Origin of the sequence: Actinoplanes sp. NPDC020271 (genome assembly GCF_044388125.1) — a bacterium.
Classification (GTDB): domain Bacteria; phylum Actinomycetota; class Actinomycetes; order Mycobacteriales; family Micromonosporaceae; genus Actinoplanes.
In genome coordinates, this window is the sequence record NZ_JBIRWQ010000004.1 from 145,545 (window position 1) to 203,215 (window position 57,671).

Annotated in this window: 48 protein-coding genes and 1 riboswitch (1 of these 49 only partly in view); of the genes, 24 read left to right on the forward strand and 24 right to left on the reverse strand. The window is 70.3% G+C overall.

All coding sequences use genetic code 11. The features are described from left to right. Window positions 1–189: 189 nt before the first annotated feature. On the forward strand, window positions 190–492 hold the full coding sequence (locus ACH442_RS10885; protein WP_396337758.1) for an antibiotic biosynthesis monooxygenase family protein: 303 nt from the start codon (window positions 190–192) through the stop codon (window positions 490–492). A 46-nt stretch (window positions 493–538) separates the two neighbouring features. Here ACH442_RS10885 and ACH442_RS10890 read toward each other — a convergent pair whose 3' ends face one another. Then, complete coding sequence (locus tag ACH442_RS10890; protein WP_396337759.1) at window positions 539–1,378, reverse strand: GAF and ANTAR domain-containing protein; 840 nt, start codon at window positions 1,376–1,378, stop codon at window positions 539–541. A gap of 383 nt (window positions 1,379–1,761) precedes the next feature. On the opposite strand from ACH442_RS10890, the gene ACH442_RS10895 reads away from it, so the two are divergent. After that, entirely contained in the window at window positions 1,762–1,953 is a 192-nt protein-coding gene (locus tag ACH442_RS10895; RefSeq protein ID WP_396337760.1) for a hypothetical protein, read from the forward strand. 4 nt (window positions 1,954–1,957) lie between these two features. On the opposite strand, the gene ACH442_RS10900 is transcribed toward ACH442_RS10895, so the two are convergent. Both ACH442_RS10900 and ACH442_RS10905 read right to left on the reverse strand, forming a co-directional pair. After that, window positions 1,958–2,473 carry a DUF1360 domain-containing protein gene (locus ACH442_RS10900; RefSeq protein WP_396337761.1) on the reverse strand — a complete coding sequence of 172 codons (516 nt, stop codon included), beginning with the start codon at window positions 2,471–2,473 and terminating at the stop codon, window positions 1,958–1,960. Window positions 2,474–2,493: 20 nt separating this feature from the next. Next, on the reverse strand, window positions 2,494–2,733 hold the full coding sequence (locus ACH442_RS10905) for a DUF6158 family protein (RefSeq protein ID WP_396337762.1): 240 nt from the start codon (window positions 2,731–2,733) through the stop codon (window positions 2,494–2,496). A gap of 86 nt (window positions 2,734–2,819) precedes the next feature. Here ACH442_RS10905 and ACH442_RS10910 point away from each other — a divergent pair, with 86 nt between their 5' ends. The 3 genes from ACH442_RS10910 to ACH442_RS10920 all read left to right on the forward strand — a co-directional run bounded on the left by ACH442_RS10910 (window position 2,820) and on the right by ACH442_RS10920 (window position 4,905). After that, complete coding sequence (locus tag ACH442_RS10910) at window positions 2,820–3,245, forward strand: hypothetical protein (protein ID WP_396337763.1); 426 nt, start codon at window positions 2,820–2,822, stop codon at window positions 3,243–3,245. Window positions 3,246–3,259: 14 nt separating this feature from the next. Next, window positions 3,260–3,577 carry a DUF3817 domain-containing protein gene (locus ACH442_RS10915; protein WP_396337764.1) on the forward strand — a complete coding sequence of 106 codons (318 nt, stop codon included), beginning with the start codon at window positions 3,260–3,262 and terminating at the stop codon, window positions 3,575–3,577. Between the two features lie 172 nt (window positions 3,578–3,749). Continuing rightward, a riboswitch (cyclic di-AMP (ydaO/yuaA leader) is annotated at window positions 3,750–3,919 on the forward strand. Between the two features lie 14 nt (window positions 3,920–3,933). Then, window positions 3,934–4,905, forward strand: coding sequence for an NlpC/P60 family protein (locus ACH442_RS10920; protein ID WP_396337765.1), 972 nt, complete (start codon window positions 3,934–3,936; stop codon window positions 4,903–4,905). 76 nt (window positions 4,906–4,981) lie between these two features. On the opposite strand, the gene ACH442_RS10925 is transcribed toward ACH442_RS10920, so the two are convergent. Beyond that, complete coding sequence (locus ACH442_RS10925; protein ID WP_396337766.1) at window positions 4,982–5,983, reverse strand: RNA polymerase sigma factor RpoD/SigA; 1,002 nt, start codon at window positions 5,981–5,983, stop codon at window positions 4,982–4,984. Window positions 5,984–6,545: 562 nt separating this feature from the next. Here ACH442_RS10925 and ACH442_RS10930 point away from each other — a divergent pair. Next, window positions 6,546–7,229, forward strand: coding sequence for an SDR family NAD(P)-dependent oxidoreductase (locus tag ACH442_RS10930; RefSeq protein WP_396337767.1), 684 nt, complete (start codon window positions 6,546–6,548; stop codon window positions 7,227–7,229). A gap of 4 nt (window positions 7,230–7,233) precedes the next feature. Here ACH442_RS10930 and ACH442_RS10935 read toward each other — a convergent pair whose 3' ends face one another. Beyond that, window positions 7,234–8,070 carry a dTMP kinase gene (locus ACH442_RS10935; protein WP_396337768.1) on the reverse strand — a complete coding sequence of 279 codons (837 nt, stop codon included), beginning with the start codon at window positions 8,068–8,070 and terminating at the stop codon, window positions 7,234–7,236. A 140-nt stretch (window positions 8,071–8,210) separates the two neighbouring features. On the opposite strand from ACH442_RS10935, the gene ACH442_RS10940 reads away from it, so the two are divergent. The 7 genes from ACH442_RS10940 to ACH442_RS10970 all read left to right on the forward strand — a co-directional run bounded on the left by ACH442_RS10940 (window position 8,211) and on the right by ACH442_RS10970 (window position 13,829). Further along, the gene (locus ACH442_RS10940; RefSeq protein WP_396337769.1) at window positions 8,211–8,792 is read left to right on the forward strand and encodes a nucleotidyltransferase; all 582 of its coding nucleotides are present in this window, start codon (window positions 8,211–8,213) and stop codon (window positions 8,790–8,792) included. Between the two features lies 1 nt (window position 8,793). Continuing rightward, window positions 8,794–9,042: a hypothetical protein gene (locus ACH442_RS10945; protein ID WP_396337770.1), complete on the forward strand. Its 249-nt coding sequence runs from the start codon at window positions 8,794–8,796 to the stop codon at window positions 9,040–9,042. Next, on the forward strand, window positions 9,039–9,791 hold the full coding sequence (locus ACH442_RS10950) for a metallophosphoesterase (RefSeq protein ID WP_396337771.1): 753 nt from the start codon (window positions 9,039–9,041) through the stop codon (window positions 9,789–9,791). The genes ACH442_RS10945 and ACH442_RS10950 overlap by 4 nt, the downstream gene beginning before the upstream one ends. A 47-nt stretch (window positions 9,792–9,838) precedes the next feature. Continuing rightward, window positions 9,839–9,982 carry a GPGG-motif small membrane protein gene (locus ACH442_RS10955; protein WP_014688232.1) on the forward strand — a complete coding sequence of 48 codons (144 nt, stop codon included), beginning with the start codon at window positions 9,839–9,841 and terminating at the stop codon, window positions 9,980–9,982. 184 nt (window positions 9,983–10,166) lie between these two features. After that, window positions 10,167–11,435 (forward strand): MHYT domain-containing protein, encoded by a 1,269-nt coding sequence (locus ACH442_RS10960; RefSeq protein WP_396337772.1) that lies wholly within the window; start codon window positions 10,167–10,169, stop codon window positions 11,433–11,435. A 66-nt stretch (window positions 11,436–11,501) separates the two neighbouring features. Further along, the gene (locus ACH442_RS10965) at window positions 11,502–12,197 is read left to right on the forward strand and encodes an HD domain-containing protein (protein ID WP_396337773.1); all 696 of its coding nucleotides are present in this window, start codon (window positions 11,502–11,504) and stop codon (window positions 12,195–12,197) included. 27 nt (window positions 12,198–12,224) lie between these two features. Beyond that, window positions 12,225–13,829 (forward strand): glycoside hydrolase family 13 protein, encoded by a 1,605-nt coding sequence (locus ACH442_RS10970; protein ID WP_396337774.1) that lies wholly within the window; start codon window positions 12,225–12,227, stop codon window positions 13,827–13,829. On the opposite strand, the gene ACH442_RS10975 is transcribed toward ACH442_RS10970, so the two are convergent. Then, window positions 13,743–15,203 carry an MFS transporter gene (locus ACH442_RS10975; protein ID WP_396338124.1) on the reverse strand — a complete coding sequence of 487 codons (1,461 nt, stop codon included), beginning with the start codon at window positions 15,201–15,203 and terminating at the stop codon, window positions 13,743–13,745. The genes ACH442_RS10970 and ACH442_RS10975 overlap by 87 nt on opposite strands. Before the next feature lie 83 nt (window positions 15,204–15,286). Between ACH442_RS10975 and ACH442_RS10980 the strand changes: the two genes are divergently transcribed. Next, entirely contained in the window at window positions 15,287–16,423 is a 1,137-nt protein-coding gene (locus tag ACH442_RS10980; protein ID WP_396337775.1) for a glycosyltransferase, read from the forward strand. 51 nt (window positions 16,424–16,474) lie between these two features. On the opposite strand, the gene ACH442_RS10985 is transcribed toward ACH442_RS10980, so the two are convergent. The 4 genes from ACH442_RS10985 to xylA all read right to left on the reverse strand — a co-directional run bounded on the left by ACH442_RS10985 (window position 16,475) and on the right by xylA (window position 22,087). Next, window positions 16,475–17,923: an RICIN domain-containing protein gene (locus ACH442_RS10985; protein WP_396337776.1), complete on the reverse strand. Its 1,449-nt coding sequence runs from the start codon at window positions 17,921–17,923 to the stop codon at window positions 16,475–16,477. Between the two features lie 2 nt (window positions 17,924–17,925). Continuing rightward, window positions 17,926–19,356: a pectinesterase family protein gene (locus ACH442_RS10990; RefSeq protein WP_396337777.1), complete on the reverse strand. Its 1,431-nt coding sequence runs from the start codon at window positions 19,354–19,356 to the stop codon at window positions 17,926–17,928. Between the two features lie 143 nt (window positions 19,357–19,499). Further along, window positions 19,500–20,900, reverse strand: a complete 1,401-nt coding sequence (gene xylB / locus ACH442_RS10995; protein ID WP_396337778.1) for a xylulokinase — start codon at window positions 20,898–20,900, stop codon at window positions 19,500–19,502. Window positions 20,901–20,902: 2 nt separating this feature from the next. Next, on the reverse strand, window positions 20,903–22,087 hold the full coding sequence (gene xylA, locus ACH442_RS11000; RefSeq protein WP_396337779.1) for a xylose isomerase: 1,185 nt from the start codon (window positions 22,085–22,087) through the stop codon (window positions 20,903–20,905). 74 nt (window positions 22,088–22,161) lie between these two features. Between xylA and ACH442_RS11005 the strand changes: the two genes are divergently transcribed. Further along, window positions 22,162–23,292: an ROK family protein gene (locus ACH442_RS11005; protein WP_396337780.1), complete on the forward strand. Its 1,131-nt coding sequence runs from the start codon at window positions 22,162–22,164 to the stop codon at window positions 23,290–23,292. Between the two features lie 95 nt (window positions 23,293–23,387). Here the strand turns inward: ACH442_RS11005 and ACH442_RS11010 are convergent, their stop codons facing one another. Together ACH442_RS11010 and ACH442_RS11015 are read right to left on the reverse strand one after the other, a co-directional pair. Further along, window positions 23,388–25,055, reverse strand: a complete 1,668-nt coding sequence (locus ACH442_RS11010; protein WP_396337781.1) for a VWA domain-containing protein — start codon at window positions 25,053–25,055, stop codon at window positions 23,388–23,390. A 296-nt stretch (window positions 25,056–25,351) separates the two neighbouring features. Beyond that, window positions 25,352–26,410 (reverse strand): lactonase family protein, encoded by a 1,059-nt coding sequence (locus tag ACH442_RS11015; protein WP_396337782.1) that lies wholly within the window; start codon window positions 26,408–26,410, stop codon window positions 25,352–25,354. A 117-nt stretch (window positions 26,411–26,527) separates the two neighbouring features. Here ACH442_RS11015 and ACH442_RS11020 point away from each other — a divergent pair, with 117 nt between their 5' ends. Both ACH442_RS11020 and ACH442_RS11025 read left to right on the forward strand, forming a co-directional pair. Beyond that, window positions 26,528–26,725: a hypothetical protein gene (locus ACH442_RS11020; RefSeq protein ID WP_396337783.1), complete on the forward strand. Its 198-nt coding sequence runs from the start codon at window positions 26,528–26,530 to the stop codon at window positions 26,723–26,725. 259 nt (window positions 26,726–26,984) lie between these two features. Further along, window positions 26,985–28,043, forward strand: coding sequence for a LacI family DNA-binding transcriptional regulator (locus tag ACH442_RS11025; protein WP_396337784.1), 1,059 nt, complete (start codon window positions 26,985–26,987; stop codon window positions 28,041–28,043). Window positions 28,044–28,127: 84 nt separating this feature from the next. Here the strand turns inward: ACH442_RS11025 and ACH442_RS11030 are convergent, their stop codons facing one another. The 7 genes from ACH442_RS11030 to ACH442_RS11060 form a co-directional block, all read right to left on the reverse strand. After that, window positions 28,128–28,595: a hypothetical protein gene (locus ACH442_RS11030; RefSeq protein WP_396337785.1), complete on the reverse strand. Its 468-nt coding sequence runs from the start codon at window positions 28,593–28,595 to the stop codon at window positions 28,128–28,130. A 23-nt stretch (window positions 28,596–28,618) separates the two neighbouring features. Next, window positions 28,619–39,484 (reverse strand): LamG-like jellyroll fold domain-containing protein, encoded by a 10,866-nt coding sequence (locus ACH442_RS11035; RefSeq protein WP_396337786.1) that lies wholly within the window; start codon window positions 39,482–39,484, stop codon window positions 28,619–28,621. A 159-nt stretch (window positions 39,485–39,643) separates the two neighbouring features. Then, window positions 39,644–40,216: a hypothetical protein gene (locus tag ACH442_RS11040; protein ID WP_396337787.1), complete on the reverse strand. Its 573-nt coding sequence runs from the start codon at window positions 40,214–40,216 to the stop codon at window positions 39,644–39,646. Between the two features lie 22 nt (window positions 40,217–40,238). Then, complete coding sequence (locus ACH442_RS11045; protein ID WP_396337788.1) at window positions 40,239–40,832, reverse strand: GTP-binding protein; 594 nt, start codon at window positions 40,830–40,832, stop codon at window positions 40,239–40,241. Then, the gene (locus tag ACH442_RS11050) at window positions 40,813–41,178 is read right to left on the reverse strand and encodes a DUF742 domain-containing protein (RefSeq protein WP_396337789.1); all 366 of its coding nucleotides are present in this window, start codon (window positions 41,176–41,178) and stop codon (window positions 40,813–40,815) included. Before ACH442_RS11050 ends, ACH442_RS11045 begins: the two co-directional genes overlap by 20 nt. 7 nt (window positions 41,179–41,185) lie before the next feature. Then, complete coding sequence (locus tag ACH442_RS11055) at window positions 41,186–41,611, reverse strand: roadblock/LC7 domain-containing protein (RefSeq protein ID WP_396338125.1); 426 nt, start codon at window positions 41,609–41,611, stop codon at window positions 41,186–41,188. Then, window positions 41,608–44,364 (reverse strand): nitrate- and nitrite sensing domain-containing protein, encoded by a 2,757-nt coding sequence (locus ACH442_RS11060; protein ID WP_396337790.1) that lies wholly within the window; start codon window positions 44,362–44,364, stop codon window positions 41,608–41,610. Before ACH442_RS11060 ends, ACH442_RS11055 begins: the two co-directional genes overlap by 4 nt. A gap of 346 nt (window positions 44,365–44,710) precedes the next feature. Here ACH442_RS11060 and ACH442_RS11065 point away from each other — a divergent pair, with 346 nt between their 5' ends. Both ACH442_RS11065 and ACH442_RS11070 read left to right on the forward strand, forming a co-directional pair. After that, entirely contained in the window at window positions 44,711–45,385 is a 675-nt protein-coding gene (locus ACH442_RS11065; protein WP_396337791.1) for a hypothetical protein, read from the forward strand. A gap of 12 nt (window positions 45,386–45,397) precedes the next feature. Next, entirely contained in the window at window positions 45,398–46,570 is a 1,173-nt protein-coding gene (locus ACH442_RS11070; protein ID WP_396337792.1) for a hypothetical protein, read from the forward strand. Window positions 46,571–46,682: 112 nt separating this feature from the next. Here the strand turns inward: ACH442_RS11070 and ACH442_RS11075 are convergent, their stop codons facing one another. The 3 genes from ACH442_RS11075 to ACH442_RS11085 form a co-directional block, all read right to left on the reverse strand. After that, a complete protein-coding gene (locus tag ACH442_RS11075; protein WP_396337793.1) occupies window positions 46,683–47,156 on the reverse strand; it encodes a hypothetical protein in 474 nt (157 codons plus the stop codon). A 284-nt stretch (window positions 47,157–47,440) separates the two neighbouring features. Continuing rightward, window positions 47,441–49,792: a M48 family metalloprotease gene (locus tag ACH442_RS11080; protein WP_396337794.1), complete on the reverse strand. Its 2,352-nt coding sequence runs from the start codon at window positions 49,790–49,792 to the stop codon at window positions 47,441–47,443. A gap of 90 nt (window positions 49,793–49,882) precedes the next feature. Beyond that, on the reverse strand, window positions 49,883–51,205 hold the full coding sequence (locus ACH442_RS11085) for a family 20 glycosylhydrolase (protein WP_396337795.1): 1,323 nt from the start codon (window positions 51,203–51,205) through the stop codon (window positions 49,883–49,885). A gap of 94 nt (window positions 51,206–51,299) precedes the next feature. Here ACH442_RS11085 and ACH442_RS11090 point away from each other — a divergent pair, with 94 nt between their 5' ends. Continuing rightward, complete coding sequence (locus ACH442_RS11090) at window positions 51,300–51,833, forward strand: GNAT family N-acetyltransferase (RefSeq protein ID WP_396337796.1); 534 nt, start codon at window positions 51,300–51,302, stop codon at window positions 51,831–51,833. A 68-nt stretch (window positions 51,834–51,901) separates the two neighbouring features. Here the strand turns inward: ACH442_RS11090 and ACH442_RS11095 are convergent, their stop codons facing one another. Next, window positions 51,902–52,753, reverse strand: coding sequence for an LLM class flavin-dependent oxidoreductase (locus tag ACH442_RS11095; RefSeq protein ID WP_396337797.1), 852 nt, complete (start codon window positions 52,751–52,753; stop codon window positions 51,902–51,904). 75 nt (window positions 52,754–52,828) lie between these two features. On the opposite strand from ACH442_RS11095, the gene ACH442_RS11100 reads away from it, so the two are divergent. Then, a complete protein-coding gene (locus ACH442_RS11100) occupies window positions 52,829–53,398 on the forward strand; it encodes an RNA polymerase sigma factor (protein ID WP_396337798.1) in 570 nt (189 codons plus the stop codon). Then, window positions 53,395–54,363, forward strand: a complete 969-nt coding sequence (locus tag ACH442_RS11105) for a hypothetical protein (protein WP_396337799.1) — start codon at window positions 53,395–53,397, stop codon at window positions 54,361–54,363. The genes ACH442_RS11100 and ACH442_RS11105 overlap by 4 nt, the downstream gene beginning before the upstream one ends. 107 nt (window positions 54,364–54,470) lie before the next feature. Here ACH442_RS11105 and ACH442_RS11110 read toward each other — a convergent pair whose 3' ends face one another. Next, window positions 54,471–55,427, reverse strand: a complete 957-nt coding sequence (locus ACH442_RS11110; RefSeq protein WP_396337800.1) for a helix-turn-helix transcriptional regulator — start codon at window positions 55,425–55,427, stop codon at window positions 54,471–54,473. Window positions 55,428–55,578: 151 nt separating this feature from the next. Between ACH442_RS11110 and ACH442_RS11115 the strand changes: the two genes are divergently transcribed. Both ACH442_RS11115 and ACH442_RS11120 read left to right on the forward strand, forming a co-directional pair. Continuing rightward, window positions 55,579–56,781, forward strand: coding sequence for a magnesium and cobalt transport protein CorA (locus ACH442_RS11115; RefSeq protein ID WP_396337801.1), 1,203 nt, complete (start codon window positions 55,579–55,581; stop codon window positions 56,779–56,781). Between the two features lie 192 nt (window positions 56,782–56,973). After that, window positions 56,974–57,671 carry the 5' portion of a hypothetical protein gene (locus ACH442_RS11120; protein WP_396337802.1) on the forward strand. 547 nt of this gene lie beyond the right edge of the window, so the window shows 698 of its 1,245 coding nt (coding positions 1–698); it begins with the start codon at window positions 56,974–56,976; its stop codon lies beyond the right edge, outside the window.

The following is a 57,671-nucleotide window of genomic DNA, read 5'->3' on the forward strand; positions in this document are numbered from 1 at the left end:
ACACAAACCTGGGGGGGGGGGCCCCCCCGCCGGCGGCCCCCCCCCCCGCGCTGCGCGCCTTCTTTCCCCCCCCCCCGCCACCCCCCCAGCGGAGCGTGGTCGTTTCCGGGGCTCTCGTCATCGACCCCTGGGGCGGAACGCGAGCGGAGCGTAGCGAGGCCATCAGACCCAGCAATTAGGCTCAGCTCCATGGCTGTTGTGAAGATCAACGCGATTGAGGTGCCCGAGGGCGCCGGCCCCGAGCTGGAGAAGCGCTTCGCCGCCCGTCACGGCGCGGTCGAGAACGAGCCCGGCTTCCTCGCCTTCGAGCTGTTGCGCCCGGTCGCCGGCGACAACCGCTACTTCGTCTACACGAAGTGGGAGTCGGAGGAGGCGTTCCAGAACTGGTCCCAGGGCAGCGCCAAGGCCGCCCACTCCGGCGAACGCGCCAAGCCCGTCGCCACCGGCGCCAGCCTCCTCGAGTTCGAGGTCGTCCAGGAGGTCACCAAGTAACCACCGGGTCGCACGCCGCCCCGGCCCGCCCGCCCGGCACCGCGGTTCACGGGCTGGGCTGGCGGTTGCGGGCGGCGGCGGCGACCAGGCGTTCGGCCACGGTGACGCGATCGAGGCCGAGGCGCTGGGCGCTGTCGTGCAGGATCCGGTAGGCCTCCTGCACCCCGCAGCCGCGCTGGGCGATGATCACGCCGACGGCGCGGTCGACCGCGGCACCTTCGGTCAGGGCCTCGCGGCGGTGGAGTTCGCCGAGTAGCACCTCGGCCTGGCCGGCCATCGCCATCGCGGTCAGCAGCAGGTCCGGCCCGAGCCGGCCGGGCGTGGACAGGCTCACGCTGAGTGCGCCGACCGCGTGCCGGCGCACGTCGAGGGGGATGGCAGCGACGGCGGCGATCCCGTCGGCGCGGGCCGCGGCGGCCAGTTCCGGCCAGCGCCGGTCGGCGGCGAGGTCGGGTGAGGTGATCAGGGTGCGGGTGCGCGCGGCTTCGAGGGCGGGGCCGTTGCCCTCCGCGTACTGCACGGTGTCGCAGGTCTCCCCCGCGGGGCCGGCGGCGGCGACGGTGACCGGGCCGCCCTCGGTGATCAGTGCGACCGAGCAGCGGACCGCGCCGGGGAGCGCACCGGCGGCCAGCGCGGCGAGCCGGTCGAGTGCTTGGGGGACCGTGTCGGCGGTCAGCAGGCGCACGGTGACCTCGTTGAGCAGGCCGGCCAGCTCGACCGGGTGCGGCCCGTGGACGCCGGGCGCGGCGGCGCCGGCGTGCCGGGGACGGCCCGCGGCGACGAGCCTGCGGGCCCGGCCGGGGGCGGTCACGCCAGCGGAGGTGGTGCGCCGGCGGATCCGGGTGCCGCGCTGCGCGGCCGGTACGCGACGTTGCGGTACTGACACCCGACGGATACTGCCATGTCGATCCGGCGACGGCTCGGCTCGGTGCCCCGATCGGGGGGTGTTGTCCGTTTAAACCCGATAGGCGCCTGAAATCAGAACCGGGTACGACAGCCGCCGAGCAGGAGCGGCTGACGGGAAAGGCCCCCGGGCGAACCCGGGGGCCTGACGAAGTAGATGCCGGTGTGCAGGTCGCCTCGCGGCGAGTGGCTCAACATGGCTCCAGCCGAACGGTATTCCATGCAGGCGATGGGTGAGGCCCGGGGACACTGGGCACACCGGCATCCGTTCACAACCTTCGGCACGCGCCCATGATTCCGGGAGTGACTGTGACCTGGATAACACTGCTGCGTTTGCCGGAAAGCACCCCGGGTACGTGTCCGGCCGTGACTGACGAAACCACCCGCCTGAGCACGTTCCTGGACGAGGCCTACCGCGCCGAGGAGCGCCTGAGCAGCGGTGACCTGCAGCGCCGGGCCATCGCCGAGGACCTCCCGGCCACCCTGATGACCAAGATCGACGCGTTGCCGGAGGGCGAGTACCTCCAGGACGAGGCCGACGAGGCGCTCCGGGCCTGACCGGTTACTCGGCCTTCTCCTTCGCGATCGAGTAGGCCATCTGCAGGAAGTCCGACGCGGCGGTGGCGGTCAGCGCGGTCGCCACCAGCCGGGTCAGCCGGGGCACCAGCACGAGCCCACCGGTCAGACCGGTGGCGATCCACAGCGCCAGGCAGAACGGGCAGGTGATCAGCTCCCCGATGCCGTGCTTGACGCTGCTGCCGGAGTCCCGGACCTCCTCGTTGAGCTCGGCGGCACCGGCCGGCTCGGAGTACCGGGTGAACGGGGCACGCAGCGGGCTGGTCACCGAGTCCTTGGCGATCAACCGGCTGAGCTTGTGGGTGGCGATCGAGAGCAGGGCCACGTCGCCGAGGGCCGGCCGTTCCGGGACGGGCCGCCCGGTGACCTTCGCGGCGGCGGTCAGGCTCGCCGCGAGCGCGCCGAACGCGCCCATGGCGGCCAGGTAACCGCCCAGCGGCCGGTGCTCGTGCGGGGCGTAGGCGTGTGCCACCTCGGCGGCCTTGTCCTGCAGGCTGGTCATGGTGGGGGTCCCTTCGAGGATCAGAACGCCTGGGTGACGCGGCCGGGGTCGACCTCGCGACCGGGGAACCGGGCCATGTACTCGGTCTCCAGTTCCGCGGTCCGCCGGAAGTGGTTCTCCAGCGCCGCGTCCGGGCCGTGCCGTAGCGTCTCCAGGCGGGTCCGGTACAGGCTCGCCAGTTCACGGAAGAGGTCGTCGTCGGCCAGTCCCGCCGGGTCGATCCCGGTGTCGAAACCGGTTGTCGGGTGCCCGTCCGTCATCGTGTCCCTCCGCTTCCGGGTCGAGGTTCGTGAGTTGACGCTTGCCCGTGCAGGCGATCACCAAACCCGCCGGTAGTCTCGTGGGCATGAAAGGGCTGTGGACTCCGGCGTGGGTCGCCCGGCACCTCCTGGCGCTGGTGCTGACCGCGGGCTGCCTCGGGCTGGGCTGGTGGCAGTTCAGCCGCGCCACCGGGGGCAACTCGCTCAGCTGGGGCTACATGTTCGAGTGGCCGGTCTTCGCCGGCTTCGTGGTCTTCATCTGGATCCGCGAGATCCAGTTGTTCCGGCGCCGGTCCGAGCCCGGGGCCGAGTCCGCCGAGGAGCCGGTGGCCGAGCCGGTCCGCGATCCGCAGGGCCCGGTCGCGCTGGGCCGTCCGGTGCGGGTCGCGGTCGCGGCGGCCGCCGAGACCACCGGCGCCGACCCTGAGCTCGACGCCTACAACGACTATCTGACGTGGCTCGCCGAGCACCCCGGTGCCCGTCCGGCCGACTACCGCGCCGCCAAGAAGTAGAAGGAGACCCCACCGTGCAGGGCGCCCTCACCCGTTACCGGATCATCGCCTGGATCGTCGGCGTGTTCCTGGTCGTTCTCGTGCTGGTCGGTATGCCGCTGAAGTATCTCGGCGACAACGACACGGTGGTCGCGGTGATCGGCCCGCTGCACGGCTTCCTCTACATGATCTATCTGCTTCTCACCTTCGATCTGTCCCGCCGGGCGCGCTGGCCCTTCAGCCGGATGATCATCGTGATGCTGGCGGGCACCATTCCGTTCTTCTCGTTCTGGGCCGAGCGGAGCGTGACACGCCGTTGGGTGCCGAATACGGAACTCGCCGGGGCACGCTGAAAAAGGCGCTGGAATAACGCTCAGCGCGGGCCGAATGACAGCCGGTTATCGGGATTAAGTTCGCAAGACCGACCATTGCCAAATTTCACCCGCGAAGGACTTGATTTTGTTTTCCACCCCGATAAGTTGATGCGGTTGGTTCGGTCCGCAGCCACAAACCTTCCGGTGGCGCCGACCAACGCCGCCGAATCATGGGTGGCGATCGGCCCAGTCCCCCGGGCCGGCGCCGCCACGAACCGGGGAACCACGATCTCGGGGTGAGTCCGCGCGCATGCGCGCGGTAGGGCCATCTTCCAGCCCGAACCCGTCAGCTAACCCGGTAGGTGGCTAAGAAGCGGAAGAAAGGCCCCTGACCAGTGCCACACCCCCGTACCAGGCTCCGGGCGCTGGTGGTCGCGCTGACCGCATTGGCGATCACCACGTCGGGAGCTACGGCCGCGCACGCGGCCCCGTCCAAGGCCGAGCTGGAGAAGCAGATCACCGCTGCCTCCGACAAGCTCGAGGACGTCACCGAGGCGTACAACAAGAGCAAGATCGACCTGAAGAAGACCCAGGACGAGATCACCAAGCTCAACGCCTCCCTCAAGCCCGCCCAGGCGGCGCTCACCACTGCCACCGCCCGGATGCAGAAGATCGCCACCTCGTCGTACATGACGGGGCGGGTCGGTCCGGCGGAGGTGCTGCTCAGCAGCAACCAGAGCGATCTCCTGGCCCGGATGGGCTACCTCGAGCAGCTCAGCCAGTCGAACCAGCAGGACATCGACAACTTCACGGAGACCACGCAGACCTTCGCCGACAAGCAGGCCGCTCTCAAGACTCAGCAGACCAAACAGAGTGTGCAGTCCCAGGAGCTCGACGCACAGACGAAGAAGATCAAGAAGGATCTCCAGAAGCTGTACGACATGCGCGAGGACCTCTACGGCAGCGCGACCGAGAACACCGGTTCGTACACCGGCGTGATCCCCAAGATCTCCGGTGACGCCGGCGTGGCCGTGACGTTCGCGTTCAACCAGATCGGCAAGCCGTACGGCTTCGGCGACGCCGGTCCGAACTCCTACGACTGCTCGGGCCTGACCATGGCCGCGTGGGCCAAGGCCGGCCACACGCTGCCGCACAGCGCCGCCCAGCAGAAGAACAAGCCGTACGCCCAGTTCTTCACCGACAAGAGCAAGCTCCAGCCCGGTGACCTGGTGTACTACCGCAGCGGCGGACATGTGGCCATCTACGTCGGCGACGGCATGATCATCGACGCGCCGTCGGCCGGGCGGGACGTCCTGCACCGCAGCATCAACATCATGACCCCGGACGGATACGGCCGGGTTCTGTAACACCGCGAACAGGCAGAAGGCCGGCACCCCCCGGGGTGCCGGCCTTCTTCGTCTTTGTCGGTAGCCGACGGTCAGGTCAGGCGGCCTGCAGGCCCTCGGCCCGGGCCAGCTCGCGCAGCCGGCCGAGCGCCTGGATCTCCAGCTGGCGAATCCGCTCCCGGCTGAGCGAGAAGCGCGAGGCCACCTCGGTCAGCGAGTGCTCGCGGCCGTCCTCCAGCCCGTACCGCGCCCGCATGATGCCGGCCGAGCGGTCGTCCAGGTGATTGAGCAGGCCCTCGATGCGCTGGCGCTCCAGTGCGCTCAGCACGATCTCCTCGGGCGACGGGGCGTCGCTGTCGGCGACCAGGTCACCCAGGTTGGTGTCGCCGTCGTCGCCGACGGGGGTGTCCAGCGAGACGGTGTCCTGAGCCCAGCGGGTGAGCTCGTTGACCCGTTCCACGGTCACGCCCAGGGCCGCGGCGATCTGCTCCGGCTCCGGGTCGCCGCCGAGCTCACGGACGAGCTGACGGGTGACGTTGCGCATGCGGTTGACGTCCTCGACCAGGTGCACCGGCAGTCGCACGGTGCGCTCCTGCTGGGCGATGGCCCGGCTGATCGCCTGGCGCACCCACCACGTCGCGTACGTCGAGAACTTGTAACCGCGCTCGTAGTCGAACTTCTCGACCGCGCGGACCAGGCCGGTGTTGCCTTCCTGGATGAGGTCGAGCATCGGCATGCCGGAGCGCACGTAGCGGCGGGCGATGGAGACGACCAGTCGGAGGTTGGCCCGGATGAACAGGTCTTTTGCCTTGCTGCCCTCGGCGACGATCCGCTCGAGTTCTTCCCGGCTGATGCCGCGACGCGCCTCGCCCTGCTCGAGCAGGTGCTCGGCGTAGAGGCCCGCCTCGATCGCCTTCGAGAGTTCGACCTCCCGTGCGGCGTCCAACAGCGGCGTCCGGGAGATCTCGTGCAGGTAGACTCCGACGAGGTCGCGTTCCTCGGCGACCTGGTCGGTACGCATCACGGTGTTCTTCTCCACGTTGCCCACGGTCCCCTCATTGCCGTCACTAACCCTGTTACGGGCATTACCTGCGTCCATCAGCCCTCTCCCGTAACGTCCGCAGCTCGTGCATTGCGGTTGCTGACATCTACACAACAAATGGCTGCCTGCGCTGATTCCGGCCGGCTGATCGAAAGTGTCACGAATGCCTGGGTCTTACCTGAGAGCCCAGTGCGCGGAAGCTGAGCGCGAACTCTCTGCGACCGTCTTGCGGATAGACGGATACCCTTCCCGCGCCTCATAACACCATCGGCCTCTCATCGTCCACAGCGACGGGCATCACCTGGACGCCGCGACGCTCGTCACCGTGGTGCCTGGACACCCGGTATTACGGGTTGTTCGCCCGTGGGGTTCACGTGCAGCATCGACCGGTCACCGACCGGCCTGAAACAAACCCGAACATCAAATTGATCGCGTACGACCCAGCGACGCCCGCCGAACCGGACCATCGGCCACGATGCGGCACGCCACGCCACAGTTCAGTCGCCCACAGGGATGACGTTCCCCGATGGCGTGAGATTCCCGCGCACCCCCGGTGCGGCGCGGTGAAGTGAGGAAAAGCACACCCACGGGCGGGTGACAACCTGTTCGGATCTTTCCCATGACCAACACTGCTCTTGTGACGGGCGGCACCGGCGGGCTCGGCTCCGCGACCATCGTGGCGTTCCTGGCCGCGGGGTGGCGGGTGGTGGCCCCGGCCCGTCCTGCTTCCGCCGACCGGCTGCCCGCCGGCGTCGTCGCCGTCCCGGCCGACCTGACCGACCCGGCCGGTGCCTCCGCGGCGGCCGCGGCCGCCGCCGGTGATCCCGGCGCCCCGCTGAAGGCGGTGGTCAATCTGGTCGGTGGGTACGGCGGCAGCGGGCTGATCGCGGACACCCCGGTCGAGGATTTCGAGGCGATGTTCACGGCCAACCTGCGTCCGACCTACCTGACCACGGCGGCGGCGCTGCCGCACCTGGTCGCGGCCGGCGGTGGCTCGGTGGTCTGCGTCTCGTCCCGGGCCGCGATCGCGCCCTTCCCCGGCGCCGCCGGGTACGTCGCGTCGAAGGCGGCGGTGCTGGCCTTCGCCGACACCGTGGCGGTCGAGTACAAGAAGCAGCACGTGCGCTGCAACACGGTGCTGCCGAGCGTCATCGACACGCCGGCGAACCGGGTGTCCATGGCGGACGCCGACCAGAGCCGCTGGGTGAGCCCGGCCACGATCGCGCAGACGATCCTCTTCCTCGCCTCGGATGCCTCCGCCCCGGTCAGCGGCGCCCGGATCCCCGTTTACGGCCAGGCCTGACCGCTCAGAGTGACTCGGCGAGCTGCCGGCCCAGCACGGCAGCTCCCGCGACGACGGGCACGCCGGCCAGCACCAGCGTCCGCACCCGGATCGGGAATCGCCGCCGGCGGGAGGGGGCTCGATCTCCCGGCGCCCGCCGAACCCGCGCGGGCGTCGGAAGACCGCACCCCCGCTCACCGGTTACCCGGCGATTCCCTGCGGAGCGAAGCGGAGCCATCCCGCTCCGCTGCGCCGGCATCGCCGTACGCGCAAGCCTGGTTCTGATCTCTGTTCCGATCTCCTCCGGAGTGCGATCGGCGTCGATCACTATGCAGTCGGAGAACTCCGGCAGGGATCGGTAGGCACGGTCAGCGGCCGTCAGATAGGCCAGGGACTCGTGATCGGTGCCGCGGCGCACGATCCGGTCCTGCGCGACCAGCGGGTCGACGGCCAGGAAGAACGTCACGTCCGGGCGCGGGAAGGGGCGGTAGGCGAGCCGGGCCCGCCGCTCGGCGGCCGGATGCGCGCCATGAGCGCGCAGACTCGCGTACTGGCACATCGCGAAGCGATCCATCACCGCGACCTCGCGGCGGACCGCGCGCCGCAGCAGCGTCCGGACGATGGCGAGCCAGCGCAGCACCGACTCGGTCAGCAGCATCAGGCGGCGGCCGAGCAGGTCCTCGGCGTCTCGGCGGCCGAGGCGCGTGGCCAGGCGGCCGAGCCAGGCCCGGCCACCGGCGTTCTGCCGGTACCGCGCGGGCAGACCTTCCCCGGCGAGCGCGGCGGCGAGCATGCGGGCCTGCGTCGTCTTGCCGGAGCCGTCGATGCCGACCAGGGCGATGGTGCGAACGGGGGCGGACATACCAACCGACGGTAGCCGGGCCTCGCACGCTGGGTTTCTCCGTCAGACGAGGGCATACCCGGCCAGAATGATCGTCAGGGGTTCAAGGTGCGGCTACTCCGGGTAGTTGTCATCAACTGGACAGGAAACAGGAGGTCACCATGCCGCACCGCGTCGACGAGGGGCTGGCCGGCACGATGAAGCGTGTCGCCGCGGCTCTGAAGACGGCGGAGATCCCTTTCGCGCTGGGCGGCAGCTTCGCCGTGTACGCCCACGGCGGGCACTCCAGCGATCACGACGTGGACTTTCTGGTCCGCGAGCAGGACAAGGAACACGCTCTGCAGGAACTGGCCGCGGTCGGCTTCCGTACCGAGGAGCCACCCGAGGACTGGCTGGTCAAGGTCTTCGACGAAGAGGGCCGGATGGTGGATCTGATCTACCGCCCGGTGGAGACTCCGGTCACCGACGAGACGCTGGCCGACACCGAGCGGATCTCGGTCGAGGCGATCTACATGCCGGTGCTGTCGGCCACCCAGCTCATGGTGCACAAGCTGCTCAGCTTCAGCCAGCACCACTGCGACTTCGCTCACGGCCTGCCGGTGGCCCGGTCACTGCGCGAGCAGATCGACTGGGGGCGGGTCCAGCGCGAGACCGCGAAATCGCCGTACGCCGAAGCCTTTCTGGTTCTTCTGGACAGGCTCGACGTCGTGCCGTTTCCGTCTGACGAGAGGGCAAGGGCTTGAGATGACCAAACAGATCGATCTGGAGGCCGAGATCCAGCGGCTCCTGACCGAGCACGACCGGATCGCCGAGCAGGGCGTGACCGTGCAGCGCCGGGAAAACACGCTGGTGCTCGGCGGTGAGGTGGAGAGCGCGCAACGGCGGGACGAGATCTGCCGGCAGATCACCGCGCGCTACCCCGACCTGGAGATCGCCTGCGACATCGGCATCACCCGGACCCAGGCGCCCGCCGAGGTGGAGGAGATTTCATGATCCGGATCGCCGCCGTGGGCGACGTCCACGTGGACAAGGACGTGGTGGGCCGGTACCGACCGGCCCTGGAGGAACTCCCCGACCGGGCCGACGCGCTGCTGATCGCCGGCGACCTGACCCGGCACGGGACGGTCGACGAGGCGAAGTGCTTCGCCACCGAGTTCGGCGGGCTGGGTGTGCCGGTCGTGGTGGTGCTCGGCAACCACGACCACCAGAGCGACCAGCAGGACGACGTGACGCGGGTGCTCACCGACTCCGGCATCACCGTGCTGGAGGGCCAGGCGACCGTCCTGGAACTGCACGGGCACCGGCTCGGCATCGCCGGGACCAAGGGGTTCGGCGGCGGCTTCAAGGGCGCCTGCGCGAGCAACTTCGGCGAGCGCGAGATGAAGGACTTCGTCGGCACCGCCGAGCGCTACGCCGACGCCCTGCGCGACGCGCTGCGGTCGGTGGAGGTGGACGCGCTGGTGGCGCTGACCCACTACGCCCCGGTCCCGGAGACGCTGGCGGGCGAACCGCTGGAGATCTTCGCGTTCCTCGGGTGCTACCAGCTCGGTCAGGCCATCGACGACGCCCCGACCGCCCTGGCCCTGCACGGGCACGCGCACCACGGCTCGGAACGCGGGCGGACGCCCGGCGGGGTGCCGGTGCGCAACGTGGCGCACCCGGTCATCAAGCAGGCGTACAACGTGTATCAGCTGCTCACCGACGTAGTGGACACGAAGGACACACAACTCGCGAACGTGTGATCCGGGAGCAGGTTTCCGATTTTCAGGCACCGGGTACCAGCAGTGACATGGACCTACTGCTCTGGATTCTCGCCGTTATCCTCGTGGTCGCCGGTATCCTCGCGCTCTTCCGGCGGCAGATCCTCTGGGGAGTCGTGCTGATCATCGTCGGCCTGCTCGTCGGCCCCGGCGGCGTCAGCATCTTCACCTGATCGGCAACCCCCGCACCCCATCCCGTCGGTATCGGTACCGGGATCGTTCCCCGCTCGGAACGGTCCCGGTTTCTTTTTTGCACGTGCTCTTTGGGGCATCGCCGCACAGTCGGTGCGATGTACGAGTGCTTAATTCTGACTCACTACCCCGCGGACGATCGCCGACGTTTCGCGAGGTAAAGCCATGTCTGCTCACGTTCACCACTTCACTTATGGGGCCTTCAACCCGATCGCCGCGAGTCTGCTGGCCTACCTCGGATCCTTCCTCGGACTGCTCTGCACCGAGCGGGCGCGCGGCGTGCACAGCCGCAGCCGGCGCAACCGGTGGCTGGTGATCGCGGCGTTCGCGATCGGCGGGGGCGGCATCTGGCTGATGCACTTCTCCGCGATGCTCGGCTTCGACGTGCCGGACAGCCCGGTCCGCTACGACCTGCCGGTCACCCTGCTCAGCATGCTGTTCTCGGTCGCCACGGTCGGCATCGGGCTGATGGTGGTCGGCCACGGCAAGCCCAGCCCGGCCAAGATCGTCGCGGCCGGGTTGCTGACCGGCGGCGGGGTGCTGGCCATGCACTACACCGGCATGGAGGGCATGCGGCTCTACGGCGCGGTGGTGCACTACGACCCGCTGCTGGTCGCGGCGTCCGCCCTGATCGCGATCGCAGCCTGCACGACGGCGCTGTGGTTCGCGATCTCGGTACGCGGGCTGCGACGGATCACCGGCGCGGCCGTGGTCATGGCGATCGCGGTCTGCGGCATGCACTACACCGGGATGGCGGCGATCTCCGTGGAGCTGGTGCCGGGGGTCAACCCGGTCATCTCCGGAATCCGCCCGCTGGCCCTGATCGTGCCGATCACCATCCTCACCGCGGCCACGATCGTCGGGGTGGCGCTCAGCGCGCTGCAGGCGATGACCGAGGAGGAGTTCACCGACGGCGCCGGTGCCCCGAAGCGCGGGGCGCACGCCGAGACTCCGCAACCGTGGACGCTGCGGCAGGCCTCGCAGTTCGGGGCGGCGATCCGGCTCTCCCCCGCGGCCCGTGCGGTGGCGGCCGGGCGGACCGCCGGGGCCGGACGGCCGTCGCCGGCGCCGCGGCCCGCGCCCCGGCCGCCGACCTTCGACCCGTCCGTGGCGGGGGCACCGTCGCCGGCTCCGACGGCCCCGAGGCCCGCGCCGGGACATGTGCCGCCGCAGGTGCAGATGCCGCCGAGCGTGCCCGTCCCGCCCGTGGTGCCGTCCGCGGTGCCGGTCTCGCCCGCTCTGCAGGCCGAGCCGACCGTCCCGCTGGCCGCTCCACGGCCGCCCGAGCCGGCCCGGCCGGTGCGGGCCTCGGGTCACTCCGAGCCGACCGTTCCGGTGACCCCGATCGTGGCCGCCGACACGCCCGGGCCGGCAGCGGATCCGGGCGGCGCGACGACCGGTCCGGCGGTGGGTCCGGCCACATCCGGTGCGTGATCGATCCCCGTCACGGCCGATGATCCGGTATATCTGATCCGCATGGCACCAAGGATGCTGCTCTCGATGCCACTGCACGCGATCACCGAGGTGTACGGCGAGGCCGGCCTGCGGCAACGGTTCGGATTGGAGCTGGAGTCGTTCCCGGAGGGCGAGCGCGAGCGGCTGACCGAGGCGCTGGACCTGGCCGCGACGTTGCACGCGCAGGACCGGCGGGTGCGCGAGCCCTACCTGAACCACCTGCTCCGGGTGGCCATCCGGATCATCCGCTACTACGGGATCCGCGACGTGGACGTGCTGGTCGCGGCACTGCTGCACGACGCGGTCGAGGATCATCCGGCGGAACTGGCCGGGCTCGCGCCCGACACGGCGTACGAGAAGAGCACCGAGGCGGCCCTGGCCGCTCTCGCTCGTCGCTTCAACCCCAGGGTCGCCGATCTCGTCCGGTCGGTGACCAATCCGGCGTACGACCCGGGCCGCGACCGCCACGAGCAGTACCGCGAGCACGTCGCCGACAGTCTGGACCGCAGTCCCTGGGCGCGGATCATCAAGATCTCGGACTTCACCGACAACGGCGTCGGGGTGATCCACACCACGCTCGACAAGGCGCACCGGTCGGCCACGAAGTACCGCCCGCTGGTGCCGAAGCTGCGCGAGCTGATCGGGCGGCCCGACACGCCGCTCTCCACGCAGGCCAAGGAGCACATCCTCGACCAGCTGGACCTCGCCGAGGAGCGATTCGCGGCCATCCTCGACGACTGACGAAACAGGCCGCCTACGCTGGAGCTCATGCCCTCCACTGACGCCTGGTGGCGCGACGCCGTCATCTACCAGATCTACCCACGCTCGTTCGCGGATGGCAACGGCGACGGCATGGGTGACCTGCCCGGCATCACCGCCCGCCTGCCCCGTCTCCGTGAGCTCGGCATCGACGCCGTCTGGCTCTCCCCCTTCTACGTCAGCCCGCAGCACGACGCGGGCTACGACGTCGCCGACTACCGCGATGTCGACCCGCGGTTCGGCGCGCTCGGCGACGCCGACAAGCTGATCGCGACGGCCCACGACCTGGGGCTCAAGATCATCGTGGATCTGGTGCCGAACCACACGTCCAGCGAGCACGCCTGGTTCAAGGCCGCGCTCGCTGCCGGGCCCGGCAGCCCCGAACGGGAGCGGTACATCTTCCGCGACCAGCCGCCGAACAACTGGAAGAGCGTCTTCGGCGGCCCGGCCTGGCATCAGGTCGAGGACGGTCAGTGGTACCTGCACCTGTTCGACGTCACCCAGCCCGACCTGAACTGGGACCACCCGGAGGTCCGGGCCGAGTTCCTCGACATCCTGCGGTTCTGGCTGGACCGCGGGGTCGACGGTTTCCGCGTCGACGTGGCCCACGGCCTCGTCAAGGACGCCGCGCTGGCCGACTGGACGGCGCCGTCGGTGGTGCTCGGCGGCCTGGAGCCGGCCGGTCCCCCGCCGCCGATGTGGGACCAGGAGGGCGTGCACGAGATCTACCGGCAGTGGCGGGCCGTGCTCGACGAGTACTCCCCCGCGCGGATCATGGTGGCCGAGGCCTGGGTGCAGCCCGAGGAGCGGCTCGCGCGCTACGTGCGGCCGGACGAGATGCACCAGGCGTTCAACTTCCCGTACCTGGAGGCGCCGTGGCGGGCGGCCGAGCTGCGCGAGGTGATCGACTCCTCGCTCGCCGCCACCGGCTCGGTCGGCGCGACCACCACCTGGGTGCTCTCCAACCACGACGTGGTGCGGCACGCGTCCCGGCTCGGCTTCCCGGCCGGCACCGGGCGCAGGCCGGGCATCGGGGCCGGCGACCCGCAGCCCGACACCGGGCTGGGCCTGCGCCGCGCGCGGGCAGCCACCCTGCTGATGCTCGGGCTGCCCGGTTCGGCCTACCTCTACCAGGGCGAGGAGCTGGGGCTGCCGGAGCACACCACGCTCGCCGACGACGTCCGGCAGGACCCGGCGTGGGAACGGTCCGGGCACACCGAGCGCGGGCGCGACGGGTGCCGGGTGCCGATCCCGTGGGAGGCCGACGCGCCGTCGTACGGGTTCGGCCCGGGCGACGCCAGCTGGCTGCCGCAACCCACGACCTGGGCCGAGTACGCGCTGGACCGCCAGGTCGACGTGCCCGGCTCGACCTACGAGCTGTACCGCTCGGCGCTGCGCCTGCGTCGTTCCGAAGGGCTCGGCAACGGGTCGCTGGTCTGGTCCTGCACCGAGGGCGACGTGCTGGCGTTCCGCAACGGCGGGCTCCTGGTCCTGACCAATTTCGGGCCGGAGCCGGTCGCGCTGCCGTCAGACGCCCGGGTCCTGCTGAGCAGTGAGCCGCTCGGCACCGACGGGAGCGTCCCCACCGACGTCACCGTCTGGGCCGCCGTCTGACCGTCGGGAAAGTGCCAGCAGGGCGGCGTGCGTGCCGGCCATGTCCTTCGCCACCGTCCTGCTGGCCAGCCAGTACATGATCCCGGTCGGGATGAAGAAGAACTGGAACGAGGCGAGCCCGACCGCGTAGTTCAGCGGCGGCGGGAACGCCCCGGCCAGCCGCTGGAAGGCCACCCCGACCAGCGCGTTGCCACCGGCCCGGCCGAAACCGTTGACCAGGTTGCCGAGGCTGTAGACGGTGCCGCGGTGCTCGGGCGGGTTCACGTCGGAGATCATCGCGAACCAGTTCGGCGAGTTCGCCGACGTCAGCATCAGCGCGAAGACCGCGACGGCCAGGCAGACCGCGACGGTCGGCTCGGTAACCACGTTGTCCAGCACCCCGCGGATCACGCCGGCGGTGCTCGCCCCGTCCGGCACGGTGATCCGCATCGGGACGAAGAACAGGACGACATAGAACGGTACGGCCGCGAGCACGCCCACGGCCGCGACCAGTGCCCGGCCCCGCGGCGTGCGGCGCTGCAACCGGTCACCGGCCAGCCCGCCGAGGATCGACAGCGCCGCCCCGAGCTGGAAGATCGTCGCGAACACGCTGCCGACCAGCACCGCCGTCCCGGTCGAATAGCCCTGGGCCTCGGCCCGGGCCCGGAACAGCACCGGCAGCCAGACCAGCGAGCCGAACGCGACCTGCGCCGTGCCGCCCTGCAGGATCAGCCAGACGTTGGTCCGCCGGCCCAGGATGATCGGCAGGTGGTCGTGGTGGATCCGCTCGTCGTAGTCGACCCCGGCGAGCTCCGGCTGGCTGTCGCCGCGCGGCACGTTGTACGTGAACAGGTAGAGCAGCGTCGCGGCGCACCCGGCGACCGCGGTGACCAGGAACGGCTGCCGCCAGTCGGCATGCCCGAGGATGCCGCCGGCCAGCGTGCCGGCCAGCGTGCCGACGCCCTGCGACAGGCCCCAGAAGCTCATCACCAGCCCGCGGCGCCTCGGCGAGATCAGGTCGCTGACCACCGAGAAACTGACCGACGCGACCGCGCCCAGGCCGAACGCGGCCACCACCTGGGCGAGCAGGAACGAACCGTAACCGCCGGCCAGCCCGGACCACGCGGTGCCGGCGATCCAGATCACCGTGCCGATGATCAGCACCGGTTTGCGGTCGGTGCGATCACCCGCGTACGCCCAGCCGATCGCCGCCACCGCACTGATCAGGAACATGATCGTGGTGGCCAGCGCGATGTGGCCCTCGCCGACCCCGAAGTCGTCAGCGATGCTCCCGTACAGCGGAGGGACGATGCCGATCGCGACGTTGTCCAGGGACGCGAGGATCACGAAGACGACCACGCTGTACACGCGGTGCACGGTCCCGCCTCTGAACATCACGGGTAGAGGTTAGCGAGAGTTCGGCCCGCGGACAGGGAAGCGTTGCCCTCAGGACGACGACCTTCGATGATCCTGAACGCATGCTGATCGTGCGGATCGCCAACTTCGTCCACTCCACCTCCGGCGGGCTCCGCACCGCGCTGCGCGAGCTCGGCCAGGGATATCAGGCGGCGGGACATCAGGCTGTACTGATCACTCCCGGTCCGCGGGCGACCGACGAACAGACCCCGTACGGCCGGGTCGTCACCCTGCCCGGACCGGTCGTCCCCGGGCTCGGCGGATACCGCGTCCTGCTCAACCGTCCCGCCGTCACCCGGCTGCTCGACCGGCTGCGCCCGGACCGGCTCGAAGTGCACGACCGGTCGACGCTGCGCTGGCTCGGCTCGTGGGCCCGGCGCGCCGAGGTGCCGTCGACGATGGTGTCCCACGAGAGCCTCGACGGGCTGCTGCGGCTCTTCGGCCCCGGCCGGTCACTGGGGCTGCGGGCGGCGGACCGGCTCAACGCGCGGACGGCGGCGGCCTTCGACGCGGTGGTCTGCACGACGGCCTGGGCCGAGCGGGAATTCACCCGGCTCGGGGTGACTCCGGTGCGCGTACCGCTGGGGGTTGATCTCGCCCGGTTCACGCCCGTCAACCGAGACCCGGAGGTGCGCCGCCGGTTCGCCGCGCCGGACCAGGTCATGCTGCTGCACTGCGGGCGGCTGTCGGCCGAGAAGGAACCCCGGCTGTCCCTGGCCGCGCTGGCCGAACTACGGGCCGGCGGGATGGACGCGCTGCTGGTGGTCGCCGGGGACGGGCCGCTGCGGACAGCGCTGGAACAGGAGGCGCTCGACCGGGGACTGCCGGCCACGTTCCTCGGGCACGTCACCGACCGGACGCTGCTCGACGCGCTGCTCGCGAGCGCGGACGCCGGGGTGGCGCCGGGACCGATCGAGACGTTCGGGCTGGCCGCGCTGGAAACCCTGGCCAGCGGCACCCCCGTGGTGGCGCGGTCGTCGAGCGCGCTGCCCGAGGTGATCGGCGGGGCGGGGATCGCGGCGGACGGGACCGGGACGGCGTACGCGGCGGCGATCCGGACCCTGCTGGAGCGGCCGGCCGCGGTCCGGCGTGCCGCGGCCCGCGCACAGGCCGAACGGTTCCCGTGGGCGGGCGCGGTCGACGGCTTCCTGGCCGTGCACGGCCTGCCTCGCCGTCAGCCGTCGCTGGAGCTCAACTGAACGGCCCGGAACCGCTCCCATGGTCCCGGGCCGTTCCTTCCACCAGGAAGGTCAGTTGCCGATGTCGGCCTGGGGACCGGTGTACTTCTTCAGCAGCGCCGGCACGTCGGCCGCCGCGTCCAGCGTGTACGAGTAGTAGCTGGACGGCGTGAACGCCGACCCGTTGGTCTGCTGCTTGCCGGACGAGTTCACGACGATGCTGCCGCTCTGCTTGAGCTGTGCGGCCGACGTGTCGTTGTAGTAGGGATTCACCACGTTGTCGAAGTAGCTGTTCTCCAGGACCAGCTTCGTCGAGCCCCGGGAGAGGTTCCCGTACGACGTGATGTTCTGCATGTAGTTGTTGTAGAGGTGCGCCAGCGCGACGTTGTCCACGCTCGGGTTGCGCTGGTTGGTGTCGTGGATCCAGTTGTGGTGGATCGTCATGCGCGCGGTGACGTTGTCGGTCCAGCCGATGCCGAACGCCTTGTTCTCGTTGGACAGTTCGTTCCAGGACACGGTCAGGTACGAGGTGTCCTTACGGCTGTCGATCAGGCCGTCGTTCATGTTGGTGATGCGGTTGTGGTCGATCCAGATGTGGTCGGCGGTGTCCATCTGGATGCCGTCGTAGTCGTAGACCTTGTCGTCCGGGTCGTCCTCCGGCATCGCCGCGTCCTTGATCGTCAGGTTCCGGATGATCACGTTCTTCACCCCGGACCCGAGGAAGAACCCGCCCTGCAGGATCTGTCCGCTGGTGCCGACGCCGACGATGGTCTTGTTCGACTGGACCTTGAGTTCGGTGCCCTTCGGCGTGACGGTGATCGCAGCGGCCACCTTGATCACGTACGGTTCGGTCGCCGTGACGTACCTCTGCAGGTCGGTCAGGGTCTTGACGGTGACCGTCGGGCCGGCCGCGCCACCGGTGGTGCCGCCACCGGTGGAGGCGAACCCGTCAGCGGTGGTGGACCAGGTCCGGTCGCCGGAAGTGCCGACGGCGGTGAACGACCACTGCTTGTTCGAGTTCGCGGTGCACGTCTCCTGGATGATCGCCGCGCCGGACGACGTCGACGCGCCCTGGTCGGAGACGCACAGGCCACTGCTCACGCTGATGATCTGGAAGGTGTCGGTGCCGGACGCGACGAACTTCCACTGCTGGTTGGTGCCGGTTCCGCAGGTGTACTGCCAGAGCTGCGTGCCCGAGGTGGTCGACGCGGAGGGGACGTCGATGCACTTGCCGCTGCTGACGTTCTTCAGCTGGAAGTTCGAGCCCTGCGCGACCACCTGGAACTGCTGCCAGGCCGCGCCGGCGGTGCAGCCCCACTGCTGCAGCAGCGCCTTGTCGTCCTTCGACGCCGACGGGACGTCGATGCACAGGCCGCTCTTCTTCACGGCCAGGGTGTAGGTCGTGCCGGCCACCGGGGCGGCCGCCGCGCTCGACGGAAGAACCGACCAGCCCACGATCGCCGCGGGAACCGCGAGGACGGTAGCGGTCAGAAAGATCCGCTTTTTTCCGAAGAAAGACATCGTCATCCCACCGGGTTCCAGTTGTCGGTGCCCGCCAGATACTTCTGCGGGGTGTAGTTGGCCGCCTGCGAGTCACTCAGCTGCGGCCGGTTGCTGTTGGTGGTCGCGCCGGAGCCCGTGTTCCTGTACTCCAGGAACCGGGCGTTCTCCCAGGTGTTGGAGGACATGTCAGTCCAGGGCTCGGCGGACCTGATCGTGGCGCTCAGCGACGACTCCCGGTACAGCACCTGCGCGTCCGGCCCCCACGGGCGGCCGAGTTGCGTGGTGTTGCCGACCGCGCCGGTGATCGTGCACTTGTCGAAGAGGAAGCCGTACGTGCTGGTCGCGTCGGTCTTGGCCGCCGTGATCGGGCCGCCGGTGGTCCGCTTCTCGTAGACGCTGGTGGCGGTGAAGACGCCCACGCCGCCGCCGAAGATGAAGTCGACGGTTCCCTCGACGTAGGAGTTCTTGATGTAGGACCGCCCGCTGTTCAGCAGGAACGTGTCCTGGTCGCCGAGCAGCCGGACGTTGTCCAGCGTCGCCCGGTCACCACCGAGCTTCAGCGCGACCGCCTGGCCGCCGTCGGGGTAGGTGTTCTCGTCGTAGTCGTTCGAGATGGTCAGGTTCGTGGCGACGAAGTCCTTGGCGCCGACCGAGACGCTGGCGCTGCCCGAGGTTCCGCTGGTGTGCGCCGAGTTGTTGTAGACGATCACCGTCTGCGACGCCGACGAACCGGTGCCCCGCAGCGTGATGAACGGCTTGTTCGACGGCACGGTGACCACCTCGCGGTAGGTCCCCGGCGCGATCGTGATCGTCACCCGGCTGGCGTTGTTCGCCGGCACCGCGTCGATCGCGGCCTGCACGGTCGTGTACTTACCGCTGCCGTCCGCGGCCACGGTCGCGGTGCCGGAGGACGCCGGGACCGGGGTGAACGCCCACTGCTTGTTCGAGTTGGCGGTGCAGGTCTCCTGGATGATCGCCGCGCCGGACGACGTGGAGGCGCCCTGGTCGGAGACGCACAGGCCGTTGCTCACGCTGACGATCTGGTAGGTGCCGGTGCCGGAGGCGACGAACTTCCACTGCTGGTTCGTGCCGGTCCCGCAGGTGTACTGCCAGAGCTGCGTACCGGAGGTCGTCAACGCCGACGGGACGTCGACGCACTTGCCGCTGCTGACGTTCACCAGGTTGTAGCCGCCGGTGCCGACCGCGACCACCTTGAACTGCTGCCAGGGGGCGCCGGCGGTGCAGCCCCACTGCTGCAGCAGCGCCTTGTCGTCCTTCGACGCCGACGGGACGTCGATGCACAGGCCGCTCTTCTTCACGGCCAGGGTGTAGGTCGTGCCGGCCACCGGGGCGGTCGCGGCCTCGGAGGGCAGCACCGCCCACCCGATCAGGCCGGCCGGGACGGCGAGGACGGCCGCCGCGCCCAGCAGTTTCCGCTTGCGAGATGCCACTGCGGATCCTTCCTACGTACAGGGATGGGCCGCCGGGGATGCGGCCGATCCGTAGATGCGCAGGAAGCGGTGGGACAACAAAAAAAATCAAAAGACAATTGCGGGGGTACGGCGTGAGCCGCACCCCCGCGATCGGGAGTGGTTCAGCGGGTCCGGTCCAGCACGGCGTGCTGGGCGGCCGCGTACTGCTCGCGGATCAACGGGACGGGGTCGTCCTCGTAGACCTCGGGGGTCTCCGCCGACCACGCCGGTGGAGTGTCCCCGCCGGCCAGGACCCACGCGGCCTGCCGGGCAGCGCCGTCGGCGACGTACTCCCCGGGGGTCGGGACCAGCACCGGCTTGCCGAACAGCGCGGGCGCGACACGGCGGACCGCCTCGCTGCGGGCCCCGCCGCCGACCAACACGATCCGGTTGGCCTGCGCACCCTGGGCGACCAGCGCGTCCAGCCCGTCGGCGAGAGCGCAGAGCATCCCCTCGACGGCGGCCCGGGCCAGGTGCGCCGGGTCGGACGTCTTCAGGGTCAGCCCGTGGATCGCGCCGGTGGCGTCCGGCCGGTTCGGGGTCCGCTCGCCCTCCAGGTAGGGCACCAGGACCAGGCCGTCGGCGCCGGCCGGAGCGGAGAGCGCCAGCCGGGACAGCTCGTCGTGCGAGACGCCGAGCAGCTTCGCCGCCGCGTCCAGCACCCGGGCCGCGTTGAGCGTGACCACGATCGGCAGGAACCGCCCGGTGGTGTCGGCGAACCCGGCCACCGTGCCGGTCGGGTCGACCGGCGCCGCGTCCGAGGAGACGAAGACCGTGCCGGACGTGCCGATCGAGACGATCACGTCGCCGGGCAGCGCGCCGGTGCCGAGGGCGGCCGCCGCGTTGTCGCCGGCGCCCGGGCCCAGCGGGGCGCCGTTGGGCAGGTGCCCGGCGATCCCGGTCGGGCCGAGCACCCGGGGCACCTGGATGCGGCGCCCGAAGCCGAGTTCCAGCAGGTCGTGCCGGTACTCGTTGGTCTTGGCCGACCAGTAGAGCGTGCCGCTGGCGTCGCTGCGGTCGGTCCTGAGGTCCGCGAGGTCGGTCGAACCCGACAACTTCCACGTCAGCCAGTCGTGCGGCAGGCAGACCGCGGCCACCCGGGCCGCGTTCGCCGGCTCGTTGCGGGCCAGCCAGCGCAGCTTGGTCAGGGTGAAGCTGGCGACCGGCACGATGCCGACCGCCTCCGCCCACTTGTCCCCGCCGCCCAGTTCCTCGATCAGGTCGGCGGCCGCGCCGGCGCTGCGGGTGTCGTTCCACAGCAGCGCCGGGCGGACCACGTCGCCGTTCTCGTCCAGCACGACCATGCCGTGCTGCTGGCCGGCCACCGAGGCGGCGGCCACGTCGTCCAGCCCGCCCGCGGCCTCGATCGCCTGCTGGAGCGCGGCCCACCACGCGTCCGGGTGCACCTCGGTGCCCTCCGGATGCGCGGCGCGGCCCTCGCGGACCAGCTTCCCGGTCTCGGCGTCGCGGATCACGACCTTGACCGACTGCGTCGAGCTGTCGATCCCGGCAACCAGAGCCATGCTTATCGGGCCCCGAGCAGGTGGTCGATCGCCAGCTGGTTCAGCTTGACGAAGCCGTAGCCCTTGGCGCCGACGGCGTCGGCGTCGTAGTCCTCGAACGCGCTCCGGTCGGCGAGCAGGTCGGTGTAGGTCTCGCCCGGGTTCAGCGTCGGGGTCCGCAGCTCATCGACCTTGGACTCGGCCAGCGCCGCCTGCACCTCGGGGTCGGCCCGGAACGCCTTGGCCCGCTCCTTGAGCAGCAGGTACATCCGGATGTTGTCCTTGGCCGACTCCCACACGCCGTCGAAGTCCTCGGTGCGGGAGGGCTTGTAGTCGAAGTGGCGCGGGCCGTCGTAGGCGGGGCCGCCGTCGGGGCCGTTCTCCAGCAGGTCGACCAGGGAGAACGCGTTGAGCAGGTCGCCGTGGCCGAACACCAGGTCCTGGTCGAACTTCGGGCCGTGCTGGCCGTTCAGGTCGATGTGGAAGAGCTTCTTGTGCCACAGCGCCTGGGCGATGCCCTGGGTGAAGTTCAGGTTCGACATCTGCTCGTGGCCCGTCTCCGGGTTGATGCCGAACAGCTCGGGACGCTCCAGCTCCTGGACGAACGCGATGGCGTGGCCGGCCGTCGGGAGCAGGATGTCGCCGCGGGGCTCGTTCGGCTTCGGCTCGATGGCGAAGCGCAGGCCGTAACCCTGGTCCTCGGAGTACTGCGCGAGCAGGTTGAGGGCCTCGCGGTAGCGGTCGAGGGCGGCGCCGACGTCCTTGGCCGAGTCGTACTCCGCGCCCTCGCGGCCGCCCCAGAGCACCAGGGTCTTGGCGCCCAGCTCGGCGCCGAGGTCCATCTGGCGCAGCACCTTGCGGATCGCGTAGCGCCGGACCGAGCGGTCGTTGCTGGTGAAGCCGCCGTCCTTGAACACCGGGTGTTCGAACAGGTTGGTGGTGACCATCGGGACGATCAGGCCGGTCTCGTCGAGCGCCTTCTTGAACCCGGCGATGATGCCGTCGCGGGTCGCGGCGTCGGCGCCGAACGGCACCAGGTCGTCGTCATGGAACGTGACGCCATAGGCGCCGATCTCGGCGAGCTTGTGCACCGTCTCGATCGGGTCGAGAGCCGGGCGGGTGGCAGCACCGAACGCGTCACGCGCCTGCCAGCCTACGGTCCAGAGACCGAAGGAGAACTTGTCCGCGGGTGTGGCCTGGAGCGACACGGTTACCTCCGGGAAACACGGTCGATTTGTTTAGTGGTTGAATTATTTGGCCGGGCTATGGCATTGTCAAGGGCGTGACGGCCCGGATGACGACGAGATCCAGCGCCCCCGTCCGGCAGTCGAGCGTGCGAGCCCATAATCTCGCGCTGGTCCTCGACACCGTGGCGAACAGCGCGGATCCGCCCTCCCGGGCCGCCGTCTCGGCCGCCACCGGGCTCACCCGGGCCACCGTCTCGGCGCTCGTCGACGACCTGATCGCGGGCGGTCTGCTCACCGAGCTCGACCCGCCCCCGCGCACCGGCGCCGGGCGGCCCGCGGCCGGGCTCGCACTCACCGCGGCCGGTCCGGCCGGGCTGGGTCTGGAGATCAACGTCGACTACCTGGCCGCCTGCGTGGTCGACCTGACCGGCGCGGTCCGGCAGCGCCTCACCGAGCACGGCGACCAGCGCCCGGCCGGGGCCGCCGAGGCGCTCGCCGCCCTGGGCCGGCTCGGTGCGCGGGCCCGGCTCGCCGCCGAGGCCGACGGTCTGGTCGTCGCCGGGGCCGCGCTCGCCGTGCCCGGCCTGGTCTCCGGCGGCCTGGTCCGGGTCGCGCCGAACCTGGGCTGGCAGAACGTGGACGCCGCGGCCCTGCTGCGCAGCGTCCCGGAACTCGCCGGCCTGCCGGTCACGGTCGACAACGAGGCGAACCTGGCCGCCCTGGGCGAGCTGCGGGTCGCCGGCGCGAACCCCGACTTCCTGTACGTCAGCGGCGAGATCGGCATCGGCGCCGGCCTGGTCATCGGCGGCGAGCTCTACCGGGGTGTGCGGGGGTGGAGCGGCGAGATCGGCCACGTCACCGTCTACCCCGACGGCCGGCCCTGCCGCTGCGGGGCGAACGGCTGCCTGGAGCAGTACGCCGGGCAGGAGGCGCTGGCCGCGGACGAGCCCCTGGCCGCGGCGGCGCTCGGCATCGCGCTGTCCGCGGTGGTGAACCTGGTCGACGTGCCGGTGATCGTGCTGGGCGGCGCGTTCGTCCCGCACTTCGCCCGGCTGCGCGACGGGATCGAGACGGAGCTGCGACGGCGGGTGCTGACCTCGGGACTGGCGCCGGTCACGTTGCGGGCAGCCGGGCTGGAAGTGGAGGCGGCGGTGCGCGGGGCGGCCGACGCGGTCGTCCGCGAGGTCCGGGAGGATCCGGCCGGCTGGCTACGCCGTACGTCGTAATCGGTCTTTGATCTTGGTTCTTCGCCCTGGCCGACGAGAAAGGAGGCGGCCGCCATCCGGAGGGGATGACGGCCGCGCTGAGGGGTCGGCGGGCGTTACTCGACGCCGGTGCGGGAGCCGATCGCCTGCAGGAAGATGTCGGTGATCTTGGTCGGGTCCTCGGCGATGAAGAGGCCGCTGCCCTTGACCGTGTTCGAGATCGTCTGCAGCTCGGTCTTGTTGACCTCGTTACCGATACCGATCAGCACCAGGCGGACGAACTTGCTCGAGTCCTGAGCGGCCTTGAGCTTGGCGATCAACTCGTCCTGCTTGAGGCCGTCGGGGTTGTCGTTCTCCCCGTCGGTGAACAGGATGACCGAGTTCACCTTGCCGGGCTTCCAGTTGGCCTTGGCCGTGTTGTAGGCGTCCAGCACCGTGTCGTAGAGACCGGTGTTGCCGTCCGACTTCGGCGAGAGCTGCGGGATCGTGTTCGCCACGTCCTGCCGGCCGGTGGACAGCGGAGTGATCTTGATGAGCTGCTTCCACGGCTTCGTGCCGTTCATGTCCGTGGAGAACGCCCACACGCCGACCGCCCACTCGTCGCTGAACAGCGAGAGCCCGGTCGTGGCCGCTTTCTGCGTGACCAGGGCCCGACTCTGGTTGTTCGCCGTCGGCACCGGGTCGCCCATCGAGCCGGAGACGTCGAAGACCGCCAGCACCCGACCGGCCTGCGTGGTCGCGTTCCAGGTACCGACCACCTTGCTGACCGAGGCCGCGTCCACCCCGGCGGCAGCGGTGCCACCGGTGTTGTCGCCGCCACCGGCCGCGGCGGTGATCGCCGGCGACGCCTGCGGTGCACCGGCCGGAGCCACGAAACCGGAACCATACGTCCCGTCCGGGGCGCGCAGACCGGCGGCCGCCAGCGAGTCCTTGAACCCGCTCGCGGTCAGCCGGGTCAGCAGCCCGTTCGCGGCGCCGATCTTGTCACCGTCGACGACCTGCGGCAGCACCGTGTACGGGTAGTCCAGCGGGACGTTCGCACCGCTCAGGTACACCGCGCTCAGCTCCACCGGCGGACGCTTCGCGTTGTACGAGATCACGTCCTCCTCGGAGAGCGGGGCGGCGCCCAGGGACTCCGAGATGGTGGCCGCGTCGGCCGCCTTCGGGAACTGCTCGAGCAGCTCGTCGCGCAGCGCCGACTTGTTCTTCGAAAGGTACGTGAGGGCCTGGACCTGGCTCTTGACCGCGTCCGCACCGGTGCCGACCGCCTGACCGATCGCCATCAGCGCGATCAGGCCGGAGGCGTCCGTGCCCGGGTTGACGATGCCGAACTTCGGCGCGTCGGCCGAGCCGAGCGCCTGAGCGGTCACCAGCGAGGCCAGCGGGACCTTCTTGCCCTCCAGCTTCTGGCTCTCCGCGATCGGCTTCGGCATGGCGACGACCAGCGGGCTCTGCGCCACCGAGGTGACCTTGTTCGGCTGGAAGCCGGACGCCTCGTTGCGCAGCCGCAACTGCCAGGTCGACGAGTCCGGGATCCAGACGTCGGGCACCTGAACGGTCCCCGATGGCTGCCCGACGCCGGCCAGGGTGACGCCGTGGTCGCGGGCGATCACGCTGGCGACCTCGCTGGGCGCGATCGGGGACACCGCGACCGACACACAGGTGCCGTTGACGCTGCCCCCGTCTTTCGACCAGGCGTCAGCAGCACTCGTCACAGCGGGTGCTATTTCCGGGGCGGCAGCGACGTTGAGCCGGACGGAACCGGAGCACTTGGAATCAGCCATCTGGCTGTATCCAAACCACGTTCCCGCGACAACGACAACGATCGCCATCGCTCCTCCGACGACCGTCGCCCCTTTTAAGTTGAAGTTTCTACGATGGCGGCCAGACACGCGCTCCATACTGCGCATCTCAGGACCTGAATGCCATATACGTTCGGTCGAAAGTTACTCAGATTGGCGTTCGCCGATCTAGAAAACACCTAGAGTGACGACGCAGTGTCGATCCGTATCACGTTCGGGCACCCGGGCGCCGGTTTTGCGGACATAGGTCGTTGATCCTCCCGGGTGCCGTATCTGACCTATGGCCTGATCATCGGAGAGCTCCAGCGAAGCAGACAGGTGGGGCTCGGCTCGGCGGTCGGCTCCCCTTGCGCGACCGGAATTCCGGTGTCCGGATCGATCCGGAAAATCGTCACGTTGTGTGAACGCTCATTGGCTACGTAGAGGTGATCGCCAATCAAGATCATGTGTCGCGGCCAAACGCCGCCGGTCGATGTCTCACCGGCCACCGCGGCGTTCTCCCCGTCCCACGCGAACGTCGTCACGGTGTCCGGCCCGCGGTTCGCCAGGTAGACGAAACGCCCGTCGCGGCCGGCGGCCACCTCGGACGGGAGGACCGCCTCGGAAGCCGAACTCGCACCCACCTCGCCGCGCAGCTCCCACGTCGGGCCGCCGGCCGGCCGGTACCAGCTCAGCGTCCCGCTCAGCTCGCCGGCCAGGATCAGCGCGCCGTCGGCCGATCGCGTCAGGTGCCGCGGACCGGTCCCGGGCTTCGCCTCCACCGCCGGCTCCGGCGCACCGAGCCGGCCGGAGACCGGGTCCAGCCGCGACCGCCACACCCGGTCCGACCCGAGGTCACTGATCAGCACGTCCGGGCCGTTACGGTCGGGGACGACCATGTGCGCGTGCGGACTCGCCTGGCGCTCGGCGTCCGGACCGGAGCCGCTCAGCGTGAGCAGATCGGTGCGCTCCCCCGGCGCCCCCTCGGCGTCCAGCGGGAACACCGCGACCGAGCCGGTCCCGTAGTTCGCCACGACCAGGTGCCGCCCGTCGGCGGTGACCGCGAGGTGGCACGGATCGACCCCGCCCGTCGGGCGCACCGCGAGCGGGATCAGCGCGCAGTCCGGAGCGACCGAGAACGCGGAGACCGTGCCCTCGTCCAGCTCGTTGACGGCATAGAGGACCGGGAGGGTCGGGTGCTGGACCAGGAACGACGGGGACGGGGTGCGCGCGGCCAGCCCCAACCGGGTCAGTTCCCCGGTCGCAGGGTCACGCCGTAGCAGCGTGATGCCATCACCCTCGCCCCCCTTGTCACCGGTGTAGCAGCCGACGAAGACGTACTCAGCGTTCGCGCCCATGCCCCCGATCCCATCACAGTCGGGCGGGGAAACTCAGCAGGCACCTCTTCTTGACCGGTATAGAAGCGTCGGGTTACTGTACCGGTACAGAAAGCGCCGCCCTTGCTAGGAGGAGTCATGGAACTGCCCACCGCCTACCTCCGTGGACTGCACGAGCAGAACCGGCACGTGCACAGCGCCCGGCCCGACGCACCCGTGGTGCCCGACCCGCCCCGGCGCGAGCCGCACCTGCGCAAGTCGCTGTCCCGCGCCGTCTACAAGGTGTCCGTGGCGATCGCGCCCCGCGGATACCGGCCCGAGGCTCTCATCCGGTAGTCGCGGCGCGTCCCCGGCCACCGTCCGGCCGGGGACGCGCCGCCCACCTCACCCGGCTTCCGCCCCTCCCGCCGTCCGGCCGGAGCGCGCCGCCCACCTCTCCCGGCTCGCCTGTTCCCGGCTCCCGCCGCCGTCCGGCCGGAGCGCGCCGCCCACCTCTCCCGGCTCGCCTGCTCACGGCTCCCGCCGCCGTCCGGCCGATGGGCCGCCCGTCAAGGGCGGCGCTACCGTGTGGGCAGCGGAAAGGAACGGTGACCGGGTGCCACGGGTGACCTTGCAGACGATCGCGGATCGCGTCGGCGTGAGCCGGATGACGGTCTCCAACGCCTTCTCCCGGCCCGACCAGCTCTCCCCCACCCTGCGCAAACGCATCCTCGACGCGGCGCAGGACCTCGGATACGCCGGGCCTGACCCGACCGCCCGGGCCCTGGCCAAAGGCACCACCGGCGCGATCGGCATCCTGCTCACCGACTCGCTGCGCTACGCCTTCACCGACCTGGTCGCCGGCAGCTTCCTCGGCGCGATCGCCGAGGAACTCGCGCCGACCGGTCTGTCCATCACGCTGCTCACCTCGGCCGGCACCGAAGATCTCATCCCGGCGCGGGACGTGGCGATGGACGGTGCACTCGTCTACTCGTGCGACCCGACGTCGCCGGCCGTGTCCTGGCTGCGACGGCGCAAACTGCCGATGGTCTTCGTCGACCAGGCGCCCGTGGACGGGTATGCCTGCGTCAACGTCGCCGACCGGGACGGCGCCCAGGACACCGCTCGGCACCTTCTCGATCTGGGGCACACCCGGATTGCGTACGCGTTGGCGGGCGCCCACGGGCAGCACGGAGTGGTCACCGACCCGGCAGTGCTGACCGAAGGGTGGGCCTCCGTGCAGCGGCGACTCGGGTGGGACGACGTGTTCCACGGGGCCGGCCTGGAGCCGGTGATCATCCGGGAACCGTTCGAGCGGGTGGACGCCATCCGCCGGGACGCCCGGGAGTTGTTGTCCCGGCCGGACCGGCCGACGGCGTTCCTGTGCTTCTCGGACGTCACCGCGGTGGGGATCTACCAGGCGGCCGAGGATCTGGGGCTGCGCATCCCGGACGACCTGTCGGTGACCGGCTTCGACGACGGCCCGACCGCGACCCAGTTGCGGCCCGCGCTGACGACGGTCCGGCAGGACGTGGAGGAAAAGGGAAGGGCAGCGGCCAGTGCCCTGACCGCTGCCCTTCGATCAACCCGGGACGGCAAACCCGCCCCCACACATCAGACCTTGCTCCCCGCCACCCTGATCACCCGAAACAGCGCCGGCCCGGCGCCGCGTTGATCCGCAGCTTCCCGGGCCGGCGCGGCTCAGGTCGAGGCGGCGATCGAGCCGGACCTGTCCTGAGCTGAAGTTCCCCTCACCAGGTCAGAACAGGGTCGCCACATCATCGCCGTGGTCGGTGCCGGGTGCGGCCCGCCGAACGGGTGCAGCCGGGAGGCTTCCCCGTATGGCAACGGCTTCCACCTCGACGTCCAGCTCATCCGGTGCCGGGCTGTAGAGGTACACGTTCAACCCCTCGAGCTCGGCACCCGAGTCGTCGACCCGGACGGTCACCCCTCGCTGAGCCAACTCCTCGATGATCGACTCCAACGGCTGGCCGGTCAGTCGTACACCCTGGTAGTGCAGATCCGCCTGGTCGGTCCCCTCGATGAAGACCAGCCGATCTTCCTGGTCGAAGCTGAGCTGAAGGCCTTCCGCCAAGAAGTGATCGATCGGTGGGTCACCCGCCCTGCGCTGGAAGGTCACATGTTCCCCCAGCCGCTGACGGAGGGTCTCCCGATCCTCCCCGAACGACACGCCTTCCAGGCCGACACCAGGAGCTATCTCAGCCATTGACCTACCTCCACGATGGTGACTCACCATAGCGTCATCTGAACGTGCACGCCGGATTTTACCGTCCGGAGCGCTTGGAAACCGGCATTGTTGGGCAGGTCGTCCATCATCCCTGCAATAGCATTGTTGTACTTTCCGGGGAACCTCTCCACGACGTCGTCGATGTCCATCTGCATGGCCCTGTCGATTCGGCCACTGTTGATCAGGTCCTTCTGCGTATCACGCCATTGCTCCGGGCCATCGCCACGTCCCCAACTGCTCGTCTGCACGTGGTCGTACTCGTCCATCTGGATCGAGGGACCGTCGCGGTGCTTGAGCGGTGATGCCTGGTTCGCAGGCATGTGGTTGATCTCCGTGCCCGGAACATTCTTTTTGGTAACCGGGTCCTTGAGATCCTTGTAAAACGCTGCGCCGAGATAAACGGTACCGGCCGCGGCTTTACCACACTTCTTGACCGGAGTGGCATTGTGGACGAGGACCGGAGCCTCTCCACCGATCACATAGTAAGTGTGGATGTCGCCGACGGTGAGGTCGCGCATTTCCTTGGTGCCGTCGTAGTTGTGAACATCGGTGACGACAACGTCGCCCTTGCCCTCGACCTTGAGGTGATCACCCGCCTTGAGGTCCTTCGCCTCGACCCACGCCTTATCGGTGTCGTCCCAGAACGGGTGGTTCTGAGTGGCGTTCAGAACCGAGGACTCACCGTCCTGGTTCTTGACGGTGACATCGGAGAACTCGTGGTCGGTGTTGCGGTGCAACTGGGTGACGGGCTGCTCGATGGTCTTCCCCGTCACGGGATCGGTCGCCACGACCTCGTCGCCGACGTTGATGTCCTGGATCGGCCGTTCCGAGCCGTCGGCCATCAAGACCTTCGTGTCCGGCTCGAAGCTGTGCTTAGCCGATGCCGGAAGCGGACAGGACCCGCCACCGGAGATTCCGCTGATGAGGCCGGTAGCCATTTCGAGCCCACCGCCGTCGGAGGATTTACCTCCACCCTTCTTGCCACCTGCGAAGGCGCCAAGACCCGGGATCATGCTCAGAGCCGCGGAACGCGGGTCGACCCGGCCGGTGGTGACGGCCTGGTTGAAGACCTCGTCGACGCCGTTCTCGACGGCCTCGGTGGCCATCCGGCCGAGGAAGCCGGTGCCGACCTTGCCGGCGACCAGGGTGCCGACCTTGCCGGCGATGGCGCCGCCGGCGCCGCCGATCAGGCCGGTGAGGGCGCCGGTGCCCAGCGAGCCGAGGGCGTCACCGATCGAGCTGATGTTGCCCTGGGCAGCATCCTTGGCCAGGTTGACCAGGGCAGACGCGCCGACCATGCAGGCCACCGCGCCGGCGCCGGCGGTGGCGGCGGTACAGGCCATGCCGGCGAGGATCCCGGCGCCGATGGCCGCGACCTCGATGATCGCGTCCTTGTGCTCGACGACGAATTTCTTGGTCGCCTTGGCCGCGTCCTTGATTGCCGCGACCGGGTTCTTGGCTACCCGTTTCGCGGCTGCGGTGACTGCTTTACCCGCCGCCTTGGCCTTCTTGATGACGGCCCTCGTGATCTTGGCTGCCTTGTGGACAGCCGCCTTCACGAATTTCTTGACCTTCTTCTTGACCTTGGCGACCTGCTTCTTGACGTACCGCTTCACCTTCGACGCGTAGTGCTTGACCCGCTTGATTACGCGGTGGGCGGCCTTCTTCACGGCCTTGACCGTGCGGTGGTACGTGGCCTTGACCGCGCTCACCGAGCGGTGGTAGGTCGCCGAGGCGTACGAGTACGCCGAGGCGTACGAGTAGGAGACGTACGACGAAACCGCGTGGTACGTGTTGCTGACGAAGCTGGTCGCCTTCTTGAAGATCGATCCGAAGCCGAAGTGGCCGGTCGGGTCGGTCACCGTGAGCGGGTTCGCGTCGCCGTACTGGTAGCGGTTGGCGTTGACCGAGTCACCGACGGGGCTGTTCGAGACCGTGTCACGGGTGTCGAACTGTCCGGTGTCGGTGTTGTACCAGCGGGCCATCATGTTGACCCGGCTGGTCGCGGTGTCGGTCCACTCCGACTGGTAGCCGAGGCTGCCGATCATCTGTCCGGCGTTGGCGACAGTCTTGCCGAGCGGGTCGTAGACGGTCGAGCCGTCCAGCGCGGTGCCGGTCGCGGTGAACTGGGCGACCACGTCGTTGTGCAGGTCGGTCCAGGCCAGCTTGGTGCCGCCGCCGCTGGTCGCGGTCTCGGCGATCACCTCGTTGCCGGTCCCGCGGACGTAGGACGCCTGGCTGTCCGCAGCCAGGTCGTTGTCCGACCCGGTGTAGGAGAAGCCGTCCTTGACGGCCCGGCCCAGCCCGTCGTACTGGTACGTCTGCGTCCCGCCGTTGCGGTCGCCCTGCGAGATGACCTGACCGAACGCGTCGGTCTTGGTCAGCGTCGTGCCGGCGTAGTTCAGCGTGCCGCGGGCGGTGTAGTTGTAGTTCACCGTGTCCGCGGTCAGCAGCCGGTTACGGGCGTCGTAGGTGAACAGCTTGCTGCCGTTCTGCACCCGGTTGCCGGACTTGTCGTACGCGTACACCGTCGTGGCGGTCCCGTTGTTCCACGAGGTGAGCCGGTCGGCGTAGTCGTACGAGTAGGTGTTGCTGATCGTCTGACCGCCGAACCCGGTGGTCTTCTTCGACGTCAGGTCGTCGTTCTCGTTCCAGCCGTACTCGACCTTGGCGATCGACGTACCGGTCGACGACGTGAGGTCGTCGGTCTTGAGCCGGTGCGCGTCGTCGTAGGTGAAGTTGCGGCTGTTGCCGGTCCCGTACGTGATCTTCTTGACGCTGTTCAGAACGTCATAGTTGTACGTCGCGTCGACGCCCTTGCCGCTGTTGGTCAGCTTCTGCAGGCGGCCCGCGGTGTCGTACCCGTAGTTGGTCGTGCCCGCCGCGTCGGTTCGCGAGGTCATCGCGCCGTCACCGTTGTAGGTGAACGACGAGTTCCCGGACGAACCGCTGATGGAGGTGGCCAGACCCCGGTCGTCGTAGGTGACCTCGTTGTCGCCGCCGGCCCCGGAGAACTTGGTGATCCGGCCGTCCTTGTCGTACCCGAAGGTGCGGTCGACGGTGGCCGCCTCGGCACCGGCACCGGACTGCTTGGTCAGCTGACCCATGAGGTCATAGGTGTTGCTGACCGAGACTCCACCCGGGAGCAGCTGCTTGACGACCCGGCCACCCTTGTCGTAGACGACCGTGAACGTGCGGTCGGCCAGGTTCGGGTGTGCCGCCGTCGACGGCTCGATCTGCGATTCGGGCAGACCCCACGCGTTGTACGTGGTCCAGAACGCGTTGCCACGTCCGTCGGTGAACCGTGTCCGGTTGCCCTCCAGGTCGTACCCGAAGCTCGTCTCGATCGCGTCCGAGTCGTTGATCGGCTGCCGTTCCTTGATCAGCATGCCGGTCGGGTCGTACTCGTAGGTGGTCGTGTGCTTGCGGGCGTCGACCGCCGCGACCACGTTGCCGGCCGCGTCGTACTGGCTGGACTCGGTGGTCAGCAGCGCGCCGGCCGAGCTGTACTCGCTCGACGACACCGTCTGACCGGCCATGTCGTACGTGGTGGTGCTGTAGGTGTTGTCGGCCAGGGTCGTCTTCGTCGGGCGGCCCAGACCGTCGTACGTCATGGTCGTCTTGTTGTTGGCCCCGTCGTACGACTCGACGGTCTCGCCCAGCGCGTTGTACTTCACGCTCTGCGTGACCCCGGTCGGCGACGTGACCTTCGCGACCTGCCCGTTGGGGGCGTACTCGTACTTCGTCTCGTACGACGCCGCCGACGGTGCCCGGACGATCTGCGTGCTCTTCTCCTGCCGGCCCATGTAGTCCCAGGTCGTCGCGGAGACGGCCCCGGTCGGGTCGGTCGAGGTGAGCAGGTCACCGATCTTGTCGTAGCTGTACGTCGTCTCGCCGCCGTCGGCGGTGATCATCTTCGACATCCGGTCGAGCTGGTCGTACTCGTACCGGGTGACGTTGCCGTACGGGTCGGTGATCGTCTTGACCTCACCGGAGTCGGTGTAGGTCGTGATCGTCTCCGGCGTGATCGGCGTCGTCTCGCCCGGCGGCGTGTAGCTCGGGCTGCGCTGCAGCGTCGGCTTGCCGTCGGCGTCGTAGTACGTCACCGACCAGTTGCCCAGCGCGTCCTTGGAGTCGGTGACCTCGCCGAACGTGTTGTAACCGGTCCACGAGACCGCGTTCGCCGTGACCTCACCGGTCGCCACCGACTCGGCCTTGGCCGCCGGCGCGGTCGACTTCACCGCGTTGCCGTCCTCGTCGTACGAGGTGTAGCTGGTGTAGCCACGCGGATCGGTCACCGAGGTGACGTTGTCCTCCTCGTCGTACGTGTAAGCGGTCCGCGTGATCTTGTTGCTGGTCGCCGCGAGAGTGCCGCCGGCCAGCGCCTTGACGTCCGTGGCGGAGAGCGCCTGCTGGTAGACCTGCACGTCGCGGATGCTGCCGTTGAGGTCGTCGCCCAGCTCGTTGTTCCACATGCCGGAGCCGATGTAGACCGGGCCGGTCGTCCCGAAGACAGCACCGGTGGAGGTGCTCTCCAGGGTGCCGCCCACGTAGAGCTTGGTCGACTGGTCGGCCGGGTCGTAGACACCGGTCAGGTGCGTCCACGTGTTCGCGGCCGGGGTGCTCGTGGAGAGCGCCTCGGTGCCCGAGTTCGTGTCGGCGGCATCGTCGCTGACCACGAGGAAGCGCCAGCGGCCGCTCTCCTGGTCGTAGGCGAGGTCGTACGGGGACTGCTGCTTGCCGCCACCGCCGGACACCGCCCGGTACAGCTGGTTCTTGTCGGCGATCTTCACCCAGGCCGAGACGGTGAACGCCCGGCGCGTGTCGACGACCGCGTTGTTGCTGGTCAGGTACCCGTTGCCGGAGAGCACGGCGGACCCGCCGCCGTCACTGCTCCACGCCACGGTGCCCGTGGTGACGTCGGCCGGGCTGTTGCCGGCGCTGTCGGCGGCCCGCGTGCCGGTGCCGTCGCTGAGCTTCCACCGGGCGACCGGGCTGACCGAACCGGAGACGTACTGCGTCTGCGCCACGGCGCGACCGGCCTTGTCGTACAGCGCCTCGATCTTGCTCAGCACCGAGCCGGACGCATCGCTCTGCGTCGTGGTCAGCGCGTTGTCGTCCTTGTCGTAGACGACGCTGGTGGTCCGCTTGAGCCCGTCCGGGTCGGCGGTCGACGACGTCTCACGACCGGCAAGGTCGTACGTGTGGGTGGTCTTGGTCGTGAGGTTGTTGGTGTACTCGGTGACCAGGTTGCCGGCGTCGTCGTACTCGTTCTGCTCGACGACGAACGAGTTCGTCCCGTCGGTGCGGACGACCTTGGCCTCGAGCCCGTTGTCCGTGTAGTAGTGGTTGGTCGTCCAGTCCTGCGCGTCGACCTCGGCCGCCAGGCGACCGGCGTCGTCGTAGACGTTGCGGGCCACCCGCAGATCGACCGGGTCCTGTGCGTGGTTCGGGTCGCCGGTCCAGCCGAGCAGCCAGGTCTCGGTCAGGTTGCCGGCCTCGTCGTACACGCTCTTGGTGACCGTGCCGTCCGGGCTGGTCTGCTTGATCACCCGGCCCAGGCTGTCGAACGTGAACGTGGTCGTCGCCCCGCCCGGCGAGGTCGAGCTGACCTCCTGGCCGTACTGGTTGTAGCCGTGCTTCTCGACGCGCGCGGTGTCACCACCGGTCGCGTCCTCCTGCCGTACCTCGGTGATGTTGCCGTCGAGGTCGTAGACGGTCGTGGTGACCTCGGTGTGCACCGCGCCGGTGACCCGGTTGGTGACCGCCGGAGCCTTCTCCGTCACCTCCCGGTCCAGCTTGTCGTAGCTGTGCGTGGTGGTCACGCCGTCGGGGTTGGTGCTGGTCACCTCGGTCTCGGTGAGCACCCGGCCCAGCGCGTCGTAGGTGAACTTGGTGATCTTGCCGGCCGGCTCGGTCACCTGGGCCACATCACCGGATTTGAAGTACGTGACGGTCTGGAACCCGCCGCCCGGCATCGTCACCTTCGTCGGCAGGCCCGCCGGGGGCGTGCCCCCGTCCGCGGCGACCGTTGTCGCGTCGGTGAACGCGGTCCTGGTGACCCGCCCCTCCGGCTCGGTGACCGTGATCAGGTTGCCCTTGGCGTCGTACTCGTTGGTGGTGAGGTAACGGTTGTCGGTCTCGCCGGTCGAACCGGCCCCACGGACCGTGAGCAGCAGGTCGTTCTTCGGGTTCGGAGTCAGCGTGGTGGTCGTCGCGTCCGGGAAGTACGTGTAGTAGACCGACGAGCACTTCTTCGCCGACTGGTCCTGACACGTCACCGACTGCTTGGTGTTGCCCCGCGCGTCCTGGAACGTCTGGGTCAGCACGCCGTTGGGATCCCAGACCATGCTGGAGTAGCCGCCGACGTCGTACCCGTACTGCGTGGTCTTGTTCCGCTCGTCGGTCTGCGCCACGATCCGGTTGCCGTTGACCAGGTCGAAGTAGGAGACCTGGGTGGCCCGCTTGCCGTCCACGTCGGCCGGCGTGGTCACCGTGACCTGCGAGACCGGCATCGCGATCGGCGTCTTCGTCCCGGCCACCATGGTCATCGAGACCGGCGCGGTCTGCTGGGCCTTGACCACGTGGTCGGCGACCTGAGCCGGGCTGAGCACGGTGTCGTAGTACGCGACCTCGGAGATCGAGCCCGGCCACCAGCCGAAGTCGGCGGTGCCGTGCGAGGCCCAGCCACCGGACCAGCGACCCGCACCGACGTACGCGTGCAGGGCGCCGAACGCGACCGGCGCCTTGGCGAGCGTGCCGATCGGGGTGCCGTCCAGGTAGAGCGCCTGGGCGGTGGTCGAGGCGACCAGGGCCACGTGGTGCCAGTTGCCGTCGTTGACCAGCGTGGTGCTGGTCATCTGGTTGGCCGAGGAGCCGGACCAGAAGCCGCCGCGCAGCTTGCCGTCGATACCGACGTAGAGCGCCGGCGTCCAGCCGCCGGCCGAGGCCTCGCCCACCGGGTCGATCTGGGAACCGAACAGCACACCGCCCTTGGTGCTGCTCTTCGGCATCTTGAACCACATCTCGACGCTGTTCGGACCAGCTGCCGGGATGTCGTCGGAAGGCAATTCGACGTACGAGGAGGCGCCGTCGAACGCGGTCGCGGTCGCGTCGGTGAACGGACCGCTCTGGCCGACCTGCACCGCGTTGTAGACCGCGGTGCCACCGGCGACCTCGTTGACCGGGTCGGCCGCGTTCTGGTCGTCGCCCAGCCGCCAGTAGTCCTTGGGCTTCGCGCCCAGGACGGCACCGGCGTAGACCAGGCTGCTACCGGCGACGGTCGGCTCGGCGAGGGTCCACGTGCCGCCGTTCTCGTCGACGACCGAGGCGACCCGGCCGGTGTTCTTGTCGTAGGTGGCCTTGGCCGTCACGCCGCCGCTCGGGCGGGTGACCGTGGACAGCACCGGCTGGGTGACCCGGCCGGACGTGTTCAGCTTGGTCACCGCGTCGGCGGTCAGCGTCTGGTTGTAGAACGCGACGTCGGCGATCGAGCCGGAGAACCAGGCCGGGGTCGCGGTCGCCACGCCCGTGTTCGCGTGATCGGGCCAGCCACCACCGACGTACCCGGAACCGACGTTGATGTTCGCGGCGAGGTTCTCGACCGAGTAGATGGTGCCGGCCAGGGACGCCTCGGCCTTGCCGTCGATGTAGAGGGTCTGCGAGTCACCGGCGCCGGCCAGCACCACGTGGTGCCACTTGGCGTCGGTCACCGTGGTGGTGGACTTCATCGCCAGCGTGGCGTTGCCCATCCACAGCTCACCGCGCAGCTTGCCGTTCTTGTCGATGTAGAGCGCGGGCGTGTAGCTGCCGGTGGTGCTGCCCTTGCTGATCGGGTCGGCGTTGTAGCTGAACAGCACGCCGTTCGGCGTGGAGGTGTTGAACCACATGCTCAGCGACTGGTACTGGCCCGTGGCGATCAGGTTCGCCGGCATCTGCACGTACGAGCTGGTGCCGTTGAAGCCCGCGGTGGTCGGACCGGCCGCGGCCAGCGGACCGGCCTGACCGAGGTTCACGTTGCGGTACTGGGCGGCGTCGACGCCGGCGTTGGAGAGCACCCGGCTCTTCGCCACGCTCGCGCCGGTCGCCTCGTTGAGCGGCCAGTACGCCTCCGGGTCCAGGTTCAGGACGGTGGTGCCGTGCTGCGCGGTCTGGTCGTAGCCGTACGCCCAGCAGTGCTGGTAGTCGTTGGGCTGGCAGACCTGGGCCAGGCGGTCACCGGTGTAGCCGTACTGCCAGGTGTTGGCGCTGTTCGCGTCGTTCGCGTCGACGCGGTCGGTGGCCACCGTGGCCACGTGGTACGCGGTCGCGTCGGCCGCCTTGGTCCAGGCGACCGTCAGCTTGCGACCCGAGGCGCCGGTCACCGTCGACGGGTTGCCGTCCGTGCCGTACGCGATCGTCAGCGTGCGTCCGTTGGCGTCGGTGACCGAGGTCAGCCGGAACACCTTGGCCCCGGTCACGCCGGTGTCGCGGCCGAAGACGTACGCCGTCGAGTTCTTGTCGGTCAGCTTGTAACCGGTCAGCGTGGTGCCGGACTTGACCTCCTCGAACGTCGAGAAGCGGCCGGACGGCGGGATGAACGCGCCGGCCGAGGTGCGCCCGAAGGCCACCTCCTCGCCGGTCGGGTAGGTGACCCGCACCGACTGCAGCGTGTTCGCCGCGTCCAGCGTCTGCGTCGCCTTGGCGTCGAGGATGCTCGACCAGCCGGTGCCGAACGCCGTGTCGGTCCGGGTGTCCAGGCTGTTGTAGCTGCGGTTGATCGCCAGCGACGGGCCGACCGTGCCGATGTTCGCGTCGGTCGCCGACGTCGTGTAGTTACCGATGCTGGAGTCGAAGCCCTTGCCGCCGTTCTGCGCCAGGTTGCTGGTCACCACCGGTTGCGGGACGTTCGTGGTGAACGCGTACGCGGCCGAGGTGGCGCCGTAGGCGGACTGGTCGTAGGGCCGGACCGTGTACAGGTACGTCGTGTTCCAGGCGAGCTTGCCGGCCGGCACCGTCCAGGACGAGTCGACCGCCGGCGAGGTGGCGACGGTGGTCTTGCCGTCGGCGCTGAGCACCGTGAAGACGTAGGTCAGGCCCTTGCCCGGCCATTTGTCCGAGTCGTGGCCCTTGACCAGCAGCTCCGGGGTCAGTGTGGAGCTCACCGAGTTGTTGGCCGGGTACCGGACGTCGACCTGCGGCAGCACGTTGTTGCTGTAGGTCACCGAGAGCTCGGGCTTGTACGCCCCCGAGGAGTAGTTCGCCGAGGTGAACCGCTTCCACGCGTAGCTGTCGGTCTCCGAGGCGGTCAGCGCCAGACCGTAGTTGGCGTCGCCCTTCGACCAGGCGTCGATCGCGGCCGCGTCCAGCGGCACCGAGACCCACTTGCCCTTGCTCCGGTCGCCGCCGGTGTTGGTGCAGGCCGCGCCCGGGTCGGTGACGGTCAGCGAGCCGATCGCCGCGGAGTACCCCGGTGTGCCGGTGAACGTGTTCAGCGCGGTCAGGTCGGCGACGGTCCACTTCGAGGAAGCCTTGCGGACATAGAAGATCCGGTCCGTGTCACAGCTGTAGGTCCAGGTCAGGTACAGCTTGAGCGTTGCCGCCGTGACGTGCTTGCCCTTGATGTCGGTGTCGAAGTCGTCCAGGTGGATGAACGAGCGAGCCTTGGTCGTACCGCTGTTGTAGGTACCGACCGGCAGGTTGTCACCGTTGTTGTTGGTGTCCGAGTCGTTGTCGACCATGACGTCACCGGTGGTGCCGGTGGTCGCGGTCGGGTCGACCCGGATCGGGTAGACGCGCGCCGGGTCGTTCAGCCACGCGCGATCGGCCTCGACCCGCAGCGCGGTCCCGCCGTCCTGCTGGACGAGCGAGAAGGCGACCTTGGTCGACTCGGCCGCGGCACCGGAGTGCGGGTCGACCTTCGAGTCCTGCATCGAGCCCTTGGGCAGCCAGGCCACGGCCTTGCCGGCCTTGTTCAGCAGCTCGATCCCGCCGGTGGCGTCGACCCGCGGGGTCAGGCCGTTCAGGGTCAGCGGGTACGTCCAGACGTTGGACGCCTGCGGCGAGCGCAGGACCATCGTCTCCTTGATGCCGGCGTCGAACGTCTCCAGCTCGAGGTCGGTCTCCGGCAGGATGCCCGGGTAGGTGGCGACGTTGCCGTTCACCGTCGCGGTCACCGGGTTGGCGCCGAGCAGCGAGTAACCGACGCTCTCGCCGGTGGGCAGTTCCAGGTTGGCCAGCGTGGCCGGCGCGGTCGCGGTGGCCGTCGCTGCGGCCGGGCTCGACCCGGCCGGACTCGGCGAGGCCGGGCTCGATGCGGCCGGGCTCGGCGCGGCGGCGCTCGGCGAGCCGCTCGGGGCGACCCGCTGCGGGGTGACCTTCGCCGGCACCGGCGCCTGCGTGGCGACCGAGGTGTCCATCGCGTTGGCGGCGGCGTGCAGTCTGCCGTCCGACTCGCGCTTCAGGCTGACGTCGATCTTCTGCCAGTCACCGGAATCGTCCCGGAAGTTGACCGGCCGCGGGTACGTCTTCGTGGTGACCGTGCCGTCGGCGTTGGTGAACACGTCCGACAGCTGCGTCGACCGGTCCTGGTCACGGACGCTGGTCTTCGGGTCGAAGCCCTCCTCGGCCGGGCCGGTGCCGCCGGCCTTGGTGGCCGGGTCGTGCGGCTGGTACGCGTCGAGCGTGCCGGCGGCCTGCTTGAACGGCCGCCCGGTCCCGCCCCCCGCTTTGGTGTCGGCGTATCCCGCGTCGTCCGGGCCACCGTCGCCGTGCCCCTGCTTGGGCACCCCCGGAGTTCCGAACGCCCACGCCGGTCGCTGCGACCACCAGGACCACAGCCACGAGACCGGTAACTCCGGGTCCCGGACGGCGCCGACCGGAGCGGCCACCGTCAATCCAAGTAGGACCGCGCAAAGTATCGCGATCCGGCCCACCGCACGGCGCATCGGCCGCCCCTCCCCCGAAACTGTCAAAATGCTGGGAGAGTGTGCATCGCCGTGCGTCGAAGTACAAGATCTCCGGTAAGATCCACTTCTTTTGCGGAAGCGTCACTTGTCCTGCGGAGACAGGATTTCCGCCACCAGATCGTGGACGCGTGAGGTCACCTGAGCCGGATCGGTTTCGGTCACTCGGACCACGTTAGCCAGCGACTTTCCGTCATCGACTGTGGTCACAGCGATGAACTTCGCACGGGGGAACTGCCCTGCCCACTGGAGCACCGCTTTACTCGGCGCATCACCGGAAGAGAGAACAACATCACACCCGCCGTTGACCAAGGTGGCCAGGAAAGTGGCGGCGTTCTGGGCGGTTTGCGGCCCGTCGACCTCGAGGAAACTGACCTTGCCCGAGGTCTCGACGGACGCCTGCTGCATGCCCGCCCAGACCGGGGCGGCACTCGCGTCAGTGGTCCCCCGAGCCGGGGTCAACAGGCAGGCCGAAGCGTCGGTGTACACGCGGGAACGCGGATCGGGGCGCTCGTCCTCCGGCCACAGCGCCCACGTCGCCAACCCGGCCACCACGAGCACCGCGGCACCACCACCCAGCCACCACGACAGCCGGCCCGGAAGCCGCCGTCGTGAGCCGGAACTCTGCAGTCTTCTGTCAATACGTCCACCCAGCACGGGGCAGAGCGTACTCAGGCGATCAAGCGCTGGCCCCGGCGTACTGGCGACGGGCAACGTACTCCACCAGCTCGATCAGGACATTGCGGGCGGCCACCTGATCGCGGGCGTCGAAGAGAACGACCGGCACACCCGGATCCAGATCGAGCGCCCGGGCCACCGCGTCCGGCCCGAAACGGTGCTCCGAGTCGAAGGTGTTCACCGCGACGACGAACGGGGTGCCGCGCTGCTCGAAGTAGTCGATCGACGGGAAGCAGTCAGCCAGCCGACGGGTGTCCGCGAGCACCACCGCACCGAGCGCACCCTGCGACAACTCGTCCCAGAGGAACCAGAACCGGTCCTGCCCGGGAGTGCCGAACAGGTACAGCTGCAGGTCCTCGGTGATGGTGATCCGGCCGAAGTCCATGGTGACCGTGGTGGTCGTCTTCGCCTCGACACCGGAGACGTCGTCGGCGCCCTCGGCCCCGGTGAGAACCTCCTCGGTCTGCAATGGCCGGATCTCGCTGACCGAGCCGACCATCGTCGTCTTGCCCACGCCGAAACCGCCCGCGATGAGAATCTTCAGCGCGACGGGGATGCGCGAGCCGCTGGCGCGGTCAGAGCGCACGGAGTCCATTGACAACCGCCTTGAGTACGTCGACGTCGTGCGGCTGGGTGGCCGCGGGAGGTTCGTACAGCGAGATGAGACCCGCAGAGCGTAGATCACCGAGGAGAACCCGGATCACGCCGATCGACAGGTCGAGGTGGGACGCCAGCTCCACGACGGAGATCGGCTCCCAGGCGGCGGCCACGATGGCGTGGTGCTCCGGTTGCAACTGGACGCCGGACGCCAGGTCCGGCACGGTCGCGACCACGAACGCGACCAGGTCGAAGTCGCCGCCGGACGGCGCGACACGGCCCTGGGTCATCGCGTACGGCCGGACCACCGGACCCGCGTCCTGATCCATCCAGTCGTGGTTCATCGGCGACTCATCGGAAGTTGCCGTCCGGGTTCAGGGCGTCGCGCTCGGGGGCGCTCATCGTCTGGCCGACCCGGGTGACCAGCATCGCCATCTCGTAGGCGATCAGGCCCAGATCCGCGTCGGCGGACGCCAGAACGGCCAGGCAGGCGCCCTGCCCGGCGGCGGTGACGAAGAGGAACGCGTCCTCCATCTCCACCACCGTCTGCCGCACCGCGCCGGCCCCGAAGTGCCGGCTCGCGCCCTTGGCCAGGCTCTGGAATCCGGCCGCCATCGCCGAGAGATGCTCGGCGTCCTCCCGGCTCATGGCGGCCGAGGCGCCCAGCATCAGGCCGTCCGCGGAAAGCACCACGGCCTGCTGTGCGGTCGGCACCCGCTCGACGAGGTCGTCGAGGAGCCAGGTGAGGTTCGCGCTCTGCTTCGTCGTTGCCACTATGCGTCCTTCTCCGGCCTGTTCACTTCATTACCGCCGGGCACGTCGGCGCGGTCGCCGGCCGCATCACCGCCGCCCCCGGATGCTGCCTGGTCCCCGGCGCTCGCCTGCGACGGGGACTCGCCGATCTTCGTACCGTCGTCGTGCGCCGGCACCTTGGAGGCCTGGATGCGGCCTCGCGTCGTGCCCGACTGCAGGGCGCTCATCAGCGTACGTACCTGTTCCGGGGTTCGTTCCGGCGCGGTGGACCGCTCCGGCTCGACCACCGGGTTGCGCAGCTGGGGGGCCAGACTGGCCTGCCGGACCCGCTTGGGCAGGCCGTCCGGGCCGAACTGCGCGGTCACCTCGTCCGGAACCTCCACACCGGACACCGAGGGCGGCTCCGGGGCCGGCGCGGTCGGCGCCGGTGGCTCCGGGGCGGTGAACAGCGGGGCCGGCGAGGCGGGCACCATCGGCACCGAGTTGCGCGGCACCGCGCGCGGCGTGCCGAGGGCGCCGGCCACGTCGTCGAGCCGGCTCGGGGTCGCCTCCGGCGGCAGCTCGGCCGGCGTCTCCGGGGTGCGCCGGACCCGCTTGCGCTGCACCAGCCCGTCGGGCGTGAGGCCGGACGCGACCGAGCTGGGCGCCGGGCCGGTGGTCGTGTCGGCCGGGCGATGCCGGCCGTTGCGCGCCTCACCGGCGACCTCGGGCGCGACCGAGCCGTTGACCCGCTGCGCCGGGATCGCCGGGACCTGCTGCAGTTCGCTCCCGCTCTTGCCGGCCCACTGCAGCGCGGCCAGTGAGTTCTGACTCGGCGCGGCGGAACCGCTCGGCGGGAGACTGAAGCTGCCGGACGTCTCGCCCCGGCTCTTGGAACCGGCAGGCCCGGCGGGACCGGGCGCCGCGGTGACGAGGTCGCCGGGGATCATCACGATCGCGGTGATCCCGCCGTACGGCGAAGCGGAGAGCGACACCCGGATCCCGTGCCGGGTCGCCAGCTGGGCCACGACGAACAGGCCGAGACGGGCGCTGTCGGCCGGGTCGAACTCGGGCGGCTCGGCCAGCCGCCGGTTGGCGATCTCGACGCCTTCCGGGGTCATGCCGAGACCGCGGTCCTCGACCTCGATCACGTAACCGTTCGGCCGCCCCTGGCCGGAGACCTGCACCCGGGTGTGCGGCGGGGAGAACGACGCGGCGTTCTCGATCAGCTCGGCGAGCAGGTGGATGACGTCACCGACCGAGCGTCCGAGCAGCGCGGCGGAGGCGACCGAGCGGATGTCGACCCGCTTGTAGTCCTCCACCTCACTGATCGCGCCACGGATCACGTCGATCACCGGGACCGGGTTGCGCCAGCCGCGGCCGGGTGCCGCGCCGGCCAGGATGACCAGGTCCTCGGCGTGACGCCGCATCCGGGTGGCCAGGTGGTCGACCCGGTACAGGTCCTCGAGCTCCTGCGGTTCGGTCTCGCGCCGCTCCATCTTGTCCAGCAGCGAGAGCTGGCGGTGCAGCAGCGTCTGGCTGCGCCGGGCGATGTTGAGGAACACCTCGTTGATGCCACGCCGGACGTTCGCCTCGTCGACCGCGGACTGCACGGCAGTGCGCTGCACGTCGTTGAAGGCGTGACCGAGCTGGCCGATCTCGTCCTGTCCGTACTCCAGCGGGGGCGTCTCGACGTCCACGTCGACCGCCTCGCCGTGCTGCAGGCGCCGGACCACGGTGGGCAGCCGCTCGGCGGCCATCTCCAGGGCCTCGCGGCGCAACTTGATCAGGCGGCCCACGATCGACCGGCCGACGCGCACCGACACCCAGATGGCCAGCGCGAACGCGATCAGGCCGACGACGGCGGCCAGGCCCAGCCAGACGAACACGTTGACGGCGAGCGGGGTGGCGTCGGAGGCCACCTCGTCGACCGCGGCCAGCTCGAACGCGCGCAGGCCGGCCGAGACCTCGTCGTATGTCGCCTGCCACTCGGTGCCGGAGACCGGCGGCGCGCCACCGCTGTAACTCTGGTCGATCAGCTGGTTCTGCATGATGTCGAGCTGGATGAACGAGGAGCCGGTGATCAGCCTGGCGTAGTCGCCCTGCGCCTGCTGCGGCATGTCCTGCACACCGGTCTTCAGCAGGTAGCGCGAGGTGGCGACGTTCTCGATCAGGATGCCGCGGCTCTTCTGGTCGATCCGGCCGGCCGCGTTCGCCGCGGCCAGCAGCGCGTCGACGCGGCTCAGATACTCCTGACCGCGGTAGCCGGTGATCAGGCCGCGGACCTCACGGTCGACCTTCTCGTGGAAGAAGACCGCGGCCGTCGCGGAGACGTCGAAACCGGCGTCCACCGCATCGTTGTAAGCGGTCATCATGTTGAGGACGTCGACGTCGCGGGAGTCGACGCGGTTGCGGACCGTACTGATCACGCCGAGGTCCGCGAACAGGACGCCGGTGCGGGCGCTCAGATCGTCGCTCATGTCCAGGCCCTGGACCGCCGACTTGAACGCGGTGAGGGCCTGATCGGTCGCGGCGCGCTGGGTCTTGAGGTCGGTGTCCGCGCCGTTGCGGCCCGCGGAGAGGTAGACCGCGGAGAAGTGCCGCTCACGCTGCAACTGCGCGATGAGCTGCAGGCCCGGGTCGCCCAGGCGGTGCACCGCTTCACGTGCGTTCAGCAGGTCCGTCGCCGGCCCGGCGGTGGCGGCGGTCGCGAAGATCCAGAGCGCCAGCAACGCAGCCAGCGGCACCGCGACCATCGCGATGATCTTCGATCTGATCGACCAGTTGCGGCTTCTCATCAAGCTCCGCCCGGAGGGGTTCGGCAGACAACGGCGGCACGCCGCCGGGCCCGGAGGCCGGCCGATCAGAAGTGGACGGCCGCGACCCGGGTTGGATGCGCCCCGGAAGAATACGTAAAGACGTCCGTCACAGCTAGCTCTCGATCCATCGAAAACCTACCTTCCATGACGTTTGTCCACCGAGGGCGGGTGACGATCTTCTTTTCGCCGTCGTCGGAGTTGCGACAGTCGAGATGACTCACTGGTAATGACGTGCTCACCGAATGACGCGAGCCCGGATTCGGAGCAACGGGATTGATGGACCGGTACGAGTGGGAATACCTCCGTCGGAAGAAGGAGGAACCCGATGTCCCCCACCGCCATCATCGTCCTGATCGTCGTCATCCTGCTGGCACTGGCCGCGATCGCGTTCGGGGCCCAGGCCGTGCGGCGCCGCCGGCTGCAGCGGACCTTCGGTCCCGAGTACGACCGCGTCGTCGCCGACACCGGCAACCGCACCGAGGCCGAGCGCGAGCTGCTGGAGCGCACCAAGCGGCACGCGCAGCTGGAACTGAAGCCGCTCACCGCCGAGTCCCGGGCCAAGTACTCCGCCGCCTGGGAAGAGGTCCAGATCCGGTTCGTGGACAGTCCGAAGGAGGCGGTGGAGACCGCGGACGAGCTGGTCACCCGCCTGATCGCCGACCGCGGCTACCCCACCGGCGACTACGACGACCGACTCGCGAACCTCTCCGTCGAACACGCCGCCACGCTGGAGCACTACCGGAACGCCCACGAGATCAGTCTTCGCAGTAAGAATGACGAAGCGGGCACCGAGGATCTGCGCCAGGCGCTGGTCCACTACCGGGCGCTCTTCGCCGACCTGCTCGGTGAGGACCCGGTCGCCGGCGCCGCACCCGCACCGCGATCGGCCACGGAGGACACCACCACGACGGACGCCACGACCGCCGAACGCTCCGCGACCGAGACACCCGCCCCCGATCCCGGCGTCGCACCCTCCCGGCCCGACGCCACCAGCCGCTGAGGAGCACCCACGATGCGCTTCTTCTCCAACGAGGCCAAGGACAACACCGAAGATCAGGATCAGGATCCGGACGTACGGGCGGAAGCCGTGCCGCACCAGCGACCCGGCTCGCCGTGGGACGACCGGCCCGGAGCGAACGCCGAGCACGACCCGGCGCCCCAGCCCACCGCGTTCGGTGCGGCCACCCCGGGTGGTGCGGTGGCCGCCTCGGCCCTGGCCGGCCCGTACGACGACCCGGAACACGACACCCACCGGAGCACGGACGCGGCCTCCGGAGTGGCCGACGACCGGACGGTGGCCCCCGGTGACGGCGTCGTCGACGACGAGACGGACCGGGACCGGGCGAACGACGACACGGTGGCCTGGCCGGCCGGGCAGGCACCGGTGGACCGGGACATCGAGCGGGACCCGGACGTCGACGTGCCGCTCGACGATCACCCGGAGGACCCGGCCGACGGCTACCGAGCCGACGACGACCGGGATGTCACGGACGAACCGCACGTAGCCGAGCACGGGGCCGCGGACGACCTCGACCGCCGGGCCGGCAGCGACAGCTCGGACGACCACGCGCACAGCGACCGCGTGGGCAGCGACCGCGTGGACAACGACCGGCTGGACAACGACCGGCTGGACAACGACCGGCTGGACAACGACCGGGTGGACGGCGCTGACGTCGACGCGGCGCTGGAGGACCGGGGCACGTTCGAGGACCCGCAGGTCGTCGACGACGACAAGCCAGCCGGAACCGTCGGGACCGTGGAACCGGCAGTGGTCGAGCCGCTCGCCGTCATCGAGGAGGAGCCGGACGTGGACACCAAGCCCGTCGTGGCGGCCGAGTCTGTTGTGGCGGCCGAACCTGTTGCGGAGGCCGAGCCCGTCGTGGCGGTCGCGGCCGTTCCCGGTGCGGCGGCCACAGGCGTCGCCACCGGACCGGCAACGCTCTTCCCGGACGCGGAGACCCAGCCGCTGCGCGACCGCTGGCGCGACATCCAGCTGCGATTCGTCGACGACCCCAAGGCGTCCACCGCCGAGGCTGCCGCCCTGGTCGACGAGACGATCGAGAAGCTGACCGCGGCGCTGCGGGAACACCGCGGATCACTGGCCGGTGGCGGCGACGACACGGAGGCGCTGCGCGTGGAACTGCGGTCCTACCGGGACATTCTGGACCGGCTGCTCGGCCTCTGAAGCCACGGCCCGGATACGAGAAGGGAGCCCTGAGGGCTCCCTTTTCTGTGTCGTCTCCAGTGGCGGGGCCAGGAAGGCGTCTCCGGTGGCGGGATCAGGAGGCCGGGCGGAGTCAGGATGCCGGGGTCTCGGCGGAGGCCGGGGCACTCGACGGCTCAGTCCTGCTGGACGGCAGGGTCGGAGGCTCCTGCGAGGGCTCCACGGACGGCTCCGTGCTGGGCGGGACCGGCGGGGCGCTCGGCTCGACCGACCGCGAGGGCGTGGTCGAGACCTGCGCCGACGGGCTCGCCGACGGCGACGAGGGCGAGGGCGAGGGCGCGGCCGACGGGGAGGACCCGGTGACGACGGTGATGACCGGGGCCGGTTCGATCCAGTCGGCGACGGGACCGAACGTCTCGTCGGACTCCTCGCCCGCGCCGGAACCACCCTGCTCGGTCTCGGCCGCGGCCGGCACCTGCTGACGAACGGTGGCAGGTGGCTTGCGCACCGGCGCGTCATCCGCGCTGAGCTGCACACCCAGCCACAGTGCCGGGCCGAGCCCGACCGCGACGATGGCCCCGAACAGCGCCGTCGGCCCCCGCTCCATCAGCGCCTCCCCTAACGGTTCCCCGCGATCGTCTCGCTTCGCCCCGGGCCTGTGCTACCCATTTCGGGAGTACACGAAGCCAACAACCGCTGTGGACATTGTGACCTCCAGCGCCCCCACCGGTCCTCATTCGTCGCGAACGAGACTCGCGTCATCCTCGGACACGGACCGACCCGGCCTCGCGGTTCACCTCGGGCAGGCCAGAACCCGCGCCATCAGCAGATTCCGGCCATTCGGCCCCGCCCCGGCGGCACCGTCCCACCCGGCGGGTCAGCGCGATCCGGTCACCGCGTCCCGGCCAGGAACGTCACCGCTTCCTCCCAGGCGGCCCAGCCACCGGGCAGTTCGTCGGTGTCCAGTGAAGGACGAAGGGTGAGGGTGCCACCGTCACGAAGACCGATCACCCAGCCACGCCGCCGACCAGGCAGTGTGGTGACCGCGGCGACGTCGGCGAACGGCACGAAACGACGACCGTCAGCAGGCGCCTCCATAGTCGCCACGGAGCCGCCCCGAGCCCTCTCCGCCGCCTCGCTGCTTCCCGCCCGATCGCCGTCGCCGCCCACACCGGCCCCGCCGTCGTGACCACCCACGCCCGCACCGTCGCCGTGACCACCCACGCCCGCACCCGCGCCGTGACCACCCGCACCCGCACCCGCAACGGCGCTGCCGTGCTCGCCCGCCCCCGCGCCGTCGCTGCCGTATCCACCCGCGCCCGCGCTGCCGACACTCACCGGCATCGCCTTCGCGCTCTCCGGGACGGCGTCGGCGTTCCGCCCGGGAACCGACACGCCACCCGCCGCGATCCGGTTGAGGCGTCGTTTCGCCTCCGGCCCCTTGCCCCGGGACAGGCCCGGGACCAGCAGGAACCCCAGGTCGGTGACGAGCAGATCGGTCCGTTCACCGTCCGCCGACAGGTTGATCAGACCGCCCAGCGCCTGCGCCCGGGCCACCGGCCGATCCCCGGCCGGCGCGGCCAGGTCCACACCGATCCGGGCCAAGTACGCCCGGACGTCCTCGGCCTGCTCCGGATCCGCGGCGGCCGCGGCGACGTCGGTCAGGTTCAGGTAGGCACCGTCGGCGGCGACCAGCTCGGCCGTCCCGGTCCAGCTGTGCCGCCAGCGCGCCACGTCGCTGCGCAGCGCGGCCAGCGCCAGCATCAGCGAGATCAGGTCGACGATCCGTTCGGCCGTCTCCTCCGGAGTCAGCCCGGGGAAGATGGTGGCGGCGGCGGTCCGGAGACGGCCGTCCGCGGCGAGTTCCAGGATGCTCGCGGCGTCCGGCACGGGGACTCCCACGGCTCGGGACACCGTCGCCAGCGCGGCTTCGGCCTCGCGTTCCATCTCGGCGGTGCGGGCCACGCTCAGGAAGTCGTCCCAGCCCACCTCGGTGCGCCCCTGCGCCGGGAAGGCGACCGCCTGCAAAGCCCGGCCCAGCCCGGGCAGGTCGGGAACCAGCTCGCCGGCCGCCTGGTCATCATTTTCGGTCACGGCGACGCCCGGCGCGGTGGCCGCATTCGCCGCTCCCACTCGGCCGGAGGGCTCAACCGCCTCGGCGCCGACAGCTTCGCCAGAGGCACTGACAGCATCGTCCGAGGCACCGGCAGCCTCGCCTGAAGCACCGGCAGCCTCGCTCAAGGCGGCGCTGCCCGGCTTCCGCCCGGCAGCACCCCCGGGCCCACCCGCCGAGTTGTCCGGTGCAGCACTGCGGGCCGGCGTCAACGCGGCCAGCCGCTCCGCCAGCGGCGGATGCGTGTCCCAGGCCCCGCCCGGCTCCGCGCCGCGGGCCCGCAGGATCGCCACGTCCTCACCGCGGGCGGCGAGCACCCGCAGGAACCCGCCGAACACGTCGACCGGAACGTGGCCGGCCTGCCAGCCGGGCCCGACATATTCCGCGTGGAACAGACGCTGCATCCCGGCCAGCACCGGCAGGTCCCGCAGCGCGCCGGAAGCAGCCGCGACCCCGGCGAACTGGGCCGCCACCCGGTCGGCGGCGAGTTCCTGCGCGCGGCTGAACGGCGCGTCGACCCGGCGGTAGATCTCCGCGTAGGCCCGGAAGACCGCACCGGCCGGATTCCGGCCACGGCTCCAGCGCGGGGCCAGCCGGCCGACCGCCACCCGTCCCCGGTACGCCAGAGGAGCCCACCGCCCCAGCCGGGCCGAGCCGTGCGCGAACTCGTGCGCCACCGCCGCCCGCAGCCGCCCGCTGTCCCAGGCCTGCAGCAGCGGCAGCCCGAGGTAGAGATCCCGCCGGCCGCCGAGCCATCCGAGCGCGCGGGTCCGCTCGCCGACCACCACGGTCGCGTCGGCCACCACGGTCAGCCCGGCCGGTGACGGAACCCCGGCCGCGACCGACGCGCCGTCCACCAGCGCCCACAGCTCAGGCGCGTCGGACCTGGTCACGGCGACCCCGGCGGGTGTCCGGCGGCGGCTGTGGAGAGCACGCCACGTCGCATAGCCCAGCGCGCCGACGGTGGCCAGGCTCAACGGCACCCCGGCGCGCAGAGCGAAGTCGGCGGGCAGCAGTTTCAGCACGGTCCACAATGCACCGAGAACCACGATCAGCTGCAGACCGGCCACGATCAGGAACCCGGCCAGGGCGGCCGCCGATCGTGCCGCCGCTCGTGCGTCGTTGCTCAAGCCGTTCTCCCTCCACCGAACGGGCCCCAGCCTAGGCCCGCGCCCATCGGGCGACACCGGCCGGAAGTACGGTTCCGCGGCTTGAGCCGATCAGTCCGCGGCCCAGATCTCCGGCGAACGGAAGTAGGACACCCCGGCCGCCTCCCAGCGCGGCCCGAACAGGGCGATCCGCTCACGGAACGACTCCCAGTCGCGCCGGGCCTGGGGACTCCAGCCCACCTCGGCGATCGCCGGCAGGCGTGGGAAGGTCAGGAACTGCACGTCGGCGACGCTGCGCAGGGTCTCCGACCAGAGCGGCGCGGCCACGCCGAGCAGCGCTTCCTCGGTGACGCCGGGCAGGTGCCGGGCCGGGTCCCAGTCGTACGCCCGCCGTACCGGCACGAGACCGGCCCAGTCGAGCCCGAGGCGGGTGTCCGCGTCGTACTTCATGTCCAGATAGACCCGGTCCGCGGGTGACATGATCACCGCTCGCCCGGCGGCCACCGCCGCGTCGACGCCCGTGTCCTGCTGCTCGGGCCGCCAGTACTGCACGACGGCGCCCTCGGGCAGGCCGGCCGCGGCGATCTCGTGCCAGCCGATCGCCCGCTTGCCGTACTTGCCCGGCAGCGGCAGCACCCGGGACAGGAACGCGCGGTAGTCCTCGGCCGAGGTGGAGAGGCACTCGTCGCCGCCGATGTGCAGGTAGGGGCCCGGCGTCGCGTCGGCGAGCGTCTTGAGCACGGTCTCGACGAAGGCGTACGTCTCCTCCTTGCCGGCCACCAGCGAGCTGTAGCCGACCTCGGCGTCCGTGCGTGGCGCGACCGGCTGCCCGTCCGCGGTCAGCTCCGGGTACGCCACCAGCGCGGCGTTCACGTGCCCGGGCATGTCGACCTCGGGCACCACGGTGACGAACCGCGCGGCGGCGTAGGCGACCACGTCCGCGTAGTCGGCGAGGGTCAGGAATCCCGGCCCCTCGCCGTCGCACCCGGTGCCCGGGCCGCCGCCTATCTCGGTGAGCCGCGGCCAGCCCGGGATCTCCAGACGCCAGCCCTGGTCGTCGGTGAGATGCAGGTGCAAGTGATTGATCTTGAACTGGACCAGCAGGTCGACGTGCGCCTTGATCTCGTCCACGGTGAAGAAGTGCCGGGCCAGGTCGAGCATGGCCGCGCGGTACGCGAACCGGGGCCGGTCCTCGATCGTCCCGCCCGGGAGCACGCCGTCCCCGGCGGCCAGCTGGCGCAGCGTCTGCACGCCCCAGAACAGCCCGGCCGGTTCCGACGCCCGCAGCGTCACCCCACTCGCCGTGATCTCCAGCCGGTAGCCCTCGGCCCCGAACTCGTCCGAGCCGGACAGTTCCCGACCGATTCCGTCCGCCGCAGCCGACTCCCCGGCCTCGGCTCGCGCCAGGGCGTCCGGAGTGACGGTGAAGGTCACGCCCGGTTCCGGAACAACCAGAACGGGAGCCGGGATGACATCGCTAAGCCGCTTCACGTGAGGGCGCACTCTGAAGACTCTAAACTGTTTCGCTATGGCGATAACTGTGCGTCACGCCACGCATGGCGACGAGCAACCTTTACACGCCCTGGCGACACTTACCTTCGGGTTGGCCTGCCCACCGGGGACGACAAAGGCTGACATCAACGCCTTCATCGCCACGAATCTGTCCGAGCAACGGTTCGCCGGCTACCTCGCCGACCCGGGCCGGACCGTCCTGCTGGCGTCCGAGAACGATCAGCCGGTGGGATATTCGATGCTGGTGCGCGGCCCGATCGCCGACCCGGACGTGGCCGCCGTCGTCGACGCGGAGACCAGCATCGAACTGAGCAAGTTCTACGTTCTGCCCGACCGCCACGGTTCCGGCACGGCGCACACCCTGATGACGGCCACGCTGGCGGAGGCCGCGGCGACCGGCGCCGAGACGTGCTGGCTGGGCGTCAACCAGCGGAACGTCCGGGCGGCCAAGTTCTACGCCAAACACGACTTCGAGATCGTCGGGGTCAAGCGCTTCCTGGTCGGCTCGGAGTGGCACGACGACCACATCCGCCGGCGCAAACTCCCCTAGGCCACCGTGCTCATCGACAGAAGCCCGAACAGCCCATACCCGGGTCACGCCGGCCGGCCGCTCGGCACCTACCTCTCCGCGCGGATCAAGGGCTGCACCTGCTCGGCGGCAAAGCGCACATACCCCTCCGGGTCCGGCTCGCCGTACATCGGCTGAAGGATGACCTTGGTCGCGCCGGCCTCGGCGTAGGCCCGCACCGCCTCGGCGATCTCCTCCGCGTCCCCGGCCACACCCGGCTCGTCCGGTCCGGCCTGCTCACGGTGGAGCCGCAGCCGTTCCTGCGCGCCCGGCCCGAACGCCGCCGACACGAACACCACGATCTCGTGCGGGCCGTCCGCCGCGATCAGCCGTTTCGCCTCGGCGACGCCGGCCACCGTGGTGGCGCCGGTCAGGATCGTGCCGTCGCCCACCCGGCCGGCCAGGGCCAGGGTCTTCGGCCCGGTCGCGCCGATCAGCAGCGGCGGCGCGGATGCGGGCGGCCAGTCCAGCGCGACCTTGTCGAGTCGCACGTAGCGGCCCTCGGTGGTCACGGTCTCGCCGTGCAGCAGAGCGCGCAGGGCCGCCGCATACTCCCCCAGCAGGGTCAGCGGCGAGGCCGGGCGGGCGCCGACCTGGGCCATCCAGTCCTGCACACCGTGGCCGATGCCGGTGATCGCGCGATCGCCGAAGAGCCGCCCCAGGGTGGCGATCTCCATGGCGCAGAGCGCCACGTTGCGGAACGGCACCGGCAGGATCCCGATGCCGACCCGCAGTTGCCGGGTCACCGCGAGCGCGGCCGTGGCAGCCGCGATGCCGCTGCTCAGGAAGCAGTCCTCCCAGAGCCAGAGCTCGGCGAGCCCGGCCTCGTCAGCGGCGCGGGCCACGTCGGGCAGCCGCTCCGGCGGGTTGTGCGGAAGGTAGATCGCTCCGAGCGTCGTCATGGCCGTCATTCTGGCCGCCCCCACCGACAAGAATCCGGTCGTGAACCGAATCACGGCGAGCGGGCATCAACGGTTGTGAACGACCTACTGCACACCGAGGACGGCGTGCTGATCCGGGAGTCGGTCGCCGATCCGGAACGGTTCGCGCCGCTCTTCGACCGGCACGCAAGGGCGGTGCACCGCTATCTGGCCCGCCGGATCGGCCCGGCCGCCGATGACCTGCTGGCCGAGACGTTCCTGATCGCGTTCCGGCGGCGCGCCGACTACCAGCCGCTGCGGCTGGAGGTGCGTCCCTGGCTGCTCGGGATCGCGACGAACGTGCTGCACCGGCACGTGCGTCAAGAGGAGCGCCGCTACCGGGCGCTGGCCCGGGCGGCCGGGCAGCAGGATCCGCCTGCGGCACCGGAGGGCGTCGAGGAGCGCATGGACGCCCAGGCGATCCGGTCGGAACTGGCCGCCGTGCTGGCGCGGCTCAAGGCTGCCGACCGCGACGCGCTGTTGCTGCTGGCTTGGGGCGATTGCTCGTACGCCGAGATCGCCGCGACCCTCGACGTCCCGCTCGGCACGGTTCGATCCCGGATCAACCGCGCCCGCCGCCAGACCCGTGCCGCCCTCGGCATCACATTCACGGAGGTGAAGAAATGACGGATGACCTGGACCTTCTGAACGAGTACGGACCGGGGGCAACCGAGGTGCCGGCGGCGGTCCTCAACGCCGCCGGTACCGCTCTGGCCGCCGAGATCGCCGCCGCGACGACTCCGGTCAGGCGAAACACCCGTCGGCGACTGCTCGTCGCCGCGATGGCCGCCGCGGCGGTCGCCGCCGTGGGTGTCGCGGTGGTCGTGCGCCCTGGGGAATCCCGTCCGGTGGCGACCAGGACCTCCTATCCGGTCAGGCTCGTCGCCGCGACCGCTCCGGAGTTCGGCTACGAGATCCCCGGTCTGGGCGACCCGGTCTTCACGGCCGGCCCGGGCGGCCCGATCATCGCGGTCTACCAGGTCGGCTCGCCGGAGAAAAGCGTGTCCCTGATGGCCGGGCCCAGCGATGTCGGTGGCACTCCGGGCCGGCGTCCGGTGGAGGTGAACGGGCACCCGGGTCAAATCCTCTTCCAACCGGACGGCATGCCCGGCGGTCTCGGTTCAGGCCAGCTGAGCTGGGAATATGCGCCCGGCGTGTGGCTCACGGTCGGCACGAACGGGCGCCGGGCCACCGAGGCGGAGATCGTCGCGCTGGCGGCGAGCGTGCGGGAGAAGCGGCAGCCGCTCGACTTCGAGGCGACGCTCGGGCTGATCCCCGAGGGGTGGACGCTGGCCGGGTTCAAACAGTCGTTCCTGCTCACCTACGCCGACCCGGCCGCGCCGGACCAGCAGGTGCACCTGCAGTGGTGGCCGACCCCGCCGAGCGGCGACGGCGGTGAGCTGGCGGGCCTGGAGAAGAGCACGCCCGTGACGATCAACGGACGGGCGGCGACGTTGAGCCGCGCCGCGGAGATCTGGGCAGTCGAGGGCGGGCGGCTGCCGGACGGCTCGGCGTTCCGCTTGACGGCGCCACGAACGTTCCCGGCGGAACAGATTCTCGCGATGGCCCGGTCGGTACGACGTACCGGATAACTGGATTTTGATATAAGCGAAGCCTTAAAAGTGACGCCGGAGCGTCGTACCCGCCGACTAGGTTCATCGATGCGGACCGGCGCCACGGGGGCGCCGGTCCGTCCAGATCAGAGAGTCGTCTCGCGGAGCAGGTTCTCGGCCGCCGCGCGGGCACGTTCGCGCAGCTCAGGCGGCGACTCGATGGTGAACGGCGCGCCCAGCACGCCCAGCACGAGCGTCGGCCAGCCGAGGTCGTCGACGTTCATCCGGAGGCGGCAGACGCCGTCGCGCACCTCTTCGCAGTCGCCCCAGTGGCCGACCATCCCGCGGATCGTCGACGGTGACGCCTGGACCAGCACCGACACGTCGTACCGGTTGGGGATGGCTCTTATCCGCGACCGCAGCCAGGCCACCGGGTCGCCGCCGGGGATCTCGCGCGGGCGGAAACGGGCGCCGGTCAGGGTGGGCGCGGCGATCCGGTCGACCCGGAAGTTCCGCCAGTCGGCGCGGTCGAGGTCCCAGGCCAGCAGGTACCACTTGCGGCCGAGCGGGACGAGCCGGTGCGGTTCGACGTGCCGGCGGTTGAGGGCGCCGTCGCGCGGGCTGTAGTCGAAGCGCAGGCGTTCCTCGCCCCGGGTCGCCATGGCGATCGTGGTCAGCACCCCGGCGTCCAGCACCGGCCCGCCGCCGAGGGCGCCGGGGCTGGTCACCGCCTGCAACGCGTCGATCCGCCGGCGCAACCGGGGCGGGAGCAGCTGGATCACCTTGGCGAGCGCCCGCACCGAGGTCTCCTCGAACCCGGCGACCGCCCCGGCCGCGGCGGTGCGCAGACCGACCGCGATCGCCACGGCCTCCTCGTCGTCGAGCAGCAGCGGCGGCACCGCGGCACCGGCCTTGAGCTGGTATCCCCCGGCCACGCCGCGGCTGGCGCCGACCGGGTAGCCCAGTTCCCGCAGCCGGTCGACGTCGCGGCGCAGGGTGCGCGGGGAGACCTCGAGGCGGTCGGCCAGCTCGGAGCCGGGCCAGTAACGGTGGGTCTGCAGCAGCGACAGCAGCCGCAGCATCCGGGCACTCGTGTTCGCCATGGCTTCAGGCTCCCACCGATTGCGGCCAGGAACTGACCCCAAAAGACTTTCCCGGTGTACGGGCGATGCAGCGCTCCGATTGACAGACCCGCCCGCTACCTTCTTAACTCGCGCAACATCGCGTCGAGGCGGGAAGGTGGCGGGCAGGCGCATGCTCGGTCGGCGGCGTCGGGACGACGACTTCGGGTCACCCGATTTCGAGGAGAGCGGGTGGGAGCGCGAGTCGCCGGAGGAGCGGTCCCGGGTCGGCTCACGCTGGCGGGCGCGCCGCCGGGGGTCGCTGCGCCAGCTGCTGGACGGGCTGATCCGCCCGCCGGAGACCGCCGTGACCGTCCGCCGGGGCAACCCGCACGCCGTCGTCGACTGCGCGGTCTACGCCGGTGGCGCTCGCCGCGCCGAGCCGGGGCATCCGCGTCAGATGCCGTACGTGGAGGCGGCCCGCCTGGCCCGGCGCCGCCGCAACGCGTTCGTCTGGCTCGGCCTGCACGAGCCGGACCAGGCCACGATGTCCGCGGTCGCGGAGGTTTTCGGCCTGCACGAGCTGGTGGCCGAGCAGGCCACGAGCGGCGGGCACCGGCCTGGGGCGGAAACCGCCGGCGATGTGACGCGGCTGGTGCTGCGGGCCGCGCGCTATGTCGAGCACGACCGGCTCACCGACACTTCCGAGGTGGTGGAGACGGGCGACATCACGGTGCTGATCGGCCCGTGGTTCGCGATCACGGTGCGGCACGGCCCGGTCGGCCCGCTCTGGCAGGTACGGCAGGAGCTGGAGAAACGGCCGGAGGTGCTGCGTCACGGGCCATGGGCGGTGGCGTATGCGGTCGGCAGCCGCCTGGTCGACAGCTACCTGGACGTGGCCGGTCACGTCGAGCGTGACCTGGAGCGCCTGGAGGAGGAATCCTTCGCGACGGTCCGGAGCACCGGGATCGCCCACATCTACCAGCTGAAACGAGAGATGGTGGAGTTCAAGCGGGCGGTGCTGCCGCTGGCCGAGCCGCTGTCACGCCTGCTGGAGGCGGGCACGCTGCCGGCCGGGCTGCGCCCCTACCTGGTCGACGTGCGGGGGCGGCTGAGCCGGGCGGTGGACCGGGTGGCCGGTTTCGACGACCTGCTCAACTCGATCCTGCAGGCCCGGCTCGCGCAGATCTCGATCGATCAGAACGACGACATGCGCAAGATCGCCGCGTGGGCCGCGATCGCTGCGGTGCCGACGGTGATCGCCGGGATCTACGGGATGAACTTCGACGTCATTCCGGGGCTCGATTCGCGGTACGGGTTCGACGGCACGATCGCCGCGATGGCGGTGCTCTGCGGTGGCCTCTACTGGCGGCTGAAGCGGACCGGCTGGCTCTGATCACCGGCAGTGACCGCGACCAACGTCACAGTTGCCATCCATTTAGGAACTGCCCCACCTGGATACTCTCCAAGTCAGCCGATCGGGCCGGTTTCCACACCGGACGGTGACCCGGACCAGCCTCGTTCGCACTGGACCACAACCACGGCGAGTGACTAGGTTCCCGATTGCGTTGATCTTTGGGGGAGAGTCATGTCCAGCACCAGCCTGACCCTGCGCGAGCGTGCCTGGCTGCCGCTGGAGCAGATCCGCACGATCGGCCCGCTCACCGGGATCACCGCGGCCGCGGTCCGGGACGCGCTGACCGGCCTGCACCGGGCCGACCCGGAGCACCGGGCGGTCTCCCGGCTGGACCGGGCCGCCGCGGCCTGGGAGCACCTGGACGACGCCGGGTTCGCGGCCCAGGTGCGGGAGGCGGTCACCGACCTCGGGCCGGGACCGCTGGACTTCGAGGCGATGACCCGCAGTCTGCAGGACGAGCCGCTCACCGGCCTCCCGGTGCGCGTGCTGGTCGGCGGTGGGTACGTGGCGGTGCGGGTGTCCCGCGCCTACGGCGACGCCGAGCCGGTCAACGCCCTGCTCCGCGAGCTGGTTCGCGCGGCGTACGCGGGCCGGGCCGCGAGCCTCACCCCGTTCACCGCGCAGCCCTGGGCGTTGCCGAAGGCCTGGCTCAAGCAGGTCGGTCTGCGTCCGAACCGGTGGCGCGGCGGGCTGAGCACCCCGAAACCCCCGCGGCGCGTCCCGGCGGCGACCCGCCCGTGGAAGGCGAGCCTGGTCACGGCGTCGGTCCGCTCGACCCGGGTGCTGGGCGAGATGCGCACGTGGCGGGACCGGCACGGGGTCGGCGCGACCTCGCCGGCGATCGCGCTGGCCGCTTTCGCCGCCGCCCT

Coding starts and splice junctions, on each gene's coding strand:
- ACH442_RS11050 (WP_396337789.1), bottom strand. CDS start 41,178: ATGAACCACGACTGGATGGATCAGGACGCGGGTCCGGTGGTCCGGCCG.
- ACH442_RS10960 (WP_396337772.1), top strand. CDS start 10,167: ATGTCTGCTCACGTTCACCACTTCACTTATGGGGCCTTCAACCCGATC.
- ACH442_RS11060 (WP_396337790.1), bottom strand. CDS start 44,364: ATGAGAAGCCGCAACTGGTCGATCAGATCGAAGATCATCGCGATGGTC.
- ACH442_RS10955 (WP_014688232.1), top strand. CDS start 9,839: ATGGACCTACTGCTCTGGATTCTCGCCGTTATCCTCGTGGTCGCCGGT.
- ACH442_RS10905 (WP_396337762.1), bottom strand. CDS start 2,733: ATGACGGACGGGCACCCGACAACCGGTTTCGACACCGGGATCGACCCG.
- ACH442_RS11010 (WP_396337781.1), bottom strand. CDS start 25,055: ATGGCTGATTCCAAGTGCTCCGGTTCCGTCCGGCTCAACGTCGCTGCC.
- ACH442_RS10985 (WP_396337776.1), bottom strand. CDS start 17,923: ATGTCTTTCTTCGGAAAAAAGCGGATCTTTCTGACCGCTACCGTCCTC.
- ACH442_RS10910 (WP_396337763.1), top strand. CDS start 2,820: ATGAAAGGGCTGTGGACTCCGGCGTGGGTCGCCCGGCACCTCCTGGCG.
- ACH442_RS11105 (WP_396337799.1), top strand. CDS start 53,395: ATGACGGATGACCTGGACCTTCTGAACGAGTACGGACCGGGGGCAACC.
- ACH442_RS10945 (WP_396337770.1), top strand. CDS start 8,794: ATGACCAAACAGATCGATCTGGAGGCCGAGATCCAGCGGCTCCTGACC.
- ACH442_RS11065 (WP_396337791.1), top strand. CDS start 44,711: ATGTCCCCCACCGCCATCATCGTCCTGATCGTCGTCATCCTGCTGGCA.
- ACH442_RS10940 (WP_396337769.1), top strand. CDS start 8,211: ATGCCGCACCGCGTCGACGAGGGGCTGGCCGGCACGATGAAGCGTGTC.
- ACH442_RS10935 (WP_396337768.1), bottom strand. CDS start 8,070: ATGTCCGCCCCCGTTCGCACCATCGCCCTGGTCGGCATCGACGGCTCC.
- ACH442_RS10950 (WP_396337771.1), top strand. CDS start 9,039: ATGATCCGGATCGCCGCCGTGGGCGACGTCCACGTGGACAAGGACGTG.
- ACH442_RS10970 (WP_396337774.1), top strand. CDS start 12,225: ATGCCCTCCACTGACGCCTGGTGGCGCGACGCCGTCATCTACCAGATC.
- ACH442_RS10965 (WP_396337773.1), top strand. CDS start 11,502: ATGCCACTGCACGCGATCACCGAGGTGTACGGCGAGGCCGGCCTGCGG.
- ACH442_RS11015 (WP_396337782.1), bottom strand. CDS start 26,410: ATGGGCGCGAACGCTGAGTACGTCTTCGTCGGCTGCTACACCGGTGAC.
- ACH442_RS10975 (WP_396338124.1), bottom strand. CDS start 15,203: ATGTTCAGAGGCGGGACCGTGCACCGCGTGTACAGCGTGGTCGTCTTC.
- ACH442_RS11020 (WP_396337783.1), top strand. CDS start 26,528: ATGGAACTGCCCACCGCCTACCTCCGTGGACTGCACGAGCAGAACCGG.
- ACH442_RS11045 (WP_396337788.1), bottom strand. CDS start 40,832: ATGGACTCCGTGCGCTCTGACCGCGCCAGCGGCTCGCGCATCCCCGTC.
- ACH442_RS10900 (WP_396337761.1), bottom strand. CDS start 2,473: ATGACCAGCCTGCAGGACAAGGCCGCCGAGGTGGCACACGCCTACGCC.
- ACH442_RS11095 (WP_396337797.1), bottom strand. CDS start 52,753: ATGACGACGCTCGGAGCGATCTACCTTCCGCACAACCCGCCGGAGCGG.
- ACH442_RS11110 (WP_396337800.1), bottom strand. CDS start 55,427: ATGGCGAACACGAGTGCCCGGATGCTGCGGCTGCTGTCGCTGCTGCAG.
- ACH442_RS11090 (WP_396337796.1), top strand. CDS start 51,300: ATGGCGATAACTGTGCGTCACGCCACGCATGGCGACGAGCAACCTTTA.
- ACH442_RS10930 (WP_396337767.1), top strand. CDS start 6,546: ATGACCAACACTGCTCTTGTGACGGGCGGCACCGGCGGGCTCGGCTCC.
- ACH442_RS11115 (WP_396337801.1), top strand. CDS start 55,579: ATGCTCGGTCGGCGGCGTCGGGACGACGACTTCGGGTCACCCGATTTC.
- ACH442_RS11070 (WP_396337792.1), top strand. CDS start 45,398: ATGCGCTTCTTCTCCAACGAGGCCAAGGACAACACCGAAGATCAGGAT.
- ACH442_RS10980 (WP_396337775.1), top strand. CDS start 15,287: ATGCTGATCGTGCGGATCGCCAACTTCGTCCACTCCACCTCCGGCGGG.
- ACH442_RS11075 (WP_396337793.1), bottom strand. CDS start 47,156: ATGGAGCGGGGGCCGACGGCGCTGTTCGGGGCCATCGTCGCGGTCGGG.
- ACH442_RS10885 (WP_396337758.1), top strand. CDS start 190: ATGGCTGTTGTGAAGATCAACGCGATTGAGGTGCCCGAGGGCGCCGGC.
- xylB (WP_396337778.1), bottom strand. CDS start 20,900: ATGGCTCTGGTTGCCGGGATCGACAGCTCGACGCAGTCGGTCAAGGTC.
- ACH442_RS11030 (WP_396337785.1), bottom strand. CDS start 28,595: ATGGCTGAGATAGCTCCTGGTGTCGGCCTGGAAGGCGTGTCGTTCGGG.
- ACH442_RS10925 (WP_396337766.1), bottom strand. CDS start 5,983: ATGGACGCAGGTAATGCCCGTAACAGGGTTAGTGACGGCAATGAGGGG.